General features: G+C 58.7%; 52 protein-coding genes, 7 tRNA genes and 2 pseudogenes (2 of these 61 running past the window's edge). 18 read left to right on the top strand and 43 right to left on the bottom strand.

Annotated features, from left to right (window positions below; all coding sequences use genetic code 11):
• The 14 genes from purF to leuC all read right to left on the bottom strand — a co-directional run.
• Positions 1-863 carry the 5' portion of an amidophosphoribosyltransferase gene (purF, locus tag FHW75_RS12900; RefSeq protein WP_016715903.1) on the bottom strand. It extends 643 nt beyond the left edge of the window, so 863 of the gene's 1,506 nt are visible here — the first part of the coding sequence; its start codon is at positions 861-863; its stop codon lies beyond the left edge, outside the window.
• A gap of 42 nt (positions 864-905) precedes the next feature.
• A complete protein-coding gene (locus FHW75_RS12895; RefSeq protein ID WP_016715904.1) occupies positions 906-1,463 on the bottom strand; it encodes a CvpA family protein in 558 nt (185 codons plus the stop codon).
• A 118-nt stretch (positions 1,464-1,581) separates the two neighbouring features.
• Positions 1,582-2,247 (bottom strand): SPOR domain-containing protein, encoded by a 666-nt coding sequence (locus FHW75_RS12890; protein WP_025754983.1) that lies wholly within the window; start codon positions 2,245-2,247, stop codon positions 1,582-1,584.
• On the bottom strand, positions 2,231-3,538 hold the full coding sequence (gene folC / locus FHW75_RS12885) for a bifunctional tetrahydrofolate synthase/dihydrofolate synthase (protein ID WP_183673846.1): 1,308 nt from the start codon (positions 3,536-3,538) through the stop codon (positions 2,231-2,233). Before folC ends, FHW75_RS12890 begins: the two co-directional genes overlap by 17 nt.
• Positions 3,538-4,431, bottom strand: coding sequence for an acetyl-CoA carboxylase, carboxyltransferase subunit beta (accD, locus tag FHW75_RS12880; RefSeq protein ID WP_016715174.1), 894 nt, complete (start codon positions 4,429-4,431; stop codon positions 3,538-3,540). Before accD ends, folC begins: the two co-directional genes overlap by 1 nt.
• A 219-nt stretch (positions 4,432-4,650) precedes the next feature.
• Entirely contained in the window at positions 4,651-5,271 is a 621-nt protein-coding gene (locus FHW75_RS12875; protein ID WP_016715173.1) for a phosphoribosylanthranilate isomerase, read from the bottom strand.
• Between the two features lie 61 nt (positions 5,272-5,332).
• Positions 5,333-6,187 carry a tRNA pseudouridine(38-40) synthase TruA gene (gene truA / locus FHW75_RS12870; protein ID WP_025754981.1) on the bottom strand — a complete coding sequence of 285 codons (855 nt, stop codon included), beginning with the start codon at positions 6,185-6,187 and terminating at the stop codon, positions 5,333-5,335.
• A 99-nt stretch (positions 6,188-6,286) separates the two neighbouring features.
• Complete coding sequence (locus FHW75_RS12865) at positions 6,287-9,076, bottom strand: FimV/HubP family polar landmark protein (RefSeq protein ID WP_161989767.1); 2,790 nt, start codon at positions 9,074-9,076, stop codon at positions 6,287-6,289.
• A 71-nt stretch (positions 9,077-9,147) separates the two neighbouring features.
• Entirely contained in the window at positions 9,148-10,152 is a 1,005-nt protein-coding gene (locus FHW75_RS12860) for an aspartate-semialdehyde dehydrogenase (protein WP_027609514.1), read from the bottom strand.
• 196 nt (positions 10,153-10,348) lie between these two features.
• The gene (gene asd / locus FHW75_RS12855) at positions 10,349-11,461 is read right to left on the bottom strand and encodes an aspartate-semialdehyde dehydrogenase (RefSeq protein WP_016715168.1); all 1,113 of its coding nucleotides are present in this window, start codon (positions 11,459-11,461) and stop codon (positions 10,349-10,351) included.
• Positions 11,462-11,524: 63 nt separating this feature from the next.
• Positions 11,525-12,607, bottom strand: a complete 1,083-nt coding sequence (gene leuB, locus FHW75_RS12850; RefSeq protein ID WP_019098755.1) for a 3-isopropylmalate dehydrogenase — start codon at positions 12,605-12,607, stop codon at positions 11,525-11,527.
• A gap of 54 nt (positions 12,608-12,661) precedes the next feature.
• Positions 12,662-13,426, bottom strand: a complete 765-nt coding sequence (locus tag FHW75_RS12845; RefSeq protein WP_060498774.1) for a class I SAM-dependent methyltransferase — start codon at positions 13,424-13,426, stop codon at positions 12,662-12,664.
• Positions 13,427-13,575: 149 nt separating this feature from the next.
• A complete protein-coding gene (gene leuD / locus FHW75_RS12840; protein WP_104835291.1) occupies positions 13,576-14,220 on the bottom strand; it encodes a 3-isopropylmalate dehydratase small subunit in 645 nt (214 codons plus the stop codon).
• Positions 14,217-15,650, bottom strand: a complete 1,434-nt coding sequence (gene leuC, locus FHW75_RS12835) for a 3-isopropylmalate dehydratase large subunit (protein ID WP_183673844.1) — start codon at positions 15,648-15,650, stop codon at positions 14,217-14,219. The genes leuD and leuC overlap by 4 nt, the downstream gene beginning before the upstream one ends.
• A gap of 130 nt (positions 15,651-15,780) precedes the next feature.
• On the opposite strand from leuC, the gene FHW75_RS12830 reads away from it, so the two are divergent.
• On the top strand, positions 15,781-16,656 hold the full coding sequence (locus FHW75_RS12830; protein WP_019098753.1) for a LysR family transcriptional regulator: 876 nt from the start codon (positions 15,781-15,783) through the stop codon (positions 16,654-16,656).
• Between the two features lie 62 nt (positions 16,657-16,718).
• Entirely contained in the window at positions 16,719-20,015 is a 3,297-nt protein-coding gene (locus FHW75_RS12825; protein ID WP_019098752.1) for a PAS domain S-box protein, read from the top strand.
• A gap of 57 nt (positions 20,016-20,072) precedes the next feature.
• On the opposite strand, the gene FHW75_RS12820 is transcribed toward FHW75_RS12825, so the two are convergent.
• The 12 genes from FHW75_RS12820 to gltX form a co-directional block, all read right to left on the bottom strand.
• Positions 20,073-20,516 (bottom strand): Hsp20 family protein, encoded by a 444-nt coding sequence (locus FHW75_RS12820; protein ID WP_016715161.1) that lies wholly within the window; start codon positions 20,514-20,516, stop codon positions 20,073-20,075.
• Positions 20,517-20,739: 223 nt separating this feature from the next.
• Entirely contained in the window at positions 20,740-21,714 is a 975-nt protein-coding gene (locus FHW75_RS12815; protein ID WP_019098751.1) for a tRNA-dihydrouridine synthase, read from the bottom strand.
• 51 nt (positions 21,715-21,765) lie between these two features.
• Entirely contained in the window at positions 21,766-22,200 is a 435-nt protein-coding gene (locus tag FHW75_RS12810; protein ID WP_015269427.1) for a thioesterase family protein, read from the bottom strand.
• A 69-nt stretch (positions 22,201-22,269) separates the two neighbouring features.
• Positions 22,270-23,103, bottom strand: a complete 834-nt coding sequence (locus tag FHW75_RS12805; protein ID WP_019098750.1) for an alpha/beta hydrolase — start codon at positions 23,101-23,103, stop codon at positions 22,270-22,272.
• Between the two features lie 15 nt (positions 23,104-23,118).
• Complete coding sequence (locus tag FHW75_RS12800) at positions 23,119-23,658, bottom strand: TetR/AcrR family transcriptional regulator (RefSeq protein WP_016715158.1); 540 nt, start codon at positions 23,656-23,658, stop codon at positions 23,119-23,121.
• A 172-nt stretch (positions 23,659-23,830) separates the two neighbouring features.
• A tRNA-Glu gene (locus FHW75_RS12795) sits at positions 23,831-23,906 on the bottom strand.
• 42 nt (positions 23,907-23,948) lie between these two features.
• Positions 23,949-24,024, bottom strand: a tRNA-Ala gene (locus FHW75_RS12790).
• A 62-nt stretch (positions 24,025-24,086) separates the two neighbouring features.
• A tRNA-Glu gene (locus FHW75_RS12785) sits at positions 24,087-24,162 on the bottom strand.
• A 42-nt stretch (positions 24,163-24,204) separates the two neighbouring features.
• A tRNA-Ala gene (locus FHW75_RS12780) sits at positions 24,205-24,280 on the bottom strand.
• Between the two features lie 53 nt (positions 24,281-24,333).
• Positions 24,334-24,409, bottom strand: a tRNA-Glu gene (locus tag FHW75_RS12775).
• Positions 24,410-24,481: 72 nt separating this feature from the next.
• Positions 24,482-24,557: transfer RNA gene (locus tag FHW75_RS12770), tRNA-Ala, on the bottom strand.
• A gap of 385 nt (positions 24,558-24,942) precedes the next feature.
• Entirely contained in the window at positions 24,943-26,424 is a 1,482-nt protein-coding gene (gene gltX / locus FHW75_RS12765; RefSeq protein ID WP_016715155.1) for a glutamate--tRNA ligase, read from the bottom strand.
• Positions 26,425-26,567: 143 nt separating this feature from the next.
• On the opposite strand from gltX, the gene FHW75_RS12760 reads away from it, so the two are divergent.
• Positions 26,568-27,623 (top strand): HlyD family secretion protein, encoded by a 1,056-nt coding sequence (locus FHW75_RS12760; protein ID WP_025754820.1) that lies wholly within the window; start codon positions 26,568-26,570, stop codon positions 27,621-27,623.
• 49 nt (positions 27,624-27,672) lie between these two features.
• Positions 27,673-29,163 (top strand): MDR family MFS transporter, encoded by a 1,491-nt coding sequence (locus FHW75_RS12755; RefSeq protein ID WP_183673870.1) that lies wholly within the window; start codon positions 27,673-27,675, stop codon positions 29,161-29,163.
• Between the two features lie 70 nt (positions 29,164-29,233).
• Here the strand turns inward: FHW75_RS12755 and uvrB are convergent, their stop codons facing one another.
• Positions 29,234-31,249 carry an excinuclease ABC subunit UvrB gene (uvrB, locus tag FHW75_RS12750; protein ID WP_019098585.1) on the bottom strand — a complete coding sequence of 672 codons (2,016 nt, stop codon included), beginning with the start codon at positions 31,247-31,249 and terminating at the stop codon, positions 29,234-29,236.
• Between the two features lie 287 nt (positions 31,250-31,536).
• Between uvrB and FHW75_RS12745 the strand changes: the two genes are divergently transcribed.
• Both FHW75_RS12745 and FHW75_RS12740 read left to right on the top strand, forming a co-directional pair.
• Entirely contained in the window at positions 31,537-32,733 is a 1,197-nt protein-coding gene (locus tag FHW75_RS12745) for an amino acid aminotransferase (protein WP_183673842.1), read from the top strand.
• A gap of 62 nt (positions 32,734-32,795) precedes the next feature.
• A tRNA-Asn gene (locus FHW75_RS12740) sits at positions 32,796-32,871 on the top strand.
• 89 nt (positions 32,872-32,960) lie between these two features.
• Here FHW75_RS12740 and FHW75_RS12735 read toward each other — a convergent pair.
• From FHW75_RS12735 to FHW75_RS12705, 7 genes and pseudogenes are all read right to left on the bottom strand, one after another.
• Positions 32,961-33,521 (bottom strand): DUF1285 domain-containing protein, encoded by a 561-nt coding sequence (locus FHW75_RS12735; protein ID WP_016715150.1) that lies wholly within the window; start codon positions 33,519-33,521, stop codon positions 32,961-32,963.
• 10 nt (positions 33,522-33,531) lie between these two features.
• Positions 33,532-34,137, bottom strand: a complete 606-nt coding sequence (locus tag FHW75_RS12730; protein ID WP_019098587.1) for a DUF4823 domain-containing protein — start codon at positions 34,135-34,137, stop codon at positions 33,532-33,534.
• Between the two features lie 66 nt (positions 34,138-34,203).
• On the bottom strand, positions 34,204-35,172 hold the full coding sequence (locus tag FHW75_RS12725) for a GTP 3',8-cyclase MoaA (RefSeq protein ID WP_027609510.1): 969 nt from the start codon (positions 35,170-35,172) through the stop codon (positions 34,204-34,206).
• Between the two features lie 107 nt (positions 35,173-35,279).
• Complete coding sequence (locus tag FHW75_RS12720; protein ID WP_003260720.1) at positions 35,280-35,915, bottom strand: TetR/AcrR family transcriptional regulator; 636 nt, start codon at positions 35,913-35,915, stop codon at positions 35,280-35,282.
• Between the two features lie 365 nt (positions 35,916-36,280).
• The gene (locus tag FHW75_RS12715) at positions 36,281-37,063 is read right to left on the bottom strand and encodes a TatD family hydrolase (RefSeq protein ID WP_016715147.1); all 783 of its coding nucleotides are present in this window, start codon (positions 37,061-37,063) and stop codon (positions 36,281-36,283) included.
• Between the two features lie 30 nt (positions 37,064-37,093).
• Positions 37,094-38,080: a DNA polymerase III subunit delta' gene (locus tag FHW75_RS12710; RefSeq protein WP_183673840.1), complete on the bottom strand. Its 987-nt coding sequence runs from the start codon at positions 38,078-38,080 to the stop codon at positions 37,094-37,096.
• Positions 38,073-38,411: pseudogene (locus FHW75_RS12705) on the bottom strand (dTMP kinase); the annotation flags it as partial. The pseudogene FHW75_RS12705 and the gene FHW75_RS12710, both read right to left, overlap by 8 nt.
• 101 nt (positions 38,412-38,512) lie before the next feature.
• On the opposite strand from FHW75_RS12705, the gene FHW75_RS12700 reads away from it, so the two are divergent.
• The 8 genes from FHW75_RS12700 to FHW75_RS12665 all read left to right on the top strand — a co-directional run bounded on the left by FHW75_RS12700 (position 38,513) and on the right by FHW75_RS12665 (position 48,373).
• On the top strand, positions 38,513-39,328 hold the full coding sequence (locus tag FHW75_RS12700; RefSeq protein ID WP_183673838.1) for a deoxynucleotide monophosphate kinase: 816 nt from the start codon (positions 38,513-38,515) through the stop codon (positions 39,326-39,328).
• 19 nt (positions 39,329-39,347) lie between these two features.
• Complete coding sequence (locus FHW75_RS12695; protein WP_183673836.1) at positions 39,348-41,549, top strand: hypothetical protein; 2,202 nt, start codon at positions 39,348-39,350, stop codon at positions 41,547-41,549.
• Entirely contained in the window at positions 41,546-43,585 is a 2,040-nt protein-coding gene (locus FHW75_RS12690; protein WP_183673834.1) for a tyrosine-type recombinase/integrase, read from the top strand. Before FHW75_RS12695 ends, FHW75_RS12690 begins: the two co-directional genes overlap by 4 nt.
• Positions 43,582-44,577 carry a hypothetical protein gene (locus FHW75_RS12685; protein ID WP_183673832.1) on the top strand — a complete coding sequence of 332 codons (996 nt, stop codon included), beginning with the start codon at positions 43,582-43,584 and terminating at the stop codon, positions 44,575-44,577. Before FHW75_RS12690 ends, FHW75_RS12685 begins: the two co-directional genes overlap by 4 nt.
• Positions 44,578-45,861: a hypothetical protein gene (locus tag FHW75_RS12680; protein ID WP_183673830.1), complete on the top strand. Its 1,284-nt coding sequence runs from the start codon at positions 44,578-44,580 to the stop codon at positions 45,859-45,861.
• A 446-nt stretch (positions 45,862-46,307) separates the two neighbouring features.
• Positions 46,308-47,006, top strand: a complete 699-nt coding sequence (locus FHW75_RS12675; protein ID WP_183673828.1) for a hypothetical protein — start codon at positions 46,308-46,310, stop codon at positions 47,004-47,006.
• A 71-nt stretch (positions 47,007-47,077) separates the two neighbouring features.
• Positions 47,078-47,707, top strand: a complete 630-nt coding sequence (locus tag FHW75_RS12670) for a hypothetical protein (RefSeq protein ID WP_260308771.1) — start codon at positions 47,078-47,080, stop codon at positions 47,705-47,707.
• Between the two features lie 198 nt (positions 47,708-47,905).
• Positions 47,906-48,373, top strand: a complete 468-nt coding sequence (locus FHW75_RS12665) for a hypothetical protein (RefSeq protein WP_183673826.1) — start codon at positions 47,906-47,908, stop codon at positions 48,371-48,373.
• Between the two features lie 103 nt (positions 48,374-48,476).
• Here FHW75_RS12665 and FHW75_RS12660 read toward each other — a convergent pair whose 3' ends face one another.
• The 3 genes from FHW75_RS12660 to FHW75_RS12650 all read right to left on the bottom strand — a co-directional run bounded on the left by FHW75_RS12660 (position 48,477) and on the right by FHW75_RS12650 (position 49,821).
• Positions 48,477-48,842, bottom strand: a complete 366-nt coding sequence (locus FHW75_RS12660) for a hypothetical protein (protein WP_183673824.1) — start codon at positions 48,840-48,842, stop codon at positions 48,477-48,479.
• 11 nt (positions 48,843-48,853) lie between these two features.
• Positions 48,854-49,072 carry a hypothetical protein gene (locus FHW75_RS12655; RefSeq protein WP_183673822.1) on the bottom strand — a complete coding sequence of 73 codons (219 nt, stop codon included), beginning with the start codon at positions 49,070-49,072 and terminating at the stop codon, positions 48,854-48,856.
• 194 nt (positions 49,073-49,266) lie between these two features.
• On the bottom strand, positions 49,267-49,821 hold the full coding sequence (locus FHW75_RS12650) for a hypothetical protein (protein WP_183673819.1): 555 nt from the start codon (positions 49,819-49,821) through the stop codon (positions 49,267-49,269).
• 384 nt (positions 49,822-50,205) lie between these two features.
• Between FHW75_RS12650 and FHW75_RS12645 the strand changes: the two genes are divergently transcribed.
• Positions 50,206-50,679: a helix-turn-helix domain-containing protein gene (locus tag FHW75_RS12645; RefSeq protein WP_183673817.1), complete on the top strand. Its 474-nt coding sequence runs from the start codon at positions 50,206-50,208 to the stop codon at positions 50,677-50,679.
• A 286-nt stretch (positions 50,680-50,965) separates the two neighbouring features.
• Positions 50,966-51,731 (top strand): annotated as a pseudogene (locus FHW75_RS12635) (SIR2 family NAD-dependent protein deacylase).
• Positions 51,732-51,851: 120 nt separating this feature from the next.
• Here FHW75_RS12635 and FHW75_RS26800 read toward each other — a convergent pair.
• Positions 51,852-52,178: a hypothetical protein gene (locus tag FHW75_RS26800; protein WP_260308770.1), complete on the bottom strand. Its 327-nt coding sequence runs from the start codon at positions 52,176-52,178 to the stop codon at positions 51,852-51,854.
• Between the two features lie 300 nt (positions 52,179-52,478).
• Here FHW75_RS26800 and FHW75_RS26995 point away from each other — a divergent pair, with 300 nt between their 5' ends.
• Positions 52,479-52,955 (top strand): hypothetical protein, encoded by a 477-nt coding sequence (locus FHW75_RS26995; RefSeq protein WP_311649516.1) that lies wholly within the window; start codon positions 52,479-52,481, stop codon positions 52,953-52,955.
• A 40-nt stretch (positions 52,956-52,995) separates the two neighbouring features.
• Here the strand turns inward: FHW75_RS26995 and FHW75_RS12625 are convergent, their stop codons facing one another.
• Complete coding sequence (locus FHW75_RS12625) at positions 52,996-53,208, bottom strand: hypothetical protein (RefSeq protein WP_183673815.1); 213 nt, start codon at positions 53,206-53,208, stop codon at positions 52,996-52,998.
• Positions 53,209-53,210: 2 nt separating this feature from the next.
• Complete coding sequence (locus FHW75_RS12620; RefSeq protein WP_183673813.1) at positions 53,211-53,459, bottom strand: hypothetical protein; 249 nt, start codon at positions 53,457-53,459, stop codon at positions 53,211-53,213.
• Between the two features lie 245 nt (positions 53,460-53,704).
• Between FHW75_RS12620 and FHW75_RS12615 the strand changes: the two genes are divergently transcribed.
• The gene (locus FHW75_RS12615; RefSeq protein ID WP_183673811.1) at positions 53,705-55,474 is read left to right on the top strand and encodes an ATP-dependent endonuclease; all 1,770 of its coding nucleotides are present in this window, start codon (positions 53,705-53,707) and stop codon (positions 55,472-55,474) included.
• A gap of 96 nt (positions 55,475-55,570) precedes the next feature.
• Here FHW75_RS12615 and FHW75_RS12610 read toward each other — a convergent pair whose 3' ends face one another.
• Positions 55,571-55,939 (bottom strand): histone-like nucleoid-structuring protein, MvaT/MvaU family, encoded by a 369-nt coding sequence (locus tag FHW75_RS12610; RefSeq protein ID WP_183673809.1) that lies wholly within the window; start codon positions 55,937-55,939, stop codon positions 55,571-55,573.
• Positions 55,940-56,410: 471 nt separating this feature from the next.
• A complete protein-coding gene (locus tag FHW75_RS12605; RefSeq protein WP_183673807.1) occupies positions 56,411-57,151 on the bottom strand; it encodes a hypothetical protein in 741 nt (246 codons plus the stop codon).
• Positions 57,138-57,151 carry the end of a hypothetical protein gene (locus FHW75_RS12600; RefSeq protein WP_183673805.1) on the bottom strand. The gene runs 400 nt beyond the window's last position, so the window shows 14 of its 414 coding nt (coding positions 401-414); its start codon lies off the right edge, out of view — the gene reads right to left on this strand; the stop codon is at positions 57,138-57,140. Before FHW75_RS12600 ends, FHW75_RS12605 begins: the two co-directional genes overlap by 14 nt.

Raw genomic sequence — 57,151 nt, 5'->3', positions numbered from 1 at the left:
TCACGCATGATTTTGTCGGCCAGCTTTTCCCCCATGCGCAGACGGGCCTTGTACACCGAGATACCGTCGATGATCGAATCCGGGCGGGCCAGGTAGACGTGTTCAAAGATGCACGGCTGCAGGGTCGGCGCTTCGGCGCACTGCTTGGTGAACAGCTGGCCGCCTTCGGTGATGTACACCGCTTCGCCCGGCGCCAGGTCGCGGATCAGGGTGAAGCCGAGCACGTCCAGGGCCACGCTTTCCGAGGCAATCATGTATTCCACGCCTTCGTCGGTGTGACGCTGGCCGAATACCACCGGGCGGATGCCATGGGGGTCGCGGAAACCGACGATACCGTAGCCGGTGATCATCGCCACCACGGCGTAACCGCCGACACAGCGGCTGTGCACGTGGGAAACCGCAGCGAACACGTCTTCTTCGGTCGGCTGCAGCTTGCCGCGTACCGCCAGCTCATGGGCGAAGACGTTCAGCAGCACTTCCGAGTCGGAGTTGGTGTTGACGTGGCGCAGATCGGACTCGTAGATCTCCTTGGCCAGCTGCTCGACGTTGGTCAGGTTGCCGTTGTGTGCCAGGGTGATGCCGTACGGCGAGTTGACGTAGAACGGCTGGGCCTCGGCCGAGGTCGAGCTGCCCGCTGTCGGGTAGCGCACGTGGCCAATGCCGATGCTGCCCACCAGGCGCTGCATGTGGCGCTGCTGGAACACATCGCGCACCAGGCCATTATCCTTGCGCAGGAACAACCGGCCGTCATGGCTGGTCACGATACCGGCAGCGTCCTGGCCGCGGTGCTGGAGGACCGTAAGCGCGTCATACAGCGCCTGATTGACGTTCGACTTACCGACGATACCGACGATGCCACACATGCGACGCAACCCCTACTTTGACGAAACTTGAGTGAATAGCGCTCAGGGCTTGGACGGCCCGAGCAACTGTTCCTTGAACGGAAGATCAGCCGGAGCGCTGATCAGCCCACTGGGCGTCCACTGGCCGGTGAAACCCAGGATCAGGTTTTTCGACCAGTCGGCGACCAAGAGAAATTGTGGTATCAGGCGTGATTCCTGCCACCAGGTGTCTTGTTGAACCGGCCCCAGGCTGATCAGGCCTATGGCCACCACTACCAGCAAGGCCCCGCGCGCGGCACCGAAGGCCATGCCCAGGAAACGATCGGTGCCGGACAACCCGGTTACACGGATCAGCTCGCCGACCAGGAAGTTGACCATGGCCCCCACCAGCAAGGTGGCGACGAAAAGAATGGCGCAGCCCGCGATGACGCGCATCGATGGCGTCTGGATATAGCTTTCAAGATACACCGAGAGCGAACCGCCGAACATCCAGGCAACCGCACCGGCAATGATCCAGATGAGCAAGGACAAGGCTTCCTTGACGAAGCCGCGCTTGAGACTGATCAGAGTGGAGACGGCGATGATCGCGATGATCGCCCAATCAACCAAGGTAAATGCCACGGTGTTGCCTGCAGACGTTTGAGGCGGCGCATTTTACCAGAGCAGCGGGCTGGGAGTAAGCGGAATGTCGGGTGGATTCGTGTTAAGCCATTCGCGGGCAAGCCCGCGAATACCTTGTTCAGCTGCGCTCAGGCTGGAAGCGCACCAGAAAACCCTTGAGGCTGTTCTGGCGGTTGATGGCATCCCGCGTGCGCTCGGCTTCGGCCCGCTCTATCAACGGCCCCACGTATACCCGGTTCATCCCACCTGCCGAGCGGATATAGGCGTTGTAGCCTTGGCTGCGCAGGGTTTGCTGCAACTTTTCAGCGCCAGCACGGTTGGACAGGCTGGCCAACTGGATCGACCAGCTGACGGGCAGGCCATTGACGTCGATCTTCGAGGGTGCAGCGGGTTTTGCCACAGCTGCGGTCGGCGCAGGCGTAGCCACAGGTTTCGGCTCGACCTTGGGCGCTGGCGCCTGCGGCTTGGCCGGCTGAACCTGCGCCTGGGTCTGCGGCGATGGCGTGATCGGCTGGCTGGGCGTGCTCGCGGGTGTTGTGGACTCGTCAACCACCACAGGTGGTTGCTGAGGCTCTTCCGGGATGGCCTGCGGCTCCGGCACGGCAACCGGCTCCACCTTCACCTCGGGCAGGCTGGGCATCGCCGGCGCCTGCGGGGCTTCGACATGCACCTGGCGCATCTCGTCCTCGCGGGTGAACAGCATGGGCAGGAAAATCACCGCCAGCGCCACCAGCACCAGCGCACCTACCATGCGCTGTTTCATCCCTTTATCCAGCACTGCCATCTACTTCACCCTCCTGGGTGTGCCGCTGCAGCCATTCCAGCGCCTGGGCGACACAGAAAAACGAACCGAACAGCAGGATCTGGTCATCCGCCGTCGCCTGCGCGCATTGCCCCTCAAGGGCCGCGTCGACGCGGGCATAAGACTTCACCGCAGCGCCGAGGTTCGTCAAGGCCGTGGCCAGTTCTGCAGCCGGGCGGCTACGTGGGGTATCCAACGGCGCCACGGCCCAGTCGTCTACCAGGCCCTGCAAGGGCGCGACAACGCCGTCCAGGTCCTTGTCGGCGAGCAGGCCGAACACCGCCAGGCGGCGCCCCTTGAGCGGCCGGGCGGCCAGGCGCCGGGCCAGGTACTCGGCTGCATGCGGGTTATGGCCCACATCCAGCATCAGCTCCACCGGCTTGCCCTGCCAGTTCAGCAGGCGACGGTCCAGGCGACCGGTGATACGGGTAGCCAGCAACGCCTGGCGCACCTGCGCAGCGTCCCAGGGCAAGCCCATCAGCAGGTACGCCTGCAAGGCCAGCGTGGCATTTTCCATGGGCAGGTCAAGCAAAGGCAGATCACGCAGTTCTACCTGCGCACCATCCGTCCCCGTACCCCGCCAGCTCCAGCTGCCATCGGCGGTTACCAGGTCGAAGTCACGGCCGCGCAGAAAAAGGGGCGCAGCAAGTTCGGCGGCCTTGTCCAGCAGCGGCTGCGGCGGGTCCAGGTCGCCGCACAGGGCCGGCTTGCCCTGACGGAAGATACCCGCCTTCTCGAAGGCCACCCGCTCGCGGGTATCACCCAGGTAATCGACATGGTCTACGCCGATACTGGTCACCAGGGCCAGGTCGGCATCCACCACGTTCACGGTGTCCAGACGACCACCAAGGCCCACTTCCAGTACCACGGCATCCAGTTGCGACTGGTAGAACAACCAGAACGCAGCCAGCGTGCCCATCTCGAAGTAGGTCAGGGAAATGTCGCCCCGCGCCGCCTCGACGGCGGCGAAGGCGTCGCACAGGCGCTCATCGCTGGCCTCTTGGCCATCGATCAGCACCCGCTCGTTGTAACGCAACAGGTGCGGCGAGCTGTACACGCCGACCTTGAGCCCCTGGGCGCGCAGCAGCGAGGCCACGAAGGCGCAGGTGGAGCCCTTGCCGTTGGTGCCGGTTACCGTCACCACGCGTGGCGCCAGCTTGCCCAGCGCCAGCCGGGCAAGCACCTTCTGCGACCGCTCCAGGCCCATGTCGATGGCCGAGGGGTGCAACTGCTCGAGGTAGGCGAGCCACTCGCCCAGGGATCGTTGTTTCATCACGCGACGGCTGCCGCCTCACGCGCTTGCTCCGGGGTTTCCTGGCCTGTCATCTGCGCCAGCAGGCGGGCCAGACGCGGGCGCAGTTCGCCACGGGAGATGATCAGGTCGATGGCACCGTGCTCCAGCAGGAACTCGCTGCGCTGGAAGCCTTCTGGCAGCTTCTCGCGTACGGTCTGCTCGATCACGCGTGGGCCGGCGAAGCCGATCAGGGCTTTTGGCTCACCGACGATCACGTCGCCGAGCATCGCCAGGCTGGCGGAAACACCCCCGTACACCGGGTCGGTCAGTACCGAGATGAACGGGATGCCTTCTTCGCGCAGGCGCGCCAGCACGGCCGAGGTCTTGGCCATCTGCATCAGCGAAATCAGCGCTTCCTGCATACGCGCACCGCCCGAAGCGGAGAAGCAGACCATCGGGCAGCGGTTTTCCAGGGCGTAGTTGGCCGCGCGCACGAAGCGTTCGCCGACGATGGCACCCATGGAACCGCCCATGAACGAGAACTCGAAAGCGCTGACCACGATCGGCATGCCCATCAGGGTGCCGCTCATGGAGATCAGGGCGTCTTTTTCGCCGGTCTGCTTCTGGGCGCCGGCCAGGCGGTCTTTGTACTTCTTGCCGTCGCGGAACTTCAGGCGGTCGACCGGCTCCAGGTCGGCACCCAATTCGGCACGGCCTTCGGCGTCGAGGAAGATGTCGATGCGCGCACGTGCGCCGATGCGCATGTGGTGGTTGCACTTGGGGCAGACATCCAGGGTCTTTTCCAGCTCCGGACGATACAGCACGGCCTCGCAAGCCGGGCACTTGTGCCACAGGCCTTCAGGCACCGAGCTCTTCTTCACCTCGGAACGCATGATCGAAGGGATCAGTTTGTCGACTAACCAGTTGCTCATGCTTTCTTTCTCCAGTATTGGCAGGCGGGGGCCGGTGTCGCCGGCCCTGCCCTGCCCTTGAGCTCAAAATCTTTTATCAAACGGTGGTGGACCGGCCGCCGGGGCTTCCAGCGCACCGCTCCACCGCTAATGTGTTGTTCTGCCGCCTGTGCAGGCAGCTGCCCAGCAGGGCTGCGAAAGCTATGGACGATGGCGCGCAGCCAGCCGTCACATCTGCCATCACGCCTGTTTCACGGCCCGCATGAACGCCTCGATCTTCGCGGCATCCTTGATGCCCTTGGCCTGCTCGACGCCACCGCTGACATCCACCGCGTAAGGCCGCACCTGGGCAATGGCCTGGCCGACGTTATCGGCCGACAGCCCGCCCGCCAGGATGATCGGTTTGCTCAGGCGCTCCGGCACCAGAGACCAGTCGAACGCCTCTCCGGTTCCCCCCGGCACACCCGCCACGTAGGTATCCAGCAAAATACCGCGCGCGCCCGCGTACAGCTTGCAGGCCGCCTCCAGGTCGTCACCCGGGCGTACACGCAGGGCCTTGATCCAGGGGCGGTGGTAGCCTTCGCAGTCCTGTGGCGTTTCGTCGCCGTGGAACTGTAGCAGGTCCAGCGGAACCACTTCGAGGATCTCGTTCAGCTCGCAACGCGAGGCGTTGACGAACAGCCCGACCGTGGTCACGAACGGTGGCAGTTCGGCAATGATCGCACGCGCCTGGCGCACGTCCACGGCGCGAGGGCTCTTGGCATAGAAGACGAAACCGATGGCATCGGCACCCGCTTCGGCAGCGGCCAGTGCGTCTTCGATACGGGTGATCCCACAGATCTTGCTGCGAACATTGCTCATGAACAGCGAACCTTGGTTATTGCGGTGAAAGGCCGGATGTTAGCAAATGACTTTTCGCCCGTCAGTCTGCCAACGCCTCATAACCGGTCAAAAAGTGTGGGCCGATGTAACGCTGGGGCAGTGCATATTCCTCGGGGTACTCCACCTGCACCAGGTACAGCCCGTATGGATGGGCCGTGACCCCGGCTTCACGGCGGTCGCGCCCTTCCAGCACTTCACGCGCCCAGGTGACGGGGCGCTCGCCGGCACCGATGGCCATCAACACACCGGCAATATTGCGCACCATGTGGTGCAGGAACGCGGTGGCGCGCACGTCCAGCACGATCATCTGGCCATGGCGGGTAACGCGCAGGTGGTAGATGTGCTTGACCGGCGACTTGGCCTGGCACTGGCTGGCGCGGAAGGCGCTGAAGTCGTGGGTGCCGAGCAGGAACTGCGCAGCCTCGGCCATGCGCTCGACATCCAGCGGGCGGTGGTTCCAGGTGACTTCCTCGGCCAGGTGCGCCGGGCGGATCGGGTCGTTGTAGATAACGTAGCGATAACGCCGGGCACAGGCCTTGAAGCGTGCATGGAAATCGGCCGGCATCGACCGCGACCAGACCACACTGATGTCGTGCGGCAGGTTGAAGTTGGTGCCCATGGTCCAGGCGCGCTCGTCGCGCACAGCGCGGGTGTCGAAGTGCACGATCTGCCCGCAGCCGTGGACACCGGCGTCGGTACGCCCGGCGCAAATCACCGAAATCGGCTCGTTCGCGACTTTGGACAGCGCTTGCTCCAGGGCCTGCTGGACACTTGGCACGCCACTGGCCTGGCGCTGCCAGCCGCGGTAGCGGGCGCCCTTGTATTCCACGCCCAGGGCGATGCGGGAGTAGCCTTCGGCCGCGGATTCGGTGGCGGCGGTGTCGATGATGTCCAAGCGCTTGAAACCTGTGGGGTGTACGGAATGGCGGGGATTATAACGACAACGGCAGCCGTGTAGGGCTGCCGTTGACGTGCACTTCATTTGAGGACGATATCAAACCAGGCGAGAGAGCATGTCCTCGGCTTCCTGGCGCTGACCGTCGTCGCCGTCCTTGATCACTTCATCAAGGATGTCGCGCGCCCCCTGGCTGTCGCCCATGTCGATGTAGGCACGAGCCAGGTCGAGCTTGGTGGCCACTTCGTCACTGCCGGAGAAGAAGTCGAAGTCCAGGTCGTCCAGTGGCGGCTCGGGATCCGGCTGCGCAACCGCGTCTTCTGCAGTGAAATGCGGCTCCAGAGAGGGCGATTCCAGGCTCTGCGACAGCTTGTCCAACTCGGCATTGACGTCGTCCAGCTCCGAGGCAAAGCTCTTGGCCGCCGGCGAATCATCTTCCAGCGACAATGACAGGTCAAAGTCCGATGGCAGGTCAAAGTCGGAGACCGGTTCGAATGCCGGCTCGCTATCGAAGGCTGCCAGTTCGGCGGCAACATCCACCGGGGCCTCTTCAACGGCATCTGGAGCGGCCGGGGCAACCGGCTCACTGACATCAAGGTCGAAGTCAGACAGGTCCACGGCTGGCTGCGGCTCGGCCTGGTCCAGCATGGCCTCGAAATCGGCATCAGCGTCGGCTTGCAGTTCGGCATCCACGGCAAACGGCGGTTCTTCCGGCTGAGCCTCTTCAAATGCAGGCTCATCCAGCACAGGCTCGGCAATGACCAACTCGTCAGGTACAGGCTCCTGCTGCATAGCCTCGTCCAGCAGCGGCGCGGCCAGCGGGTCTTCTTCGGGCAGGTCTTCACCCAGGCTCAAGTCGAAGGCACTGTCCAGATCCTGCTCATCGAAGCCCTGCGCTTCCAGGCCCGATACATCAAGGGTCGGCACATCATCGGAGGCATCCAGCTCGGTTTCTGGCTCGAACACGGCTTCAGGCTCCGCTTGCGCGACGACCTCTGGCTCAGCCTCCACTTGCGGCTCGAATTCAGGCACTTCCTCAGGCACCACGTCGGCAACCACTGGCGCCTCGGCCTCATCGTGCAGCAGCTCCTGCACGTACTGCTCATCCATCTCGGCAGCCAGTGCCGCCGCGCCCAGGCCGGCAGCGGCCAGGCCGAGCATGGCAGGGTAACGTTCTTTCAACCCGGTGACTTCGGCAATGTTCTGCTCGCTGGCCGGCAGCTTGCGCTCCTGCTCGGCGAACGCGCTCTGGTCACCCTGGCGGGCGTACACGCCCATCAGCTTCAGGCGCAGGTCGTCACGTTCTGGCGCGGCAGCCACGGCGGGCTCCAGCAGGTCAGTGGCACGGTTCAGGCGGCCTTCGGCCAGGCATTGGTCAACTTCCGCCAGCAGCGCGGCATGCGGGTCGGCTTGCGGTTCAGCTTCCGGCGCCGACTCGGCAGAAGGCTCAGCCACTTTTTCCGCAGCAACGGCAGCGGCGGCTGAAGCGGCGACCACGGCTGGCGACAGGGTAACGCTCGGCTCCGAAACTTCGACGCCATCGAGGCTCTCGGTATCGGTGTCAAAGCCTGTGCCCTGCTCTTCCTCCAGCGCCCGTGCCATGCGCAGGTGCTTTTCAGCTTCTTGCTGGGCTTTACGCTTACGCGCCAGCAGCCACAGCAGCAGTGCCAGCACCAGCAGGCTGGAACCGGCAATTATCCCGATCAGCCATGGGTTGCCCAGAATCTGGTCGAGCGCGCTATTCGGCTGCCCGACAGGCGCAGGCTTGGCTGCCGGCACCGGCTTGGGCGCTGTATCGACGGCAGCCGGTGCGGGCTTGGCCGCCGGCTGGGCAGTTGCCGCCCGCTCAACCGGTTTGGCGGCGGCGGCAGCCGTCGCCGGCGCTGCCGCACCCTGGGCTTGAAGGCGGGCCAACTGGTCATTCTTCAGCTCGATCAGACGCTGCAGCTTGTCCAGCTGGCTCTGCAGGTCGGACATGCGGCTTTTCAGTTCTTCGTTGTCGCGGCGGCTGGTATCCAGGCTTTCCTGGGCCACCGCCAGCTTGTCATTCAACGCCTTGGTCTGGCCGGCCTGATTGCCCGGACTGACCAGGCGCAAGTTGTCGCCCTGGGCGATGCGCGCCGGCGCAGCCTCGGCGGCACCGCGGCGGGTAGCGTCGAGCTGGCGGGCACGCGGGCCCAGGCGCCGGCCTTCACGCCAGGCGGCATACTGCTCGGCCACTTCGCTGTTGGCCTCGCCCTGCGGAATGTTCTGGATCTGCTGCTGGTCGGGCAGGCGCAGTACCTGGCCCACCTTCAGCTGGTTGATGTTGTTACCGATGAAGGCATCCGGGTTCAGCGCCTGGATTGCGATCATGGTCTGCTGGATCGAGCCACCTTGCGTGTTGCGCGCGGCAATCTGCCACAAGGTGTCGCGGCGCTGGGTGGTGTAGCTGCTGGCACCGGTTGTGGCCGGCATCACATTGCCAGCAGCCGGCTTGTCGCCCTGGGCCTTGGCCTGGTCAAGCAGCACGCTGTAGTCGCGCAGCAGGCGGCCTTGCGGCCACATCACCTGAACCAGGAACTTGACCACCGGCCCTGGCAGCGGCTGGCTGGAGGTAACCCGCAGCACGCTTTTACCGTTGGGGTTGATCACCGGTGTGAAGGTCAGGTCTTCGAGGTAGGTCGGAAACGCCACCCCGGCCTTGCTGAACTCTTCCGGTGGCGCCAGGCTAGGCGCCACTTCGGCGGCTTTGAGGTCGCGCACATCGAGCAATTCGATCTCGGCGTCCAGCGGCTGATTCTGTGCCGACTTCAGGGTCAGCTCCCCCAGGCCCAGCGCATTCGCCATGCCAGACGACAGCGCCGATGCTGCAGCCATGGCCAGAACCAGTTTGCGAATTCGAAGCATGACCTCTTCCCTTGTATGAATCGTCCCGAAACCTGCATGCGGAGCAGGACAAAAGTGCTCGCCAGTATCTTTTACGGCATGTGTTTAATCAACAATTGCGCCACTTGCACGGCATTGAGCGCGGCGCCTTTGCGCACATTGTCGGTGGTCAGCCAGAGATTGAGCTGCTGGTCTTCATCAACACCGTGACGTACACGACCAACATAGACCACGTCTTGGCCTACTGCGTCACCAACCGGGGTCGGATAATCATCACGCTCCACCCGCTCTACGCTGTCGGCTGCTTCCAGGGCCTGGTTGACCGCTTCAAGGTCGACCGGGCGACGGCTCTGCACGGCCACACTGAAGCTATCGCCGAAAAACACCGGGACTTGAACGCAGCTCACGGAAATCTTCAGCTCAGGCATGCCCAGCAGCACACGCAACTCGTTGACCAGCCGGCGTTCCAGCGCCGTGTGGCCATGCTCGTCGGCCGCGCCAACCTGGGCCAGCAGGTTGAAAGCCACCTGGCGATCGAAGAAGCGCGGTTCCAGCGGCCGGGCATTGAGCAGCTCTGCCGTTTGACGGGCCAGCTCGCTGACGGCCTCACGGCCTTGTGCAGACACCGCCAGCGATGCCATTACCTGCACCCGCTCGATGTCCAGCAGGCCCTTGAGCGGTGCCAGCGCGACGGCCACGGCAACGGCGGCCGAGCACGGACTGACAATGCGTGCCGGCAGCGCCAGGCCAGCCAGGCGTTCGGCGTTGGCTTCAGGGACCAGGGCCAGGGCGTCGTCCAGGCCACCGGACAGGTCAATGACGGTGCAACCTGCTTGCAGTGCCTTGCCGGCAAAGCTGCGGCTGACTGCGGCACCTGTGGCGAAGAAAGCCAGCTTGACCTGGGCGAAGTCGAAGCTGTCCACCTCGCGCACCTTGAGCTTCTTGCCGGCGAACATCACGCTGCTGCCCGCCGATTCCATGCTGGCCAGCAGGTGCAAGGTGGCGACCGGGAAGTCCAGCTCTTCGAGGATCTGCACCAAGGCTTCACCGACGCTGCCGGTGGCGCCGACGACGGCGATATCCAAAGGGTGTGTCATGAAAGGATCCTTTTTGCTGAGAACGGCGGGGGCGGCACTTTACTCGGATTGTAGAGGTTTGTCTGTGATGGCCGTATTTTCGCCGGATAAGGGTCGCAATGGGTTGCGTAAGGGCTGCCTGGCGCTGCAAACCTCACCCCAGGCATAAAAAAACCCGCGCTGTCGCCAGCGCGGGTTTTTAATTACAGCAGAACGATCAACGCTCCAGCAGAATCCGCAGCATGCGGCGCAGCGGTTCTGCCGCGCCCCACAGCAACTGGTCGCCCACGGTGAACGCACCCAGGTACTGCGAACCCATGTTCAGCTTGCGCAGGCGGCCAACCGGGATGTTGAGGGTGCCGGTGACTTTGGTCGGGGTCAGTTCCTGCATGCTGATTTCACGCTGGTTCGGCACCAGCTTCACCCAAGGGTTGTGCTGGCTGATCATGCCTTCGATATCGGCCAGCGGCACGTCCTTGTTCAGCTTGATGGTCAGTGCCTGGCTGTGGCAGCGCATGGCGCCGATGCGCACGCAGATGCCGTCGACCGGGATCGGACTCTTGAAGCGACCGAGGATCTTGTTGGTTTCGGCCTGGGCCTTCCACTCTTCGCGGCTCTGGCCGTTCGGCAGTTCCTTGTCGATCCACGGGATCAGGCTGCCAGCCAGTGGCACACCGAAGTTCTCGGTCGGGAATGCATCACCGCGCATGGTCTCGGCAACCTTGCGGTCGATATCGAGGATGGCGCTGGCCGGGTTAGCCAGGTCATCGGCCACGGCGGCGTGGGTGGCACCCATCTGCTTGATCAGCTCGCGCATGTTCTGCGCGCCGGCACCCGAGGCTGCCTGGTAGGTCATGGCGCTCATCCATTCCACCAGGCCGGCTTCGAACAGGCCGCCCAGGCCCATCAGCATCAGGCTGACGGTGCAGTTGCCGCCGATGTAGTTCTTGGTACCGGCGTCCAGCTGCTGGTCGATGACCTTGCGGTTGACCGGGTCGAGGATGATGACCGCGTCATCCTGCATGCGCAGGGACGAAGCGGCGTCGATCCAGTAACCCTGCCAGCCGGCTTCACGCAGCTTGGGGAAGACCTCGTTGGTGTAGTCGCCGCCCTGACAGGTCAGGATCACGTCGAGGGTCTTAAGTTCTTCAATCGAATAAGCGTCCTTGAGCGGCGCTGTATCCTTGCCCACGTTCGGGCCCTGGCCGCCAACATTGGAGGTAGTGAAGAACACCGGCTCGATAAGGTCGAAGTCCTGCTCCTCCAGCATCCGCTGCATGAGCACGGAACCGACCATACCGCGCCAACCGATCAGACCTACACGTTTCATCGCAACTACACCTTTGCTAAAAGTGGGCCGCCACCGGGAATTTTGGGTGGCGGGCCAGAGAGATTACAGATTCCGCAGCGCTGCGACTACTGCGTCGCCCATTTCCTGCGTACCAACTTTGCGGCAGCCTTGCGAATGGATGTCGCCGGTGCGCAGGCCTTGGTCCAGCACCAGGCTCACGGCCTTCTCGATCGCTTCGGCGGCAGCCGACTGATTGAAGCTGTAACGCAGCATCATCGACACCGACAGGATGGTCGCCAGCGGGTTGGCAATGCCCTGGCCTGCGATGTCCGGTGCCGAGCCGTGGCACGGCTCGTACATGCCCTTGTTGTCGGCATCCAGCGACGCCGAAGGCAGCATGCCGATGGAACCGGTGAGCATGGAAGCTTCATCCGACAGAATGTCACCGAACATGTTGTCGGTCACCATCACATCGAACTGCTTGGGTGCACGCACCAGTTGCATGGCGGCGTTGTCGACGTACATGTGGCTCAGTTCCACATCCGGGTAGTCCTTGGCCACGTCTTCGACCACTTCACGCCACAGCTGGCTGGAAGCCAGTACGTTGGCTTTGTCTACCGAGCACAGCTTCTTGCCACGCACGCGGGCCATGTCGAAGCCGACACGGGCAATGCGGCGCACTTCGCTTTCGCTGTACGGCAGGGTGTCGTAGGCCTGGCGCTCGCCACCTTCCAGCTCGCGCTGGCCACGCGGGGCACCGAAGTAGATGCCGCCGGTCAGCTCACGGACGATGAGGATGTCCAGGCCCGAGACGATTTCCGGCTTCAACGACGAGGCATCGGCCAGTTGCGGGTAGAGGATGGCCGGGCGCAGGTTGGCGAACAGGCCCAGCTGCGAACGGATTTTCAGCAAGCCGCGCTCGGGGCGGATGTCGCGCTCGATCTTGTCCCACTTCGGCCCGCCCACGGCGCCCAGCAGCACGGCATCAGCCTTGCGCGCACGCTCCAGGGTTTCGTCGGCCAGCGGCACGCCGTGCTTGTCGATGGCGGCGCCACCGATCACGTCGTGCTCCAGGCTGAAGCCGAGCTGGAACTTGTCGTTGGCCAGCTCCAGCACCTTGACCGCTTCGGCCATGATTTCCGGGCCGATACCGTCACCTGGGAGAATCAGAATCTGCTTGCTCATGCTTTCCTCTATCCATTCACGCGGTGCGGCCAAACGGGCCGCACCGAAAAGTGCTTAACGCTCGGCCCACAGCACCAGCACATCGGTGCTGAACGAGCCATCGGCCTCGATCTGGTAATACTGCCGTACTTCTTCGCCCATGGCTTGCTGCAATTGGCGGATGGCCACGCGCATTGGCTCGGGGGTGCGCATGCGCTCCACCCAGCTGCCGAACTCCAGGCGCAAGGGCTGGCGGGTGTGACTGCGCACATGCAGGCCAGCCTCGCTGACCTGACGCTGCCATTCGGCGGCGGAGTAGTCGCGCACATGGCTGGTGTCACGCAGCACCTCGACCGTTTGCAGGTAGGTGTCGAGCAGCGGGCTGCCCGGCGACATCACGTCGATGAACGCCGCCACGCCACCCGGCTTGAGCACCCGGCGCACTTCGCGCAGGGCCAGGCCCAGGTCGCTCCAGTGGTGGGCCGAGTAGCGGCTGAAGACGAATTCGAACGAGGCATCGGCGAACGGCAGACGTTCGGCGGCACCGCGCTCGGTGGTGATATTGGCCAGGCCGCGCTCGGCGGCGGCACTGGCGACCACGTCGAGCATGGATTGCGACAGGTCGTAGGCGACCACTTCGCTCACCAGCGGGGCAACGTGGAAACTGACATGACCGGCACCACAGCCCAGGTCCAGCACGCGGGCATTGCCCTGCCCCGCCAGCTCGGCCTGCAGCAAGGCGAATTCACTGCCCTGGGCGTGCACGGCGCTGCTGAGGTAGGCGCTGGCCTGTTCGCCGAACTGGCGCTGGACCACGTCGGTATGGTTGGTGCTGGTCATGTCTCAATCCTTTTGGATTTGTTTTGCCTGTTCCGGCCCTTTCGCGGGCAAGCCCGCTCCCACAGGTACAGCGTTGCCCTCAGGGCTTGTGATATCCCTGTGGGAGCGGGCTTGCCCGCGAAGAGGCCGGTACTGCCATCTACCAATAATCAGGCATCGCGGAACAGCCAAGGCTGCCCGGCGCGGTGCTTGCCTTCAAAGGCCTTGATCGCATCGCTGTCCTGCAAGGTCAGGCCGATGTCGTCCAGGCCGTTGAGCAGGCAGTGCTTGCGGAACGCATCGATCTCGAAGTGCAGCACCTTGCCGTCCGGGCGGGTTACCGCCTGCGCCTGCAGGTCGATGGTCAGCTGGTAGCCCGGGTTGGCTTCGACCTGCTTGAACAACTCGTCCACTTCTTCATCGCTGAGGATGATCGGCAGCAGGCCGTTCTTGAAGCTGTTGTTGAAGAAGATGTCGGCAAAGCTCGGCGCGATGATGCTGCGGAAACCGTACTCGTCCAGCGCCCAAGGGGCGTGCTCACGGCTGGAACCGCAACCGAAGTTCTCCCGCGCCAGCAACACGCTGGCACCCTGGTAGCGTTCGTGGTTGAGCACGAACTCCTGGTTCACCGGGCGCTTGCTGTTGTCCTGGTAGGGCTGGCCCACGTCCAGGTAACGCCATTCGTCGAACAGGTTAGGGCCAAAGCCGGTGCGCTTGATCGACTTCAAAAACTGCTTGGGGATGATCTGGTCGGTGTCGACGTTGGCACGGTCCAACGGCGCGACGAGGCCAGTGTGCTGGGTAAAGGCTTTCATGCTGCGCTCCCTTGGATCAACTCGCGGACATCGATGAAGTGGCCGGCTACCGCAGCAGCGGCGGCCATGGCCGGGCTGACCAGGTGGGTACGGCCACCGGCGCCCTGACGGCCTTCGAAGTTGCGGTTGGAGGTGGACGCGCAATGCTCGCCGCTCTCCAGGCGGTCCGGGTTCATCGCCAGGCACATCGAGCAGCCTGGTTCACGCCATTCGAAACCGGCTTCGAGGAAGATCTTGTCCAGGCCTTCACGCTCGGCCTGTGCCTTGACCAGGCCCGAGCCCGGCACGACGATGGCTTGCTTGACGGTCGCGGCCACCTTGCGGCCCTTGGCGATCTCCGCCGCGGCACGCAGGTCTTCGATACGCGAGTTGGTGCACGAGCCGATGAACACGCGGTCCAGCTGGATGTCGGTGATCGCCTGGTTGGCGGTCAGCCCCATGTACTTCAAGGCGCGCTCGATCGAACCACGCTTGACCAGGTCGGCTTCGGCGGCCGGGTCCGGTAAGCGCTGGTCTACGGCCAACACCATCTCGGGCGAGGTGCCCCAGCTGACTTGCGGCTTGATCTGGCTGGCATCCAGCTCGACCACGGTGTCGAACACGGCGTCGTCATCCGACACCAGGTCTTTCCACGATTCGACTGCCTGCTTCCATTGCTCGCCCTTCGGCGCGTAAGGGCGGCCTTCGACATAGGCAACGGTGGTGGCGTCGGTCGCTACCAGGCCCACACGGGCACCGGCTTCGATGGACATGTTGCAGATGGTCATGCGGCCTTCCATCGACAACGCGCGAATGGCGCTGCCCGCGAACTCCATGGCGTGGCCGTTGCCACCGGCGGTGCCGATCTTGCCGATCACGGCCAGCACGATGTCCTTGGCGGTTACGCCGGCCGGCAACTGGCCTTCCACGCGCACCAGCATGTTCTTCATCTTCTTGGCGACCAGGCACTGTGTGGCGAGCACGTGCTCGACCTCGGAGGTGCCGATGCCATGGGCCAAGGCACCGAAGGCGCCGTGGGTGGAGGTGTGCGAGTCACCGCAGACCACGGTCATGCCGGGCAAGGTGGCACCCTGCTCCGGGCTGATGACGTGAACGATGCCCTGGCGCTCGTCGTTCATCTTGAATTCGACGATGCCGTATTCGTCACAGTTTTCGTCGAGGGTCTGCACCTGCAGGCGCGACACCTGGTCGACGATGGCCTCGATACCGCCCTTGCGCTCTGGCGTGGTCGGCACGTTGTGGTCGGGCGTGGCGATGTTGGCGTCGATGCGCCACGGTTTGCGGTTGGCCAGGCGCAGGCCTTCGAAGGCCTGGGGCGACGTCACTTCGTGAATGATGTGGCGGTCGATGTAGATCAAGGACGAGCCGTCATCACGGCGCTTGACCTCATGGGCTTCCCAGAGTTTGTCGTAGAGCGTTTTGCCAGCCATCAGACTGTTCCTCATCAGCGTCTTTCTATGCCAAAGACCCCTTGGCTTGTACGGACGATGCTATGGGGTTAGATTGAATAACTCAAATTCATAATTTTTATCCTTTGGATAACCAAGAGGAATGCGACCCTTGGACCTGGCCAACCTCAGCGCCTTCATCGCCATTGCCGAAACCGGCAGCTTCTCCGGGGCGGCTGAACGCCTGTTCCTGACCCAACCCGCCATCAGCAAGCGCATCGCCGGGCTGGAGCAGCAGCTGGATGTGCGCCTGTTCGACCGCCTGGGCCGCGAGGTGACCCTGACCGAGGCCGGACGCGCCCTGCTGCCCCGGGCCTACCAGATCCTCAACGTCCTCGATGATACCCGACGTGCGCTGACCAATTTGTCGGGGGAAGTGAGCGGTCGCCTCACCCTGGCCACCAGCCACCACATCGGCCTGCACCGCCTGCCCCCGCTATTACGGGCGTTCACCCGCCAGTTCCCGGCCGTGGCGCTGGATATTCAGTTTCTCGATTCAGAACAGGCCTACGACGAGATTCTGCATGGCCGCGCCGAAATAGCCGTGATCACCCTGGCGCCCGAGCCGCATCACCTGGTCCAGGCGGTGCCCGTGTGGGACGACGCCCTGGATTTTGTCGCCGCCCCTGAGCACCCGCTGGCCAACAATGCGGTCGGCCTGGCCGATGTGGCACGTCACCCGGCGGTGTTCCCCGGCGGCAACACCTTTACCCACCACATCGTTCAGCGCCTGTTCGAAAGCCAGGGCCTCACGCCGAACATCGCCATGAGCACCAACTACCTGGAGACCATCAAGATGATGGTGTCGATCGGCCTGGCCTGGAGCGTGCTGCCGCGCACCATGCTCGACGAACAGGTTGCACCCATCGCTTTGCCCGGCATACAGCTGTCGCGCCAGCTAGGCTACATTTTGCACACGGAGCGTACGCTATCGAACGCGGCCAGGGCATTCATGGCCCTGCTCGACAGCCACGCGGGGCCCGCCTGACCGGCCGTCAGCCAGGTATTTCCATATCCAAGGACGCGTCATACGCCAAAGGTCTGGTACCGATGCCCAAATCAGCAAACCGCTTTTTGCGCCTACCGCGTATTCCTGCGGCCGACCCCCAGGAGTCCGAACAGGCCTGGCAGAACGCCCCACAACTGCTGGCCGCGCTGAACGGGGCCCGGTTAGGGGCATGGCTGTGGGATATTGAAAGCGGCCGTGTCAGCTGGTCACGGGGCACCCAGGCCCTGTTCGGCTTCGACCCGCAGCGCCCGCTGCCTGCTGATGTCGACTACCTCGACCTGCTGCCCGAAGAAGACCGCGCCCGCACGCGACAGGTGTTCCAGGCGGTGTTCAACGGCGAGCCGGTGGAACAGGCCATGCGTCATCGCATCCGTTGGCCGGACGGCAGCCTGCACTGGCTAGAGATCAACGGCAGCCTGACCCACGACCCGCATGGCCGGCCGCAGATGATCGGGGTAATCCGCGAAATCACCCGCCAGCGCGAGCGGGAAACCGCCCTGATCAATTCGGAAAAGCGCTTTGCCACCCTGTTCCACCTCAGCCCCAACGCCATTTTGCTCACCCGCCGCCACGACGGCATGATTTTCGAGGTCAATCAGCACTTCGAAGACATGTTCGGCTGGCCTGGCAGCCAGGTGATCGGCAAGACCAGCCTGGAGCTGGGCCTGTGGGTCAACCCCGAACAACGCCACCAGGTGATGGAGTCGACCCGTGCCAACGGCGGCCCGTTGATCATGGAGGTGCAGTTCCGCGCCACCAGCGGCAAGGTGCATGACGGCATCCTCTGCACCCAGGGCATCGAACTGGAAGGCGTGACCTTTCTGATCAGTACCTTCGTCGACACCACCGAGCGCAAGCGCGCCGAGCAGGCCCTGAAGGACAGCCAGGAGCGCCTGGACCTGGCCCTGGATTCGGCGCAGCTGGGCACCTGGGACTGGCATATCCCCAGCGGCATGCTCTACGGCTCTGCCCGGGCCGCGCAGTTGCACGGCCTACCGCCCATTCCCTTTCATGAGTCGTTCGATGCCTTTTTCGAAGGGGTACCGGAGCAGGAGCGCAACTCGATGCGTCAGGCCTACCGCAGCCTGCGCGAAGGGCCCGCCGGCAACTATCAGATCACCTACCGGGTGCAACTGGAGAACGGCATTTCGCGCTATATAGAAAGCCGCGCACGCCTGTACCGCGACGAACAAGGCAACCCGCTGCGCATGGCCGGCACGCTGCTCGACATCACCGACCAGGTGGAGCGCGAACAGCGCCTGAGCGCCTCGGAAGAGAAGTTCGCCAGCCTGTTCCAGGTCAGCCCCGACCCGATCTGCGTCACTCGCCAGGACACCGGTCAGTTCATCGAGATCAACCCGGCGTTCACCCAGACCTTCGGCTGGGGCAGCGAGCAGGTGCTTGGTCGCACCGCAGAGGAAATCGGCCTCTGGGCCGAGTCCATCGAGCGTGCGCAACGTATCGAGCGGGTGATCCGCGAACAGGCCTTGAGCAACGTCGCCGTGGTGGTCAACCACCGCAATGGCGCCCCCCTGACGTGCGTGATTTCCAGCCGCCTGATCACCGTCGATGACCAGCCGTGCAGCGTGACCACCCTGCGCGACATTACCCAGCAGCAACGCGCCGAAGCGGCACTGAAGTCCAGCGAGGAGAAGTTCGCCAAGGCCTTCCACTCCAGCCCCGACGCCATCACCATCACCGAACGCCATAGCGGCCGCTACCTGGAAATCAACGATGGCTTCTGCCGCCTGACGGGCTACAGCGCGGCCGAGGTGGTCGGCCACACGGTGTACGAGATCGGCATCTGGGCGGACGACAAGCAGCGCAGCGCGCTGCTGGCCGAGCTACGCGAACGCGGCCGCGTGCATCACCGGGAGATGCTCGGGCGCAACAAGCGTGGCGATATCCTCACCGTGGAAGTCTCGGTCGAGCCGATCACCCTCAACGAGGTGGACTGCCTGCTGCTGACCGCCCGTGACGTCAGCCAGCTGAAAAATGCCCAGGCGCAGATTCGCCACCTGGCCTACCACGACCCGCTGACCAACCTGCCCAACCGCGCCCTGCTGATGGACCGCCTGAGCCAGCAGATCGCCCTGCTCAAGCGCCACAACCTGCGCGGCGCCCTGCTGTTCCTCGACCTTGACCACTTCAAGCACATCAACGACTCGCTGGGCCATCCGGTGGGCGACACGGTGCTGAAGATCATCACCGCCCGCCTGGAGGCCAGCGTGCGTCTGGAAGACACCGTGGCGCGGCTGGGTGGCGACGAGTTCGTGGTACTGCTCAGCGGCCTGGAAGGCAGCCGCGAACAGGTAGAGGAAAAAGTGCGCGAACTGGCCGACACCCTGCGCGAACTGCTGGCCGAACCGATGTCGCTGGATGGCCAGCGGCTGCAGGTAACGCCCAGTATCGGCGTGGCGCTGATCCCTGACCACGGCGCTACCCCGGCCGATTTGCTCAAGCGTGCCGACATTGCCCTGTACCGGGCCAAGGACTCCGGGCGCAACACCACCCAGCTGTTCCACACCACCATGCAGAAAGCCGCCAGCGAGCGCTTGCGCATGGAAAACGACCTGCGCCTGGCCTTGGCCCGTGGCGAACTGGCGCTGCACTTCCAGCCCCAGGTGGATGCCCGCGACAACCGCATCGTCGGGGCTGAAGTGCTGCTGCGCTGGCACCACCCGCAACTGGGTCAGCAACCACCTGGGCAGTTCATCCAGGTGCTGGAGGAAAGCGGCCTGATTCTGGAAGTTGGCAGCTGGATCCTCGATGAAGCCTGCGATGCTTGCGCGCGCATGCTGACCGACGGGCTGATCAACGCGGATGATTTCAGCCTGTGCGTGAACATCAGCCCGCGGCAGTTCCGTCAGAACGACTTTGTCGGGCGGGTACTGCGCAGCCTGGACGACTATCGCCTGCCTCGGCACATGCTCAAGCTGGAAATCACCGAAGGCATCGTGATCCAGAACCTGGAAGACACCATCAGCAAGATGCGCGAACTCAAGCGCTTCGGGGTGAGCTTTGCCATGGATGACTTTGGCACCGGTTATTCCTCACTCACCTACCTCAAGCGCCTGCCGGTGGATGCGCTGAAGATCGACCAGACCTTCGTACGCGACGCGCCGGTCGACCCCAACGACGCGGAAATCGTGCGCGCCATCGTTGCCATGGCCCGCAGCCTGGACCTGGCCGTGATTGCCGAGGGGGTAGAACTGACCGAACAATTGGAGTTCCTCGAGCGGTTGGGCTGCCACTTGTACCAGGGATACCTGCACAGCCGGCCATTGCCGTTGCCGGAGTTTCGGCAGATGTTGCTGGAGGCGCCGGCGGGTTACTGAACCGGCCTGCAAACGCAAGAAGGGCACCCGAGGGTGCCCTTCTTCACTGCAGCGCGATCAGTTCAGCGCTGGCTTGTCACCATTGATCGGGATGCGCTTGGCCTTGGCTTCTTCAGGCACGATGCGCAGCAGGTCGATGCTGAGCAGGCCATTGGCCAGGCCGGCGGCCTTCACTTCGATATGGTCGGCCAGGCGGAACGACAGCTTGAAGGCGCGTTGCGCGATACCTTGGTGCAGGTAGGTCACTTCAGCGGCGCCATCGTCGCGCTTGCCACCGGTCACGGTCAGGACGCCTTTTTCGACTTGCAGGTCGAGGTCCTGCTCCTGGAAACCGGCTGCGGCAACTACGATGCGATAGTGGTCATCGCCATGCTTTTCCACGTTGTAGGGCGGGTAGCTGCTACCGGCCTCGTTACGTGCCGCAGACTCGAACAGGTCGTTGAAACGGTCGAAACCTACGGAATGGCGGAACAGGGGTGCGAGAGAGAAAGCGGTAGTCATGGTCATAAACTCCTGAGAATCAGCAAGTAAGTCATTACGCGACCCGACTTCGGCATCGCGTACTCAAGAGATATGGCCGGTGGAAATGCTTTCAAGGGGCACGTAGAAAAAATCTGAAATCAGTGCAGCCCTCTTCGCGGGTACGCCCTCTCCCACAGATCACCACAGGCCTCAAGACCGGCGCAATACCTGTGGGAACTGGCTTGCCGACGATAGGGCCGGATCAGGCTACACAGGTTTCCAGAGCTTGAGCCTCAACAATCCCCAGCAACCGGCTGATCCGCGCACAGTCATCTTCCCGGCGCAGCTCGGCAAACAGCACCACCGCTTCGGGATAACTGCGAGTCAGCATCGCCAACCACTGCTTCATCCGCCCCGGCGCATAGCGCGGCGACAGCTTGTGCTGAGCCTGGCGCCAGAACTCGCGTAGCAGCGGCAGCAGGTCATCCCAGCTCATCGGCTGATAATCGCGGCCGTCACGCGCCGCCGCAATCTGCAGACCCAGGTCGGGGCGCGACACCAGCCCACGACCCAGCATGATGTCTTCAGCCCCACTGACCTCGCGGCAACGTCGCCAGTCGTCGACAGTCCAGATCTCGCCATTGGCGAACACCGGCACCTTCACCACATCCTGCACCCGCGCCACCCACTCCCAGTGTGCCGGCGGTTTGTAGCCTTCGACTTTGGTCCGCGCATGCACCACCAGATGCGCCGAGCCGCCTTCGGCCAGCGCCGTGGCACACTCCAGCGCACCATCAGGGCTGTCGAAGCCCAGGCGCATCTTCGACGTCACCGGGATATCTGCCGGCACGGCACGGCGCACTTCGCGCACGATGGCGTGCAGCAGTTCCGGCTCCTTGAGCAGCACGGCACCACCCCGCGACTTGTTCACGGTCTTGGCCGGGCAGCCAAAGTTCAGATCGATCACCGGCGCGCCCAGTTCGCAGGCCAGCGCGGCGTTTTCCGCCAGACATACCGGGTCCGAACCCAGCAACTGCACACGCATGGGCACCCCGGCAGCCGTGCGCGCCCCCTGGCGCAGCTCGGGCGCCAGCTTGTCGAACGAAGAAGGCGGCAGCAGGCGGTCGCACACACGAATGAACTCGGTGACGCACCAGTCGATGCCGCCCACGCGGGTCAGTACGTCGCGCAGGATGTTGTCGACCAGCCCCTCCATGGGGGCCAGGGCAATTTGCATGTCGGGGTCTCGGCAGAAAAAGCCGGCAGTCTAACAAAAATTGCCGGGGTTTCAGGCGCCGATCAGCGCCGGGCCGTAACCGTCGAGGAATTCTGCCGGCATGCGTTTGGGCTTACCGCTGGACAGCTCGATGCAAGCGAAGGTGGTTTGCGCACGTAGCAGGGTCACGCCGTCACGCGGGCGCTTGAGCTGGAAACGGCGGGTCATGCGCAGGCGCTGGTCCCAATCGATGATCCAGGTGGCCAGTTGCAGTTCATCGTCCTCGTAGGCGGCGGCCAGGTAGTCGATTTCGTGACGCACTACCGCCATGGCGCGGTCTAGCCGACGGTATTCGGCCAGGTCCAGGCCCAGGCGCTGGGAGTGGCGCCAGGCGCAGCGCTCCAGCCAGGTGACGTACACCGCGTTGTTGGCGTGGCCGAGGCCATCAATATCCTCGCTGCCAACGCGCAGGTCGATGACGAAGGGTGTTGCCAGGTCCCAGCTCATGTTCGCTTCCTTGGCGGAAAAAGTGAATTTAGCCGTGACAGGTGAGGGAATGTCCAGCCCTGCTGCCAGTCAGGCGCTTTGACGCGCCGGTGCAGCAGCGCGGGCGAGCAATTCGAGCACTGCCTCACCCAGCCGCGGGTCGGACAGTACACGCTGATGCCCACCCGCCTCCAGCAGCATCAGCCGGCTGTCGAACCACGCTTTATGGATAACCTGAGCCTCATCGGCGGCCACCAAGGCGTCATCAGCGGCATGCACCACCAGCCCCGGCAACTCCAGCTGATAACCCGTCACATCCAGCCGGGCTATCTGCATCCCCACATCCCGCTCAATCTGCCGAATGAACGCCGCCCGCGCCCGTGCTGGCAGCCCCAGGCGATGAGCAAAACCACGCAACACACCCAACAGCCGTGCCGGGGCTGCAATGCTGACAGCAGCCTCTGTACGCAGCCCCATCTGCAAGGCCAGCAGCACACTGGCACCGCCCATGGAATGGCCAATGACCGCACGCAGCGGCGGCAGCTCGGCGGCGGCCTCCAGCAGGGCCCGGGCAAACAGCACCACATTGGCCTGCTCGCCAGGCGAACGCCCATGCCCCGGCCCCTCCAGTGACACCACCGTGTGCCCGGCCCGGACCAAGGTTTCGATCAAAGCGGCAAACTGGGTCGGGCGCCCTTCCCAGCCGTGCATCAGCAGCACGGTCGGCCCATTACCCCAGCGCAGGGCCGACAAGCCGAAGCGCAGGGTAATGCGCTCGGCACTGGCCAGCACGGGCAGCTCCCAATCCCGCGGCGGCAAGTTGCGTGGCGTCATGAAGGCACGGCGCATCTTGCCCGCGACATGCTCGGGGGCCAGACGGCCCAGGGTGCCATTGACACCACGAATCCAGCTCAGGGTAGTCATTGCCATGCTCCAGGGTTAAAGCACCGCCGATTTGGCGGCGCGCAGAATGCGGTCTGACAACTCGCTGGTACCCAGAGCGCGGGCCAGGGCCAGGCCACCGACCATCAACGCCAGATCGGCCAAGGCTTTGTCGGCATCCTCGGGGCGATCGACCATGGCAGCGGTCATCAGCTCGATGTGTTCGGCCAATACCTCACGGAAGACTTCCGGCAGGCGCTGCATCTCGCCCAGCGAGTTGGGCAACGGGCAGGCATGCACCTCGGCATCGCGGTGCTTGCGCGACAGATAGAAGGCACTGGCCAGCGCCCGCCGCCCTGCCCCATCGAGGCTGGGGTCGATCTGGGCGAGCAAGGCGCGACGCTCCCCCAACAGCTGGCGGAACGCTTCGAGCATCAGCTCATCCTTGCTGTCGAAATGGGCATAGAACCCACCCACCGTCAGCCCGGCAGCCCCCATCACCTGGCTCACGCTGGGCTCGGCGGGGCCATGCTGGATCAGCGCACTGCGTGCGGCTTCCAGGATGCGTTCGCGGGTTTTGCTCTTCTTGTCGCTCATCTGAACATTCGCCGGACAAAATATGATGATCGAAATATTATTCTCATCATATTTTTTGGCAAGCAGAATTTCTCGCCGCCTGTCGGTTGCGAATTTTTCGGGAGGGAGAAAAACAAAAGGCCCATTCAATAATCGAATGAGCCTTAAAGGTCCCGCAAAACGCGGGTAAAAATGGCGTCCCCTAGGGGACTCGAACCCCTGTTACCGCCGTGAAAGGGCGGTGTCCTAGGCCACTAGACGAAGGGGACGTAACCTTCGCGAAGATCCACTTACGTGAACCCTGGCAGAAATGGTGGAGCTAAGCGGGATCGAACCGCTGACCTCCTGCATGCCATGCAGGCGCTCTCCCAGCTGAGCTATAGCCCCGAAACAAAAGACTCATCAATAAACGACGAGCCTTTTTAAGCCCTGCAAAACGCAGGAAAAAGTGGCGTCCCCTAGGGGACTCGAACCCCTGTTACCGCCGTGAAAGGGCGGTGTCCTAGGCCACTAGACGAAGGGGACGTAACCTTCGTGCCGATCCGCTTGCGCGAACCGCGGCAAAATTGGTGGAGCTAAGCGGGATCGAACCGCTGACCTCCTGCATGCCATGCAGGCGCTCTCCCAGCTGAGCTATAGCCCCGGATTTTTAGCCTCGCGGCCCAGCGACATCGTGAAACATCGCTTGTGCAAAACTGGCGTCCCCTAGGGGACTCGAACCCCTGTTACCGCCGTGAAAGGGCGGTGTCCTAGGCCACTAGACGAAGGGGACGAACCTTCTTACCTTCAAGACCCGGTTGCTGGACCCGGTCTTGCTCGACAGCCTTGGCTGCCAAGCGGAATTTGGTGGAGCTAAGCGGGATCGAACCGCTGACCTCCTGCATGCCATGCAGGCGCTCTCCCAGCTGAGCTATAGCCCCACAATGTCGCTCTGAACAGAATCGCTGGCTGGGTGGCTGGCGTTTCGTTTTCGTTCATCGCTGTGGACGGGGCGCATATTAAGATCGGATTGCCGGGCTGTCAAACGAAATTTCGAAAATATTCAAAAGTTTTTTCACAGATAACAATAACTTACCGCCCTGCCCCGGTTTTTGGGGCTTACATGGACCTGTGGGAGCGGGGGGGGGGGGGGGGGGGGGGGGGGGGGTTAGGAAAGCCAGCCCGGCGGCCCCCCCCCCCCCCCCTGCGGTGTTTTGTGGGTGCTCCCTGGGGGGGGGGGTCGGGGGGGCCCTTTTTTTTTTTTTTTTTTAATCCCCCCCCCCCCCCCCCCCCCCCCCGCTCCCACAGGTTAGGCGTAAAGCTGAATCAGGCGATCGAGGCCAGCAGCTTTTCCCACTCTTTGTTTTCTTTCTTCGACACGCCACCCAGCAAGTCGAGGGCCTGGCGTAGGCGGTAGCGGGTCAGGTCCGGGCCAAGGATTTCCATGGCATCCAGTACCGACACCGAGCTGGCCTGACCAGTGATGGCGGCGAACATCAGCGGCATCGCGTCACGCAGCTTCAGTTCCAGCGCCTCGACCACGGCCTGGATGCAGCCGGTGATGCGCTCTTTTTCCCACTGGCGCAGGCTTTCGAGCTTCCACAGGATCAGCTGGATCACCTGACGCACCTGGTCGGCCGACAGTTTCTTGCTTTCGAACAGCTTGGCATCCAGCTTCAGCGCGCCTTCGAAGAAGAACCCGCCCAGCGGGGCAACCTGGCTGAAGGTTTCCACACGGCCCTGCACATGCGGGGCGATCTTCATCATGTAGTCGCTGTTGAATGCCCACTTCTGCAGGCGTGCCGCGAATTCCTCGACCGGCAGCTCGCGCAGCCACTGGCCGTTGAGCCACGACAGCTTCTCGATGTCGAAAATCGGCCCGCCCAGCGAAATGCGCGACAGGTCGAAGTGCTCGACCATTTCGGCCAGCGAGAACTTCTCGCGCTCGTCCGGCATCGACCAGCCCATGCGGCCCAGGTAGTTGAGCATCGCCTCGGGCATGAAGCCCATGCGCTCGTAGAAGGTGACCGAGGTCGGGTTCTTGCGCTTGGATAGCTTGGATTTGTCCGGGTTACGCAGCAGCGGCATGTAGCACAGCTTTGGCTGTTCCCAGCCGAAGTACTCATACAGCTTGATCAGCTTGGGCGCCGACGGCAGCCACTCTTCGCCACGCAGTACGTGGGTAATGCCCATCAGGTGGTCGTCGACCACGTTGGCCAGGAAGTACGTCGGCAGGCCGTCGTTCTTCATCAGCACCTGCATGTCCATGCGGTCCCACGGGATTTCGACATCGCCGCGCAGCATGTCCGGGACCACGCACATGCCTTCGCTCGGCACCTTCATGCGGATCACGTGTGGCTCGCCAGCGGCGAGGCGGCGCTGCACTTCCTCGGCGCTCAGCAGCAATGCGCGACCGTCGTAGCGCGGGGTTTCGCCGCGGGCTTGCTGCTCGGCACGCATCTGATCCAGCTCTTCAGCGGTGCAGAAGCAGTAGAAGGCGTGGCCGGCGTCGACCAGTTCCTTGGCGTACTTGGCGTAGATCTCGCCACGCTCGCTCTGCCGATACGGACCGTGCGGACCGCCGACGTCCGGGCCTTCGTTCCATTCGATGCCGAGCCAGCGCAGGGCGTCGAAGATCTGCTGTTCCGACTCGCGCGTGGAACGCAGCTGGTCGGTGTCTTCGATGCGCAGGATGAACTCACCGCCGTGCTGCTTGGCAAAGCAGTAGTTGAACAGGGCGATGTAGGCAGTGCCGACATGGGGGTCGCCGGTAGGCGATGGCGCGATACGCGTGCGTACGGTGGTCATGGAAGGTCTCGAACGAAAGATGAAACAAAGGCGGGATGTTAGCAGGAGGCAGGCACCGGGCTCCAGCAATGGCGCGAACGTCACTTGTCGACAGGCCCTGTGCCGCTGTTAAATTTATTTACATTTCTGGAACGATAGTCCCCATGCCCGCCCAACTCAAACGCCGCCTGCTGGTCTTTTTCACCCTCGTGGCCCTCATCGCCCTCGCCTTCCTGGCCCACTGGTACTTCAAAGGCCGCTTCTACGAGAGCACCGACAACGCCTATGTGCAGGGCGAAATCACGCGCATTTCCAGCCAGCTGGGCGCCCGCATCGACACGGTGCCGGTCGAGGACAACCAGCACGTCAACAAAGGCGACCTGCTGGTGCGCCTGGAAGCCGCCGACTTCGAGCTGGCGGTTGAGCGCGCCCACGCCGCCCTCGCCACCCGCGAAGCCGAATACGCACAGGCGCAAAGCCGCCTGACCCAGCAAGGCAGCCTGATTGCTGCCGGCCAGGCCCAGGTGGCGGCCAACCAAGCCACTTTCGACCGTTCACGGCTAGACCTGAGCCGCGCCGAGAAGCTGCGCAAGCCTGGTTTTGTATCCGAAGAACGGGTCACCACCCTGTCGGCAGACAGCCACGTCGCCGGCTCCCAGGTCGACAAGGCTCGCGCCGACCTGCAAAGCCAGCGCCAGCAAGTCAACGCGCTGAACGCAGACCTCAAGCGCCTCGATGCGCAAATCGCCAATGCCCGCGCCGACCTGGCCCAGGCTGAGCTGAACCTGACCCGCTGCGAGATCCGCGCCCCGATCAGCGGCACCATTGGCCAGCGCAATGCGCGCAATGGCCAGGTGGTGCAGGCCGGCGCCTACCTGCTGTCGATCGTGCCCGATGAAGACATCTGGGTGCAGGCCAACTTCAAGGAAACGCAGATTGGCCACATGCAGCCCGGCCAGCGCGCTGAACTGCTGTTCGACAGCTACCCCGACACGCCCATCGAAGGCCGGGTCGACAGCCTGTTCGCCGCGTCGGGCGCGCAATTCAGCCTGCTGCCGCCCGACAACGCCACCGGCAACTTCACCAAGGTGGTGCAGCGCATCCCGGTAAAACTCACCTTCCGCGCCGACAACCCGCTGCACGGGCGCATCCGCCCCGGCATGTCGGTAACCGCCACCGTCGACCTGCGCAGCGAAAACGAAGGCCACGATGGCCGGTGATCAACTGCTCAGGCCTACAGCCGAGCCAACCCGACGCGACTGGATCGCAGTGATGAGCGTGATGCTCGGCGCCTTTATGGCGGTGCTGGACATCCAGATCACCAACTCGTCGCTCAAAGACATCCAGGGCGCACTGTCGGCCACGCTGGAAGAAGGTTCATGGATTTCCACTTCGTACCTGGTAGCGGAAATCATCATGATCCCGCTAACCGCCTGGCTGGTGCAGCTGCTGTCGGCGCGGCGCCTGGCGGTGTGGGTATCTGCAGGCTTCCTGCTGTCGTCGCTGCTGTGCTCGATGGCCTGGAACCTGGAGAGCATGATCCTGTTCCGGGCCCTGCAAGGCTTTACCGGTGGCGCACTGATCCCGTTGGCCTTCACCCTTACCCTGATCAAACTGCCTGAGCACCACCGCGCCAAAGGCATGGCCATGTTTGCCATGACGGCCACCTTCGCCCCGTCCATCGGCCCCACTCTGGGCGGCTGGCTGACCGAAAACTGGGGCTGGGAGTACATCTTCTACATCAACATCCCGCCGGGGCTGGTGATGATCGCCGGCCTGCTGTACGGGCTGGAAAAGAAGGAAGCGCACTGGGAACTGCTGAAAAGCACCGATTACGCCGGCATCGTCACCCTGGGCCTGGGGCTGGGTTGCCTACAGGTGTTCCTGGAGGAAGGCCACCGCAAGGACTGGCTGGAATCGCACCTCATCGTGGGCCTGGGCAGCATCGCCCTGGTCAGCCTGATCACCTTCGTCATCCTGCAGTTTTCCAGGCCAAACCCGCTGATCAACCTGCGCATCCTGGGCAACCGTAATTTTGGCCTGTCGAGCATTGCCAGCCTGGGCATGGGCGTGGGGCTGTACGGGTCGATCTACCTGTTGCCGCTGTACCTGGCGCAGGTGCAGGGTTACAACGCCTTGCAGATCGGCGAGGTGATCATGTGGATGGGGATTCCGCAGCTGTTCCTGATTCCGCTGGTACCGCAACTGATGAAAGTGGTTTCGCCCAAGGTGCTGTGTGCGTTGGGGTTCTGCCTGTTCGGTGCGGCCAGTTTCGGCTCGGGGGTGCTCAACCCGGATTTTGCCGGGCCGCAGTTCAACCAGATCCAGATCATCCGCGCCTTGGGCCAACCGATGATCATGGTGACCATTTCGTTGATCGCCACAGCCTACATCCAGCCGCAGGATGCCGGGTCGGCTTCGAGCCTGTTCAATATCCTGCGTAATCTGGGTGGAGCGATTGGCATTGCCTTGCTGGCCACCCTGCTGGATGCGCGGACCAAGGTGTACTTCGATTACCTGCGGGAGGCGGTGGTGCCGAGCAGCCCGCAGGTGGCGGAGCGGCTGGCGCAGCTGGCCGAAAGGCTGGGGAATGACAATGCGGCGCTGGGGAAGTTGAGCGAGATTACTCACCAGCAGGCGTTGATCATGGCGTACAACGATGCGTTCCACTTCGTTGGGATTGGGTTGGCGGTGAGTATGGTGGCGGTGTTGCTGACCCGGAAGTTGCCGGAAGGCTTGAAAGCCGGGGAAGCCCACTGAGGCTATTTCAGATTAAATGCGCCCCATGCGGGAGCGGGCACGCCCGCTCCCGCATGGCCGGCGACAGGCTTCAGCTGGTAATCAACCGCTCCCGCAGTTGAGTGATCTCGTCGCGCAACTGCGCCGCCGCCTCGAATTCCAGATCGCGGGCAAACTGCATCATCTTCTCTTCCAGTTGCTTGATACGCTTGGTGATCTCGCCCGGCGTGCGCAGTTCGGCTTCGTAACGGGCGCTCTCCTCCGCCGCCTTGGCCATGCCCTTGCGTTTCTTGCTGCGCGCGCCAGGGACGGTAGCACCTTCCATGATGTCGGTGATGTCCTTGACCACGCCCTTGGGCACGATGCCGTTGGCTTCGTTGAACGCGATCTGCTTCTCGCGGCGGCGCTCGGTTTCGTCAATCGCCCGCTGCATCGAACCGGTGACAGTGTCGGCGTACAGGATCGCCCGGCCATTGAGGTTACGCGCAGCACGCCCGATGGTCTGGATCAGCGACCGCTCGGAACGCAGGAACCCTTCCTTGTCGGCATCCAGGATCGCCACCAGCGACACCTCCGGCATGTCCAGGCCCTCACGCAGCAGGTTGATACCGACCAGCACATCGAAAGTACCCAGCCGCAGGTCGCGGATGATTTCCACCCGCTCCACGGTGTCGATGTCCGAGTGCAGGTAGCGCACCCGCACGTCATGGTCGGCCAGGTAGTCGGTCAGGTCTTCGGCCATGCGCTTGGTCAGCGTGGTGGCCAGCACCCGCTCGCCCAGGGCCACACGCTTGCGGATCTCCGACAACAGGTCGTCCACCTGGGTCAGTGCCGGGCGCACCTCGACCTGCGGGTCGACGAGGCCGGTCGGGCGCACCACCTGCTCCACCACGCGCCCAGCGTGCTCAGCCTCGTAGGGGCCAGGGGTAGCGGACACAAAGATGGTTTGCGGGCTGACAGCCTCCCATTCATCGAAACGCATGGGGCGGTTATCCAGCGCCGAGGGCATGCGAAAGCCGTACTCGACCAGGGTTTCCTTGCGCGAGCGGTCGCCTTTGTACATGGCCCCGACCTGCGGAACACTCACGTGGGATTCATCGATCACCAGTAGCGCATCCGGCGGCAGGTAGTCGTACAAGGTGGGCGGCGGTGCGCCGGCCGGGCGGCCAGACAGGTAGCGCGAGTAGTTCTCGATGCCGTTGCAGTAGCCCAGCTCCAGGATCATCTCCAGGTCGAAGCGGGTACGTTGTTCCAGACGCTGCGCCTCCACCAGCTTGTTGGCCTTTTGCAGGTACTCCAGGCGCTCCTTCAACTCTTCCTTGATACCCTCCACCGCCTCCAGCAGGGTTTCCCGCGGCGTGACGTAGTGGCTTTTGGGGTAGAAGGTAAAACGCGGCAACTTGCGGAAGACCTCGCCGGTGAGCGGGTCGAAGGCGGCGATATTTTCCACCTCGTCATCGAACAGCTCGATACGGATGGCCTCAAGGTCCGATTCGGCCGGGAAAATGTCGATCACATCACCGCGCACGCGGAACGTGGCACGGGCAAAGTCCATTTCGTTGCGGGTGTATTGCAGATCAGCCAGCCGGCGCAGCAGTGCACGCTGGTCAAGCTTGTCACCACGGTCTACGTGCAGGACCATTTTCAGGTAGGACTCGGGGCTACCCAAACCATAGATGCACGAAACGGTGGTCACGATGATCGCATCGCGCCGCTCCAGCAGTGCCTTGGTCGCCGACAGGCGCATCTGCTCGATATGGTCGTTGATCGACGCGTCCTTCTCGATGAAGGTGTCCGAAGACGGCACGTAGGCTTCAGGCTGGTAGTAGTCGTAGTAGGAAACGAAATACTCCACCGCATTGTTGGGGAAAAACGCCTTGAATTCGCCGTACAGCTGCGCGGCCAGGGTCTTGTTAGGCGCCAGCACCAGGGTCGGGCGCTGCACCTGCTGGATGACATTGGCAATGCTGAAGGTCTTGCCCGACCCGGTCACCCCGAGCAACGTCTGGTGCGACAGCCCCGCCTCGATGCCTTCGACCATCTGGCGAATGGCCTCGGGCTGGTCGCCGGCCGGCTGGAAACGGGTGACGAGCTGGAACTCGGACATGACGGACCTCGCGGTGCTGCAGCAACTGTAAATTTAGCCAGTAGTCTATACCCAAATGCGCCCGCCTGGGGGCGCTTTCAAGGCGTAGCTGTGAGCGCGTGTAACGGTGGACCCGGCAATTCGACCAATGGTCGAAAAATATTTGCGCAAATAGCCGGAAAAGCTGTGCCCGAGTGTCGCAGTGACCGGTCGGTATCACTATACTGACTCCCCGTTTGTGCACCGCTTCAGTGCATTCGGCTGGAGCGTGTACGTCCTATCACTCTCCAATCAGAGCCAAGGTAACAATGAGCCTGTTTTCCGCTGTCGAGCTGGCACCCCGCGACCCTATTCTGGGCCTCAACGAAGCATTCAACGCCGACCCACGTACCGACAAGGTCAACCTGGGCGTTGGCGTGTACTGCAATGAGGAAGGCCGCATTCCGCTGCTGCGCGCCGTGATCGAAGCCGAGACCCAGCGTGCCGCCCAGCACGCCTCGCGCGGCTACCTGCCGATCGACGGTATCGCCACCTACGACCAGGCCGTGCAAAAACTGATCTTCGGCGCCGAGTCGCCACTGCTGGCCGCTGGCCGCGTGGTTACCGTGCAGGCCGTCGGCGGTACCGGCGCACTGAAGATTGGCGCCGACTTCCTCAAGCGTATCTCGCCAAACGCCGTGGTTGCCATCAGCGACCCAAGCTGGGAAAACCACCGCGCCCTGTTCGAATCGGCCGGCTTCCCGGTGCAGAATTACCGCTACTACGACGCGCCGACCCATGACGTCAACCGCGCCGGCATGCTCGAAGACCTGAACAACCTGCCGTCCGGCTCGATTGTGGTGCTGCACGCCTGCTGCCACAACCCGACCGGCGTCGACCTGAGCCTGGATGACTGGAAAAACGTCCTGGAAGTGGTCAAGGCCAAAGGCCACGTACCGTTCCTCGACATAGCCTACCAAGGCTTTGGTGACGGTATCGCCGAAGACGCCTTCGCCGTGCGTCTGTTCGCCGAGTCGGGCCTGGAGTTCTTCGTTTCCAGCTCGTTCTCCAAATCGTTCTCGCTGTACGGCGAGCGCGTGGGAGCACTGTCGATCGTCACCGCATCCAAGGACGAGAGCACCCGCGTGCTGTCGCAGGTCAAGCGCGTGATCCGCACCACCTACTCCAACCCGCCAACCCACGGCGCCACCATCGTGGCCACCGTACTGAACAGTGCCGAACTGCGCCAGATGTGGGAAACCGAACTGGCCGAAATGCGCGAGCGCATCCACGGCATGCGCAAACAGATGGTTTCGCTGCTGGCCGAATATGGCGCCAAGCGCAACTTCAGCTTCGTTGGCCGTCAGGTCGGCATGTTCTCCTACTCGGGCCTGACCGTTGAACAGGTTGCCCGCCTGAAGAACGACTTTGGCATCTACGCCTTGGACACAGGCCGCATCGCAGTGGCCGCGCTGAACCAGAGCAACATCCACGTTGTCACCAAAGCCATCGTGGAAGTGCTGTAACTCATTGTTTTGCCAAGGGGTAGCTTGACATCCTCCTGGCAATCAGTAAGATACGCGCAGATTCCGCGATAGCTCAGTCGGTAGAGCAAATGACTGTTAATCATTGGGTCCCTGGTTCGAGTCCAGGTCGCGGAGCCAAACACTGAAAAGCCCCCGGTTGCGCAAGCAACCGGGGGCTTTTTCGTGGCTCACCGGAAGGATGTCAGCGCCTGGCAGATCGAGCGCCTTCAGCTACTCCGCCCGATCGGGTAAAACGCCCCTTGGCTCCACACCCCAAGCCACTCGTCACCGTCGATCACACGCGGCACCGCCAGTTCCACCAGCTGGTAGAACACGTTGCGATGAATCAGCGCCTCAAGGTTGCTACGCATCAGCACATAGGGCGACGGCTCTTGCGTCACCGGGTCGATCACCACGCGCAGCGGGCTGTCCGGGCCGGCATCCACCTGATCCTCGACATTGCTGGTAAAGCGCAGCACCTGCTGTTCGCCCTCCCCCAGCACCTCCAGCGCCACCGCCACGAACGGCGCGTCATCCACGCGGATGCCAACCTTTTCTACCGGGGTAACCAGGAAGTAGTCATCGCCATCGCGGCGGATGATGGTGGAGAACAGCCGCACCATCGGTTTGCGCCCGATCGGCGTACCCAGGTAGTACCAGGTGCCGTCGCGAGCGATCCGCATGTCGATGTCGCCGCAGAAGTCCGGGTTCCACAGATGCACCGGCGGCAACCCCTTGGCCTTGGGGATCTGCGCCAGAAGATCATTGGCCTTGCCGGAATCGCTCATCACGCCTGCCTCATTCGCTCATGCCCAGAAGGCTACGAGCGTACTCGCGCATCGGTGCGCCAAGCAAATCCTCGGGGGTATTGTCGTGGAACGTCAACAAACCGCCACGGCTCTTGATGCGTGCGGTATCGATCAGGTAGCGGGTATTGGTTTCGATCAGCATCATCTGCACCACGCCACTGTCCCAACCCAAGCGGTCGACCGCCTGTTCGTCATACCATTCGTCGCCATTGCCGATGCGGTCGTCGGTACGGGCGAAGCGGGTGTACAACACGTAGTCCGCACCAACCGAACGTGCCTGGGCAACGGCTTCTTCCAGGCCCAGCGGGCCTTGGGCACGGCGCACCAGCGGGAAATACTCCACGAAGCTCTTGAAGGCCTGCTCGGCCACCACGTTCTGCCGTGGCACCGGCCCCTTGCCCGGTGGCACGAACGCGCCCTGGCCAATGAAGATGAACGAATCGGGCTGCAGACGGATCGACAGGGTGCGACGGGTATCGCTGTGGTCGAGCAGACCGGCATCGCTCATGTGATAACGAACGCCCTCGCCCATATCGCTGACATTCATGCAACCGCCCAGCGCCATCAGCGCCAGCAGCAAGACCAGGCTACGCATCTTTCCTCCAGTGGCCGGTGACGAAAAACCGGCGAATAGCCGGCGGATGCAGCTTTTGCGCCAGCTTCAGCCGCCGATCACTTTCATCACCATCACATCCCCGGCAAACGCTTGCTCTTGCTTGTCAGCCAAGGCCTTGACCAGCAAGCGCTGCAGGGCCGGCAATGCTTGATGGCGTGGCTTATCCAGCAGATCGCCGACGAAGTGGCGATTGCTGGACGAAAGGCAGCCATGCAACCAGCCTGTCGAGGACAAACGCAAACGCGAGCAGGTGCGGCAGAACGGCAGGCTTTCGTTGGCAATGACGCCGAAGTGCCCACGCCCAGGTATTTGATAGCGCAAAGCCGTGGCGTCCACTGGCGCATCGACTTGGGCATAGGTGTGCCTGCTGCCAATCAGCGTGAGCAGTGGGTCCAGGCCGACGAACTGTTGCAGGAACGTATTGCGGTCACGCGCCAGGTGGCCCATGCGCATGAGCTCTATGAAGCGAAGCTCAAAGCCGCGTTCAAGGCAGTAATCCAGCAGGGGCAATACCTGGTCGAGGTTCTGCCCACGCATCGGCACCATGTTCACCTTGATGCGCATCCCCATCGCACTCGCCTGCTCCATACCTGTCAGCACATTGGCCAGGTCGCCACCCCGCGCAATGCGGCGGAAAGCTTGAGGGTCAAGGGTGTCGAGCGAAACATTCAGGCGGCGGATGCCAGCTGCCTGCAACTGGGGCAACTTGCGCGCCAACAACTGGCCATTGGTGGTCAACGAAATATCATCGAGGCTTAGTTCGGCCACAGCGGCCAGAAAGGCATCCAGGCGTGGGCTGACCAGCGGCTCACCGCCCGTGATGCGCAGCCGCTCGATACCGGCCGCTTCGATCAGGTAGGCCACGCCACGGGCCAGGGCATCCGACGACAATTCGTCCTGCGCCGCCACCAGACGCTTGCCGTCTGGTACGCAGTAGGTGCAGGCGTAATTGCAGGCAGCCGTCAGGCTGACGCGCAGGTTGCGAAAACGTCTGCCTTGACGATCGACAATCATGAATGACTCCGGCATGGATGATGAGGGCTGGCAAAACCTGACTCATAAATCAGGTTTTTGCAAGCCCCCGCTTCATACCGGGTATCAGCAGCGAAGGAAGCTGCGCTTCAGTTCGAAGGTTCCGGATCGCGCTTGCGCTTGTTACCCATGCGCACGCCAATGTCCATCAGGAACTGGAAGAAGCCCTCCTGGTCCTCCAGCACATTGCTCCAGAACGGCGAGTGGTACAGCGCCACGGCGCCATGCACCAGTGCCCAGGCGGCGCAATAGTGGAAATAGGGCGGCACGTCTTCAAGCTTGCCTTCGCTGATGCGGCCTTTGATCAGCTGGGTCAGGCGGTCGAAGTTGGAGGCCCGAATGCTGTGCAGTTGCTCGACCATTTCCGGCACCTGATTGCCCTTGACCACCTTTTCTTCCAGGCGGTCGAACAGCCGGTAACGTTGCGGGTCGCGCATGCGGAACTCGAAGTAGGCACGCGACAGGGCTTCCTTGTCGCGGTCGACGTCGGCCGAGTGCAACAGTGCGTTCAGGTCACGCTCATAGTCGAGCATCAGGCGCAGGTAGATCTCCGCCTTGGACTTGAAGTGCTTGTAGATCGTGCCTTTGCCGATGCCCACGGCGTCGGCGATCATCTCGACGGTGACGCTGTCTTCACCCTGTTCGAGAAACAGCTTGAGCGCGGTGTCGAGGATTTCCTGTTCGCGACGGCGAAACTCACGGACCTTACGAGGTTCTTTCTGCATGGGAAGGACTGGATGACAATCGAAGCGGTTTATTATGCCTAACTTGCGGGAAATTGCACGGATCATCCAAGCATGTCTGTGTTTCACGATGCATATGGCCATGCGCTGCGGGAGGAATGGCACCTCGGTGTATTCCAAATCTGTTTAAAAAACGACCAATATGCACTGGCACTGCGCCAAACCTGACCAATACTTGAAGTGTTGGCGCGGCGCATCCCCCCCAAGTGGCGCGCCGATAAAGGTGCTCAGGGACCGCGTACCTTTGTTTTACTCCTAATGGTCTTAACCCGGATTCCCCCCCCAGAACCCGGGTTTTTTTTGTGCGCCCCGCAGGGTGGACTGGCCAGGGAATACAGTTCGAGCGATCAGCGCACTCGCGCCAAGGGGAACAACCGCTTGAAGTTCGCCGTGGTTTGCTCCGCCAGTTGCTCATAACTGGCCCCCCGCAACGAGGCCACATACTCCGCCACCTCGCGCACATACTGCGGCAAATTCGGCTTGCCCCGGTGCGGAATCGGCGCCAGGTACGGCGAATCGGTTTCCACCAGCAGCCGATCGACCGGCACCTGCCGCGCCACTTCGCGCAGGGCTTCGGCATTGCGGAACGTCACGATGCCAGACAGGGAAATGTAATACCCCAGATCCAGCGCCGCCCTGGCCATGTCCCAGTCTTCGGTAAAGCAATGCAGCACGCCGGCCTGCGGCAGGTTGGCCTCGCGTAACAACGCCAGGGTATCGGCGCGTGCCGCCCGGGTGTGCACGATCACCGGCTTGCCAGTCTGCCGCGAGGCTTCCAGGTGCAGGCGGAACGAAGCCTGCTGCAGTTCGGCAGCTTCGGGCTCATAGTGATAATCCAGCCCGGTTTCGCCAATCGCTACCACATGCGGGTGGGCCAGCTCGCGCAGCAGCCACTCCAGCGCTGGGGTTTCACCCGGCGCCAGGTCCAGCGGGTGTACACCTACCGAGCAATCAACATCGGCGTATTGCTCGCTCAGGGCTTTCACCGCGCCGGCGTTCTCGGCACTGACACCGATACAGAGGAAGTGCCCCACCCCACGCTCACGCGCCGCCTGCAAGGCAGCATCGAGGGAGCCCTGATGGGCGCTCAGGTCAAGACGGTCGAGGTGGCAATGGGAATCTACGAGCATGGGATAACAGCACACATGAAAAATGGGAAATCAGCGGGCGCCCGGCAATTGCAGCCAGTGAGCCAGCAGCGACTCTAGCAACAGGGCACGGTTGAGGTTGGCCTTGCCCAGCACCTTCTGGCGCTGCTCCAGGATCCACGCCTGCACCTCCAGCACCTTGGCCTGGCGGCTCTTCTGCGCCAGGTATTGCACCACCTTGCGCATATCGGCCAAGCCTAAACCTTCCTCGTCCTGGGTCAACTGGTAGCGCAGGATCAGGTGCGACCAATCGCAAAACCAGTCGAACAGCAGCAACAACGGTACACCGTTCCAGGCATCGGCCAACTGACTCGGCGATTGCTGCTGTTTGAGCAGCTTCTTCACCCCATCGGTAACCAGCGCACGCTGCTCACGCACGCCTTGCGCCTGCAGACTGACTGCCATCAATGGCGAACCGGCCGCCAACGTCAGCAGCTCGTCACGTTCGGCCTGGTCACTGTCGGGCAACGCTTCGGCCAGCCAAGCCTGGCTCTGGGCCAAGCTGGGCTGCGGGCAGGCGACCTGCTGGCAGCGGCTCTTGATGGTGGGCAGCAGGCGGCTAGGCTGGTGTGTGACCAACAGCAACACGGTATCGCCAGAGGGCTCTTCAAGGCTTTTGAGCAGTGCGTTGGAGGCATTTACGTTCATCGCCTCCACCGGCTCGATCAAGACGACCTTGCGCCCGCCCAGCTGGGCCGTCTGCACCACGAGGGCTACCAGTTCGCGCACCTGGTCGACCTTGATCGGCTTATCGTCCTCTTCAGGTTCGAGGACGAAGTTGTCCGGGTGGCTACCCGCCTTGAGCAGCAGGCAAGACTTGCACCCACCGCAGGCGTTCAGGCCTTGAGGCTGCTGACACAGCAAAAGGGCCATCAGGCGCTCTGCCAAGGCCCGCTTGCCGATACCCTGTGGCCCGTGCAACAGATAGGCATGGGCGTGCTGGCTTCGGCCGGCCAGCTGCTGCCAGAGGGCCTGCTGCCAAGGGTAGGCCTCAGCCACGGCAACGCTCCACGATGCCGGGCAGCAGCACGTCAATGGCCCGCTGCACGGCCTCAAGGGATTGCGCGGCGTCCAGCAGGCTGTAGCGCTGTGGCTCGCGCTGGGCGCGCTGCAGATACGCCTGGCGAACGGCTTCGAAGAAGGCCTGGCCTTCCTGCTCGAAACGGTCCAGGCGACCGCGAGCGGCGGCGCGGGCAAGGCCAACTTCGACCGGCAGGTCGAACACCAGGGTCAGATCTGGGCGCAAGTCGCCCTGTACAAATTGCTCCAGGGCAGCGATACGCTCGACAGACAAACCACGGCCACCCCCTTGATAGGCATAGGTGGCGTCTTGTTTCGGAATCAAGGGAACTGGAAACAAGCTGCTATACTCATCTTAAGAAAAAATGTAAACAAGATAAAAATCCATTATAAATCAGGGGGTTAATCAAAATGAAGAGAGTCGTAGGGCTAGCTGCCAAGGCTCGATCAGGAAAGGACACAGGTGCGGCTTTCCTGCTGAGTCATCCTGAGGTGACCGCTTACGCTCTGGCTGATCCTCTGAAGCGTGGGTGCCAAGCTCTCTTCAATCTGTCTGATTCGCAGACCTGGGATGATAACGTAAAGGAGATCAAGGTGGGGGCATGGGGCCTTTCCCCGAGGGAATTCTTCCAGCGAGTTGGCACTGAATGGATGAGGGGTCATAACCCAGTCCATTGGCTAATGCGTGCAGACCGAGAGATCTACGCTCCAGTTGCCATCACCCCCCTCCTCCCCGAGCAGCTCACGCACCCTGATCTTCCTTTCATCCTCGCAGCCCAAGCGTTCTTCAACTTAACCCACCAGCAGTGTTGGGATCTCGTAGAAAGCCAGAAAACCGACCCTTTCTGGACGCTTGCCCCGGTGGAGATGATCAAATTGATCAAAGGGAAAGCGCTGCAAGATTTCCCTACTTTCATAGCTCGCCGTAACTCAATGCCCAATCAGAACTTTAATGAGTCAGCATTCGTGCTGAGGGCGCCGCTAGACACCACCGCCAAAAAAATTATTATTATCAAAGATATTAGATTTGAAAATGAGGCCGAGTACATCCGAAGTATCGGCGGTGCGATCTGGCACATCGTTCGCGACAACGCAGAACCTGTAAAAGAGCACTCATCAGAGAGTGGGATTGAGATCAGGCAGAGCGACATTGTCATCCATAATAATGGAACCCTCGACGAATATAAAGAACAACTTGACGCAGCATGGAAAACATTAGCCGAGTAAATTACAACGGTGAATCACCATGGATCACTTGTTCAAGCCCAAAAAAGACTCGCAACACGATGTTGTAGTAAGCTCGGATAACTATGAGCTGGAGTGCCACTACCAAGGGCACCCGTTTTACTGCTTGACAAAATCCATATGCATTGCGATGCATTTAATTTTCCTGAAATACTGCCCAACGAGAAGCCGAGTAGCTGGAAGCACCTTGCGCCTGGCGATCAAGAACTTCTTTGATTTCGCTCAATGGTGGAACTCACTTCGACCTACATCACTTTGGATTAGGGAAATCACCGATCTCAGCGCAGAAGTTTTCAAAGGATTTGAAAACTATCTCCTGGCTAACAATATAAATATTGAAAGCTCAGCTCGGATAAAGTCCGCCCTGAGGAATGCCGCCTCACTTACTGAGGCGATCCCCGACATAATGCTGCCATTCGCACAAAGAGCCCAACGCAATGCAAGAGAACCGTTAGCTAACGACGCTGACGAGCAACTTGAAGCTGCGCTCAAAGAGCACACGGACAAGCTCTACGCAAAAATTGCCTTTAGGGGCCAGGTACATGAATCTACGCCATACACGTTCGAGGAGATATTCGAGCTCATCTCCGATAGTAGGCTTGTTATTTTTCAGTGGATGCAGCATGTCTTACATAACGGGCAAGAGCTTGACTGGAAGCTAGCCAAAAAACGTCTAAACAACTCTACAGATCGCGAGCTACGACTATTAACAATTCAACCTGACTGGAGGGCTCGATTACTCGAGCTGTTTCACAACAGGGAACAGAGGTTTATTCAAGAAAATCCTCGAAACCCCTATAAAGGGGCAAGGGTTTTGAATTTCCAACCTGATATTCTTCGCGTCATCAAAACGTTCTTAGAAACTGGCTACCCATTCAAAATGGAGCTGAGCGATATTGGTGATAAATATGCAACCAAAGACCTCTTCTCTCTTGATCGCTGCCGAGACGCGATACAACTCATCATGTATCGCTGGCGGATCATCAGGCGGCCCGACGGCGACATATCATACTTGCCATGGAACGACCTTCTTGGAATGTATTACCCAACCATGGCCGACATGTCATGCCTCATTCAATTCATCCTACTCCAGACGAATTGGAACAAGGAGACAGCATTAGCGCTCGACCCAGATAACTTTGAGCATGCACTTACGGGAATGATGCATGAAGATCACGTAATGATGCAGTCGGAAAAAAATAAAAGTCAGGGAACTGATAAACCCTATCACGCACCGAAAGACATTACCGCCGTAAGCTCCAGAATCGACAAATATTCAGCATGCAATTTATTCAGGCTAGCCGATCAGTTATCGGAACCTCTCAAGCAATACGAATTTGACTATGTGCAACACGGAAAGAGCGCGAGCTACTACAATAAATCTTTCCTTTGCATACGATTATACGCTGATTGGGTGAATAAAGGCGGGCGCCATACTTCTGCCTCTTACGAAAAAGCTTTCCAGCAAGGTACGAAGCAGTTTCTTTCCAAATACCCCATATACGAGGATGGGGTACGCCTAACCTCAGGTAATCAGTTGACGTTCCGTTTACGTCCAACTTGGGTTAAGCGACAAAAAGTAAAAAAAAAACGCACATCGCACGGTTTACTGGCGTTGTTCATGGGACACGCAAGCTCAGTGACTACTGACGTCCACTACGACAATTCAGCGCTAGCCCAAAGCGAACGGTTCGACAGGCTCGAATCCGAACTGGAGGCAGCGTTGTCACTCATGCTCTCCGGAAAATTTGAGGGCATGCTCGGAACACCACCTGAGAAAGCAGTGCAGTTGCCCTTCAAGGTTTTCCACATCCCAGGAATGGAAAAGCCGCTATGGGCGTGCGTTAATCAGCGAAAACCTAGTTGGTACGGCGCCAAGCACCATGTAGCAGAAGGAAAACGGTGCTATATGATCAGCAAATGCATTTTTTGCGCTCAATGCACAATATTCGAGGACTCGCTACCATTTCTGATAGAGCGCCGAATACACATTACCGAGCTTTTAGAAGACCAGCCTCCGTCCTCTTCTGATTACCGGAATGATTTGCAAATCGAACACATGAAAATTGATTCGATTCTGGACAGGTGGGTTGACCCGGACGCAGTGCGTGAAGCTGTTCGGTACCAGCGCCAAAATACACCACTGCTGCCTAGGGATCTGAATTTTTTGCAGGTTATCTTTGAAGAGGAGGACAAGGAATGACTGATAACATTAAGCAGAGCGCTCTCGATAAGCTCCTCGACGAAGCAGAAGATATCGACTTTGAAGAAGACATACAGGATGCTGCTGAACAGGAGCTTGAAAGGTTACTTCTAGAGGCTTCTGGCGACACGGCGCAAACAGAAAGCACGCTACTTACAAAGCTAAAGCTTTACCCGGATGGCAATTTTCCTATCTCTCCATATTCAGATTACGGGGATGACAGCTGGATAATTTTCAAGGATTCCGACGGCACTGTGATGCGCGTGACCTTTGACAATTTATCCGAGCACATGAAATCGATCAAGAAATCAATCATGTACCATCTGATTCCGGATTTCGCCCCATTTGCGGGTATTCGTGCTTACTCAACGACTCGTGGCCACAGCCAAAAGTTCGGCATCATCAATAACTATGTTATGAACGACAACCATCTTACTGGTGATGCGGAATCGCTATCGTTCATCACCCCAAAGCTGCTGAACAACGCTCTCGACAGAGCTCGCGAGTCATCTCGCGCTACGCATTATCACTACCTCTTTTTGCAAATCCGTTTCTGGATCTCGCTAAGCCTACAGCAACTCATTCCAATCGAGAATAGGATATACGTTTCAGCTACAGCGATTGACACCCCTGAACGCAGGAAAGATGTAATTCAACACTTTAATGGCTCGCTTGCCTCGTGGGCGCCTTTCACAGAACCAGAGCTCAAAAAGCTGGTTCAATATGCTTTCTTCTGGACGGACAAATGTATGCCTTTACTCCAGAAGGCTGCTAACTATGCACAAAGCAGAGGTTTCCTTGATGGCCCTCGGACTATAAACAGCCGCGCCGAGGATCCAACCATCAAGGAAAACCTCAACGTCGAGATCGACGGAACCACTATAACTCGTGTAACGGTTATCAAGCGCGAATACCCACCGAGCCCTCCATACTGGAGTTATTCATGGTTCAATAGCGCACTTCGATCTTTAGACTCAATAAGGTGCGCGATCTACATTCTCGTAGCGCTTGTAACTGGATTGCGGGTTACTGAGCTTATGGCCTTAAAGTTCGAACATGTTATCCGAAGCAATGACGGCCGATTTAAGCTCCAGGTTACCCGCTGGAAAACCAGCAACGACCCCAATTATAAAGGCGAGACAAGTTTCATACCGCTACCCAGATTTGTTGGTGAGAAAATAAAAGAATATGAAGCCATCCGCAATTCGCTCGACGGCTACCGAGAGGGCTTTCTCTTCCAATCAGTAATGGGCACCAAAAAGGTTAAACGCCTCGCCTCAATCAAGATTGATGCAATCACCAGAAAACTTGAATCAGCCTTACAAATTGATCGCATCCACACTCACAGATTCCGTAAAACCATAGCCGAAATTCTTATCAACCGAAACGAGCGTAACGTTGACATTATTCGGTTCCTATTTGGGCATGCTAGCTACGCAATGACCTTACGCTACATCGGCCGCAATCCCTATATCGTTAAATCCGTAGCTCAAGCTATTGAGCAGAATTACATTGAAGAATTCACCGATATCATTACTTCGGTAAAAACCTCAAGTTCGTCAGGTGAGGGTGCTCACCGCCTGATGGATAGGATCGCTGCACGGCCAGAGGCATTCACTGGCAAGCAGCTCCGGGTCACCATCTTCACCTATGTGGCACACCTGCTTTCCTCTGGCGAACCGCTGTTCATTTATCGCACCGCCGTTGGTACGTATTGTGTGAGCACAGAGCTTTACTCGTCTCCGGACTTACCACCTTGCCTTGCTCACCATAAGAGGGTAGTCAAAGACGCCTTTCCGGAACCTCAGTTCTGCGACCCATCCTGCAAACACGCGCTTATAGTAGGTAAGGCAGCTAAGGCATTGGAGGATAACGTGACCTTTTATGAGCAAATGCTTACCAGGGCCAGCGCAACTCTATCAGAGAGCTCAAAAAAAATGCTCCGCCAAAAGATTTTGGATAACACCAAGCACCTTGAAGAGCTGCGAAATAATCAAACTTATAAAATCATACCCACAGTGGATGTCCAGGCATGAGCAGCCAAGAAACTCGTGAACGTTTGATCTCAATCATCAAACAACACCAGCTTGATAATGGTCAGTCCAAGCTGTCCATTATCAAGCTTTCCGATACAGCCGGGATCAGCAGACAGGCGTTCAATCGTTATTATGGTGACCTGAAAGATTACTGCACGGGGAAGCTGTCAATAGCTCGATTATTGATTGACGATAGCGCCTCCCTCCGCGAACTAATCGAAAACAAAGATGAGAGAATCTCGAGACTCGAAAATGAACTAAGCGCCATAAAAGCAAGCCATAAAGCGGAATTAGAAGCTGTCATTGATAATCATATTTCAACCTTGATGAACAACGATATTATGGCATTTGAGGCCGGTCAGTTGGCCGCCACCCTGACCGGCCAGAGCAATCATAATGCATACCTGAACAAGCAGCTTACAGAACTCAAAGTCCAGAACACAAAGCTCACTATGGATTTAGTAGCAGCTTCGAGTAGTGACCAGACTCAGGCAGCTGAAAAATCAGACAAAAACTTCTTAGCATTTGACCCCGACCTCAGCTCGGCAAGCAAAGCCTTCATAGAGTCAAAAAACTTCAATGACTACGAAGACGCTAAACACGACGAGATTCTGAAAATTGAAAATACAATCAAAAAACTTCCAAACCCAGAAAGCATAGACGTGCTTTTTTTCCAGGAAAGATACATTTCGGACTTCAAGCTATTTTGCAGCCGAACCTTCCCTGCAAAAGGTCGGATATTGATTGTTGTCAGGCTACCGCTATACAGCCAAGAAGAGCTTAAGCTTTTGATGAAAAGCTTAGCTCCGATAAGCTCTTTCTCAATATATGTGCCATATAGCCCGTCCGAGGCAATTATCTCAGCAAAAAGACAATTTAACTTTAGAGACATCCCTCCAGAAGAATTGAGAACAGCCGACTCAGCAAGACTCCCACTTCCAGCCTGGGGTTTCGAGTCCATCCATATAAACAAAGTCAAACAGGGGGAGTAGATGATAGACATCGAATTCAGAACCCTTCGTTATCACAACATCAATTATGACATTGAGGTCGAGCACTATATCATCCTGGCGAATCATGGACACAAACGCAATCTATTGAGCACTCCAAATTTGTATTTACATCAAAAAACACGCTCATCACTTCAAACATCAAAAAGATACGCAACCTTAATTTCAAAGTTTTACCGTTTCCTTTCAACACTCCCAAGATTCAAAGACATTCACCCAGGTGACTACCATGTTTACGCAACCAACAGAGACATAAGACACTGGCAGGTATACCGGCAGGAACAGAGAGTAATAAGACATAGATTGAGGCCGAGTTCGGAAACTATATTCAACGACGCTTGTGTTGTCCTTTACTTTTTCAAATGGCTACAAGAAAACGACTTGCCTTCCGGCGTCAAAATTCGACTAAAAACATGGATTGCCAACTTCAAAGATAGGCGTCTTCTTAGCTACATCCAGAAAAAAGCTAAGCAAGCCATCAATACTGACGCCATACGCGTCCTTGATCGTAAATCAAGACAAAGGAAGCCAAAAACGCTGATATCAAAACGAGATATACATTTGCTAATCAGCTCCTATCCAGACCCTGTCTACAAATGCCTATTCAAATTCGCTCTTGCCACAGCCATGCGCCCAATGGAGCTTGTCAACTTCCCTTATATGGGAAATGGCGAGAATCGCCACATCCTCCCTTACACCGAGATGGATAAAGACTCTTCTACATTCCGTTATACACTGATAGGCAAAGGAAGCAAAACCAGGGAAATCATAATTCCGGCATATGCCCTCGATATGCTGGATAACGAATACATTCAGACTGAATACTCAAAACGCGCAAAGCTATATCGGAAGAAATACGGCCACGAGTGCCCTCTTTCCATCCTGTTCCTCACTAATGAAGGTGTCCCGGTGCGGCCTAAGATGATTGCGGAAGCCACAAATTATGCCAAGAAGCTTGCTGCAGAAAAAGAAGCAGATTTCAAAGCCAGTAATATTTTCTATCATACTCGAAAATGGTGGCCGACCTTGATGATGATCCAGCACCATAATGGTGACGGTATCCTCGAAAAAAACGCTGAGGTCTTGGACTTAGCTCTAGCGGAGGTTTTGATGAATCAATTGGGGCACGAGGATTTCCTGACGACTTACAACCACTACCTGGTTTTGGGCAGGCAGTTAGTGCTCGCATCGAAAGGCATTACTTACGAGACCATTCATGATGAAACCATCAACGTCTACAGGGCTATCGAAGACTTTTCACCTTAGGAACTAATGATGCTGAGCGAGGCCGTCATGCTGAACAACGCCAGCGCTGAACGGCTTTATGAGACGATGGGTAGATGTTCGATTTGGGGATCGCATGCAAACCTGCACAGCCTTCATCTTCAAATAGCTCGTCCTCCCGGGCCGGCTGGCCTGAACCGAGTCACCTTTCGGCGTCTCCGCCCTTCGGGTTCACATCCTCGTGCCTGCGCTATCCGCTTGCTTCACATCCCCGTCTATCCAACCGCCAAGTGGGTAGTTTAGCTAGAGCGGTACCTGTGCATCGTGTGCGACAGCCGAAATCACTGGCAGCAGGAATACCTGCCAGCAAGTAAGGGTATGCTACTAAGATACTGATTATAAAAGATAATTTTAAAAATATTTTTCTGGGTTCCCCTTGACCACTCCCAGACCATGGTCTTCATTTCCTACTACTTACCTGGAGAGAGATGACCATGAGATTCTCAGCCCTGTTCCACCCGGAAGGCGCCCCAGTAGCTGTCGATGGCGGCTCCCACTACGTTGTGCTCAGCGCTCTGCAGTGGAAAACGCCCAATCTTGATTTGATGAAAAACGCCTCCAAACAGCGCTTCGCCGTCCTCTACAACCAGCCCCTAGAGGACAGGTTCGCCATCGAGACACTCGAACAGGCACACATCCATGGCGCGATGTCCGGAGTGAAGCTGGTGGCCGTCCACAAAGACGTGCTTCGTATTTTCTTGAGCGACGAGGTCGCGAGTTCTACCTTCCCAGCTATCGAGGCTCTGTGGGAGCCAATCAAAGAACTGGAGCTCAATCGACGCCTGGAGGTCGATTTCTCATGTGAGCATGAAGCTTATACGGGCCGTTCCGATTACCTGTTCTGGTCTGCCGTCAAGGAAGTGCTTGAGTCGAATAGCTTGGGGATTGAGCGGTATAAGACACCGGTTCTCCATGACTGCGCTGACGAGGTACTCCACGGGGATTATTGGGAGTACCATGCCCTTCACGTAGATATTCGCCAATCCTTCGCCCCTCAACCAATTGGTCTTTCCCAGATGTGCTCGACGGTATCATTGACTTCCAACATAAGGCACTCCGCCTACCTTATGGCGCAGAATTACGTAAAGCCGTTGCGTAACTTGCCTGATGCGCAATACTCTCTCTAAACGCACAAACGATGTTTCGTATCGCAGTTTGATAAAAGATACCTCACAACTCCTTCGACAAGATGGTGTTCATGATGATCTATTCCCGCCTGCTTTATACCGAGCATGAGCAACCCCACAATGCAGATGATGAGGGAGCTTATACTATTTTTTCTCTTCTGCAGTTGTTCAGCCCTGAGTGCGTCCCACTTGATGATTGGATGCTCCAGAAATTCGCTGTGCTTTGGGAAGGGAATCCTGATACCAGGTTAATTGATTTGATCGAGAAATCGATCCTTCTGACAATCCTTTCTCCAGTAAAGCTGCTGAATGCATCCAAAGGGATGCTTGTGATTGTCTACGACAGCGTATTAGTCGGGGAAAACTATATGCTGTTCAGCCTTACCTGGGAAAAGCTTGCAGCCGAAGTGATGTATGACGAATGGACGACGCTGTTTATCAAGGACACCGATGCTGGCAATGGGCTTGATGGGGGCAGGATTTTCAGGAAATACGTTCGGGATATCTTGGACAACAATGAGATCGGGCTTGTGGAATTTACGCCTGACATGTTCCTTTTCAATGATGAGTGGTCGCCTGAAAATGTTTTCGGGCCTCCGCCCACCGAGGAATCGGAATCTGTGTCCGACCAGTTGAAAGAGGGGCCGGATCTGTTCGACGAGGAGTTGGATGCCTGGCGAGATTTTCCCTCGACGCGATGATACTGGGGTATTAGGATGCTCTATCTATTCGGCGACGCACCTCATCATTAAGATGCAGCCATTGCATCCTCCAGTTTCTTATACGCAGAGTGTGGGCAGCCGAGTATGTCAACGATATTTAAAAGTCAATGTTCTCGGTGCTCTGTACCACGCTCCCAGGGCTTTGACGAAGTTGATAACTATCACATGGAGGTTGGCATGATCTGCACACGAACACTGAAGATAGAACACGAAGAACCGCGTAATGATCGCGACGAGGGGGCGTTCACAATCATGAGCACGAACTCCTTCCCTGACCGAGACTATGTGAAGGTGGATGCTGATGGCCGCCACAGGTTTGCGATATTGTGGAACGGAAAATATAACGACAATCGAATCATTGACGTTATAGGAGACATGTCTCTCTATGACTCGATGGGGCCATTGCGACTGCTTCACCCAAGCGGGCGGACGCTTATCCTTGTCTATGCCGCGACGCTGACCGACCAAGAATTTAATATTTTTTCGGAGAAAGTAACAGGACTAGCGTCGCAACCATACGTGGGCGCGTGGAAAATTAATTATGTATCGGAAACCGAAGCAAACTCAGGACTTATGAACGAGCACCAATTTAATAATTACGCTCCATATGTATTACAACGTCTAATGCAGGGAGCTAAGCCCTGAAGCGAACAGGCGTATACGCGGTCTATTCCCGAACTGTTTTCCGTTCGTCTCAAAAAAACTTTTCTGCAATCAGGAAGCTTCCTCAGTGGACTTCCTGATTCATTCAGTATCTTTTAGAAAACCTTCGGTGGGCCTCAAGATGCATAATCTCGACCTTCCACTCGCGCATAAACTTCTCCCAGTCATGGTAATACGCGCCTTCAATCACTCTTGTTGAGCCTCTGCTCGCACACTGAAAACGCTCTCTCCAAGGTTGGGGGATGTCCGCATCACGCACAATTAGGATACCGCCTGGTCGCTCAGTGGCCGGAACCGAGGGGAATTGGCTACGTAAGTCGTGTCGGTCGATGTCATCGAGAATATCTAAGGGGTCAGTGGCGCGTGAATCACCCGGAATGAGGTCTGCGAGCGCCCACAGTGCTTTCCGCCATACCTTCTCGCGAATGTTCAGATTATCGTCAGTGGCCATTGCATCGATCCCTAGTGTAGCTTCCCACCAGGCCAGCCCTCGCCGGCGAGCAGGCGCTCAACGAACTCAATGGACATTTCCAGTTCGCCCTCGGCTTCTTGGAAGACCGACTCGAGCGATGGGTGGGCACCTGAGGTGCGGAGCTTTACGAGCAGCTCAAGGAGCTCTCGGCCTTGGGCCATGGGCATCTGAATACTGCAGTACACGGTGTCCTTGGCGTCTCTGTTCATGAGTGCTCCAAAAAAAGGCCGTGATCGGGCGCGCCCTAGCGGGTCGGCTGTCGTGAAACGAGCCGCCTTGAAGGCGTCTCGTCCCTGCGGGCGTCCATCCTCGCGCCTGCGCGCTCCGCTTGCCTGTACGCTGGCGACCCATGGTGCGGCGGCGGAATACAGGGAGGACGGCGGGTGATCAAGCCGGCCTCCTACTATTTGTGAAGCTTGCTGAACCGCTCTACTACCACGCTCGGTGCCGTTGCTGGCCACTCTGCGAGGTTGCTAGTCTTGCGGAGGAAATTCCACGCGCAGAAGGCGAAGAATATGACAGGTAGAGCCCCAATACATAACGCTAGGTGGTGGATTTCTACAAAAGCTTCGCTGACACTCGGAGCACTTTTTGCCATGGGTAGGATTGCTATAACCCACGTCAGAATGTAAGCCAACACAGCAGCGATGGCTGCGCTGACAGACATCATCAATGGCACCCCAAATCGCAGCTTCGTAACAGTCCGTATGCTCCCATCCTGCGGCTTTATCGCGTAAATGATTCCTTTATTTTTTGTCTTATCTTTAGACTTTTTGTATATACCATAGAGCTCATAGTGTTTACCCCTATCCAGCTCCTCGAACAGCGACATTGGGACTTCAATATTGGGTACTATCACGCCATCAATTTTGAGGATGACTTCAACATCGTCGCTGTTTTTTTTGAACACACGAATGTCATCAAGGTTGCCCGACATTTTTAAGCAGTCAACAAACATACAAAATTTAACTCCTGTCAAAAAATTTTCGGTATTCCAGGCAGTATTGAATCTCTGGCTCCCCGTGGGTTGAAGCTTCTCGCAGCTTCGTCCATGTGCGTCTTCCCAAGATGTCTGATGGGTGCATCAACTGTTCCTAAACACAGACGCGACCATCTGCTCCATCCCCAACGCGATGATCCGGCAGAGCGCACAGCTCGACTACCGGCTCTCGATTTTTGGGTCAGTAGACCATCCCAGTGCTTCAGCCCCTTCCCTTGAGCCTTGGGCCGATTAGCATCCGATTGGATGCTCAAGCATGCCGGATAGCACGATAATATCAGTACACTCAGTTTATCGAAACACACAATGCATGGCTCTATCCTCGGTTTTGAGGACAGCTCCATGCAGCTTAAGGAAGCACTCGCCGGGGTTCTGCGCGGAGCGCGAGCTCATCAAGGTTTGAGCTATGAAGAGCTAGCTGGAGCGACTCACCGCACGTACGTCGGCATGCTTGAGCAAGCTAGAGCCAATCCGACGCTTGAAAAGCTTGAGGAGATAGCCGAGCACCTGGGCCTCGATCTGCTTACGGTAGTGGCGTTAGCTATCGCAACACAGACCGGTTTGAAACCGTCAGTAGTGCTTGAGGATGCTGTCATTCGCACGAGAGAGTTCGAAGCAAACGGAGGCTGGGAGCTAGTCACTGAGCAGTTTGCGGATGGGAAACTCCTGAAGCGCCGTCAAGGTAAGCCCAAACAACCTAAAAATGCAGATGCCATCAGAGAGCTCAAAGCATTGGGTTTGGACAAGAAGGCCATCGCAGAGCAACTCGGGGTCGCGGACAGCACGGTGCGCAAATACTGGAATGCCGAAGGTTAAGGAGTACGGGGCCCGGCCGCATTGCTGGCTCTGGGCTGGGTATGCAAGTGAGACAGATGAGCCCTGGTCAGACTCGCCAGCACTTGAGGTGGATATGCTTCCTGACATAGCCTTATGGGGTATGTGTCCGGCACCAAACCCTCAGCTGAAGAAATGACCTGTTGATGAGCACGCCCAAAGCTCGCTCACAACAGCCGGAGACCTCGAGCCGCACTCCTAAACCGCCTTTTGGCGGTTTTTTTCCACCTTTGGCGCGCCATTACGCTTGCCCTTCAGGAGAAACACCATGGCTATGGATGCTGCAGCATGCGGTCTGCGCGATGCAAAACATGTAGTGGTGTTCACCGGAGCAGGCGCATCAGCCGAGAGTGGTATTCCGACCTTTAGGGATGCGTTGACGGGCTTGTGGGAGCGGTTCGATCCTGCCCAACTCGCAACCTCCCAGGCTTATCGCTCAGACCCCATGTCTGTGTTGGGGCTGGTACGAGTGGCGCCGGCGGAAAGTAGATCTGGCCCAGCCTAACGACGCGCATCGTGCAATCGCTGAACTCGTCAGGCATGTGCCAAAGCTGACCGTAATTACACAGAACGTCGACAATCTGCATGAGCGCGCTGGAAGTTCGGCAGTTATTCATCTGCATGGCAGCTTGCACTCACCCCGATGCATTGACTGCGGACTGCTCTACACCTCTGCCCTTCCCACGGGAGCTCTTCCAGAAAGCGGGGATCGAGTGGAGCCGCCAAGGTGCAGCGCGTGCGATAGCTATGTTCGACCTGGAGTGGTCTGGTTTGGGGAGCTGCTGCCAGAGGCAGCTTGGACGGAAGCCCTCGAAGCAGTGGAGGATTGCGATTTTTTTCTGTCGGTTGGGACTTCAGGAATCGTTTACCCAGCAGCGGAGCTTCCGCTTCGCGCCTTGGGTCGCGGTGCATGCGTCGTCCATGTCAACCCGACGCGCTTCGAGGTCAGCAGGCAGGAACACTTCTTGGAGGGGCCTGCATCACACATGCTGCCAACCCTCCTCTGCCGTGCGTTCCCTGATGCGGGGATCTAGATCCAGTCTTCTTCACGACGCATGATGGTCATCAGATGCTCCCAGGCTGTTCGATATGTCCCACGACGGTAGCTCAGCTTTGCGCCAGTTTCAATACGACGCGGCTCGCTGAGCCGTGCTCTACCCGGAGGATGTCTGCGAGGCGAACCATTCCGCGTAGGGGGTGCTGGTGACCTTGTGACGGTTGTAGTCCGGACTGCCATCAGTCCACCAAGCAGCTCCGCGCTCCCCTAGCGCTAGTTTGGCAGCATGGACACTTGCCCTGGCTCGTTGCAGTGCTGATGCGTCGTCTTCTGCTTTGGCTTGCTTAACGGCGCGACGAGCTCGCATGAGGTCGCTCACCAGCGCTTGCCTGGTAGCTTCAAGGAGACCTGGGTTCGCGCAGCGCCACAGCGTCTCTTTGACGTCGAAATATCGACCGTCTGGAGTATGGGGATATATTGGCATTGGATCTCTGCGGTTCGACCTTTCCAGTTACGACCTTGATGGCCGCCGAGCGGTTCTCATGAAAGGATCTGCGTGCCCTAAGGGCCCGGCTGTCGTAAACCGAGCCGTCGCCGACGTCTCGGCCCTACGGGCGTCCATCCGTCACGCCTGCGCGCTCCGCTTGCCTGCAGCTGGAATTCGGAGCATTTTCTGCGTGATCGTTCATGAATCACCGAATACTCGGCCCAGAAGCCCAGGCCGCCTCGGTTGTTCGAAGATCCACCCTTCTGAGCAAATAAGCGTCCTAACCAGAGACAAGCAATGATCCACAAAGACGATCCGAATGCAGCTACCGAGGCGCTGAAACGCAAGCAGGGTCGCACCCGGCCGGAGTTCTTGAACCAGAACACTCTTGATCGTGTAGCTCATGGCCACGCGAAAGATCTCATCGAACTGGGGGCGCAATCGGCCATCCCCATAAAACGAGTGAGACCCCAAAACGAATTGACGACACGGGAGGTTTCCCAAGTGCTCCGTGAGGTGATTCTCGGACGCCGGATTATGGCCAAGGTCGGCGAACAGACTTGGGATGAGGTCTACGCTTGCCACTTCCTCGTGGACATCGAGGGATGGCGCATTACGATTTACAACGACTGCGATGAGCTGGATTACTGCGAGCAAGCGGTGAGCCCCGACGAGCAGCGTTGGGATTTCGATCCAGGCGCTCGGACAGATCCGATTGCGTTGCTATCGATGTGGGAGCATCAGACCCTGGAGCGGTTGTTGAAAGCGCTGTAGTGGTTCCTGGGACGCCCCGCTATGGCCGCTGGAGGCTTCATCAATTGCTTGTAGGAGTGGGCCCACCGAGCGCTCCAAGCTGATAGTCCGTCACCGCTTGAAACTGATGCTTAGCAATCAGCCGCAAGCGATCCAGTTCTGCACCTTTCACCCCTCCTGCTTCGGCTTCGTGATACCGCCTCAAAGCCTCCACGGCTCCGGTGTACATGGGGTCATCCGGCATCAAGACCTTGCCAAGAACTCTTCGCTTCATGGTCAATTCGCTCCCGTTGGGATTGGCAAACTGAAGTCGATGACAACCACTTGCTGCTTTTCGGCACCAGGATCATCGGGCTCGCCCGCAAACCAACTGAGCGACTCGTAGCCCATGATTTTCCCTTCACGCACAACGTCTTCATAGCACACCACAGCGTCCTCCAACGCAGAGCAATCGGATCGCGGAATCAGAACCGGTAAGGTTGGGTCGTACTTGCGCAACTCTTCGATCAACTCACCAACATTCATAATTACTCCTCGGATTCCAGCACCGTCTACCTCGTCGATGGGCAGAGCATAGTCGGCGGCTCACATGCATTCACTGGCCAGCAGAGTCGTGAGTGCAGTCGCCTAACGTGAACCAATTGCACCAAACAGTCTTTGGGCATTTCTAACATTCGTGCAACTGGACTCTACCGGCCCAGATAGTGGCGCATAGCCACACACCAGCTACGCTGAGAGGCCATCCCCACCGCACACAGGGAAGTCCCGCCATGCACGCGTTGAGCAAAATCCACATCCAAAACTTCCGCTCTTGCAATCAAGTGTTTTTGCCGCTGGGTGATTTCACCCCACTGGTTGGTCAAAACAATGCAGGGAAATCCACGATCCTCGACGCAATCAGGTTGGTGCTTGCGCCCAAGGCATTTGCAAAGACAGATGCAAACGACCCCAGCCAGCCGATCATCATCAGTGCATGCGTATCTGGCATCACTGAGGAACTGATCGAACAAATTCCTGAAGCCAAGCATCGAGCCGCTATTACCCCCTACTGCATCGGCGGAAACCTTTGGATAAGGATTTCTGCATCAGGCTCAGCAAAGCCGATTTCGGAGGTCTGGGCAGACGCCAATCTAGACGAGCAAGGCCTGCCTGCGTCCTGGCGCTCCTATCCCACGGGGCTGCCGCAGGCTATTTCGGCATTGTTACCTGAGGCGTTGCACATCCGCGCCATGGACGATGTCCAGGAGGACTTAGGCAAAGGCAAAGCAGGCAGCACAATTCGAGGACTGCTGGACGAAATCATGGCGCCTATCCTCACCGCGCACCAAGAAGTACAGGACGCACTCACAGCGGTCAGGAACATCCTGGGCGCCGACGGCGAGAATAGATCCCCTCTCCTGACAGATTTTGATAACAGTGCCAACAGTGCCCTCTCCAGCTTCTTCCCTGGCTTGCTGCTGAACCTGGACGTACCATCTATCGACGTTAAGGAGTTCTTCAAAAGTGGTGATTTAAACGTGACCGATGAGATATCCGGTCAAACCCGGCGATTCGACACCCTAGGTAGCGGTGCACAGCGTGCGATCCAAATGGCTTTGATACGGCTTCTGGCTGACATTAGAAAAACCCGCGATCAAGATCTTGCCCGTCGACTCCTACTGATCGACGAGCCCGAAATTTTTCTCCACCCGCAAGGTGTCAGGGGCCTCCGGGAAGCGCTCCAGATGCTTTCAAAATCTGGCTACCAAGTGGTGTTCACCACGCACTCGCCATTGATGGTAAGCAGGGATAACGCCCCAGATACGGTGATCGTTCGCAGATCACGAGAGCACGGCTCGGAGGTTCGCGTCCCCATGGGTGCAGCGGTTGCGCAAGCCATCTCAGAGGCGCAAGCCCAATCTCGGACTCTCTTTGAGCTTGGGAACATTGCTGAGATCTATTTTGCCGAAAAGGTGATTCTCTGCGAGGGCAAGACCGATCAGAGGCTGCTGCCTCTCATCTACGAAAAACTCTATGGAGTACGGCCTGAGCTCGAACGTATTTGCTTTGTTGCTCTAGGTAGCTGCACGTCCATTCCCAAGGGCTTTTCTGTACTGACAGCGATGGGCATCAAATGCGGCGTGATCGCTGACTTGGATTTTGCATTCACGCACGCCAGAGGCCCTTGGCTGCCGAAGGATTGCGAAGAGATGACCAACGTCAAATCTGTACTTCAAAACGTTAGCCAAGCTGAAGGCTTTCAACTCGGCGGCCATGGCATGCCTCAAACATCAAAGAGTGGATCAGCCGCTGACTGCTGGGCCGCCTTTGCTAAGCACTCCGATGGGCAACCGCTCGCAAATGCTGCTCATGAGGCCATGAAAAATCACACAACCTGGGTATGGCCCATGGGATGTATCGAGGATGCCTTAAACATCACAGAGAAGGGGGAGGCAGCAATAATCGCTCAGGAGGACAACATCAGGAATTGGCAACCGGAGGTAATTGATCAGGAGTACCCCGTTTTCCGTAGAGCCCTAGATTGGATGCGAGCAATCTAAACGATTGGCGTAGCAAACCCATCTGGGATCACCTGACAGTATACCCATAGAAAAAGCCCCCATCAGGGGGCTTTAGCAAGCTACCGGTGAGGCGTGTTACTGGGCAAGCCAGCCTTCCACCACATCAGAACCGTATTCAGCTTTCCACTCCTTGAGCAGCTTGTGATTGCCCCCCTTGGTCTCGATGATTTCGCCGTTATTTGGGTTCTTATACTGCTTAACCTGGCGCGCACGACGCGGTGCCTTTTCGGCTACTGCTGGGGCGGCCGCACGCCGATTGGCTTGAGGATCCAGAATGTTGATGATGTCGCGCAGGCTGAAGCCATAATTGTTCAGCAAATCTCGAAGCTTTTCCTCAAACTCAATTTCTTTCTTGAGCTCGGAGCTACCCTTCATTGCCTCAAGCTCAGCGAGCTGAGCAGCCAAGGTTTGCTCTAATTTACGAAATTCTGCTAAGCGAGACATGGATGATCCTCAGATGATCGAAAAGTGCTTATAGCGTACCCCAACGGGGGAAGGTAAGCCTAATGAATTCGATAGCGCAATGCCAAATTAGTTGGGGAGTCATTGCAACATGCATTTACTACACAGCAGCTTTGACAACCATAACCTTAATACTAGCTAAGTCTCTATATCATCACGCACTTACAATGGCTCAGGGCTGTACGTCCAAAGCGTTCACCGCAGAAAACCGCCACAAACCTGAATATTCATACGGTGAACCCGATTTGGGGCTGGTACCTCGCCTGGTTCAAATCGACTCCAGCAGGCCGAAGCTCGTGCTTGAACCTCGCGCACATCACCATCAAAGTAGTAATTTTTTCACAGAGACCGCCCACGCTCCAGAAACGTCAAGTCTGATTCACGCAAAAATCATTGATACCAGCTATGCCGGAGAAAAATCAAGTATTTATAACCCCCTAACCAACTAAATCTCTACTTACCTTTCAAGAGCTTAGTGTAATAAATATACACCTTATTAGAAAGATCTTTCTGGCTATTATAAATCAATACCCGTTCACTTTGTAAGTCGAAGGCTATTTCGTCGACGCCTTCAGAAACCAACAAAATATTCTTCCCCAGCGCGTGAGCAATTCCAAGTTCATAATGTACATTTGGGTTACGCCCATTTATATTTGCAATTATGAACGGCGAACATATTATTTGCTCAATAATGTGCTTCAAGATATTCCCTACCTTGAATGCTTCATCGCCTCGCACTGCCACCAGGTCGTTCATCCCGCACGCAGACTTGATCGTATTGTAAGTCTCCTCGTACATCGAGTGGAACGGTGTAAGAACAAATACCTGTTTTTCGACGACTCTTAACGCCGCTAAATCAATACCCAAGTCCTCAATGAATTGATATGGTTTAAGGACTGATCCAGCGCTGCCTTTCAGTGTTGCATTGTCTTTACCACCGGCCACACTCCCTTCCACAACCAAATGATTGACATCACGCCAACGATCAGGGTTTTTCTGCATTCGCTCAGTAAGACTATATATCTTCTCTTCGAAAGATTTACGCATAACCTCAAGCTCAACTCGATGCGTTAGCTCGTTATACCTAGTTTTACTCCTACTAAAGCTATAGATAAAAAATCCGGAAATTGTTGCCAGCAGTGCAGATACAGCTCCAGCCACCCCAGCAATTTCTTTAAAATTAAGAAATTCCAT

Source organism: Pseudomonas sp. OG7 (genome assembly GCF_014192825.1).
GTDB classification, from domain to species: domain Bacteria; phylum Pseudomonadota; class Gammaproteobacteria; order Pseudomonadales; family Pseudomonadaceae; genus Aquipseudomonas; species Aquipseudomonas monteilii.
Note: the sequence above shows the minus strand (reverse complement) of the source record. Positions and strands in the feature narration are given on the sequence as shown.

What these genes read in the sequence shown, in the direction of transcription:
- FHW75_RS12890 (WP_025754983.1), bottom strand. Translation starts at nt 2,247, where the DNA reads ATGGCAGTGCTGGATAAAGGGATGAAACAGCGCATGGTAGGTGCGCTG.
- folC (WP_183673846.1), bottom strand. Translation starts at nt 3,538, where the DNA reads ATGAAACAACGATCCCTGGGCGAGTGGCTCGCCTACCTCGAGCAGTTG.
- accD (WP_016715174.1), bottom strand. Translation starts at nt 4,431, where the DNA reads ATGAGCAACTGGTTAGTCGACAAACTGATCCCTTCGATCATGCGTTCC.
- FHW75_RS12875 (WP_016715173.1), bottom strand. Translation starts at nt 5,271, where the DNA reads ATGAGCAATGTTCGCAGCAAGATCTGTGGGATCACCCGTATCGAAGAC.
- FHW75_RS12865 (WP_161989767.1), bottom strand. Translation starts at nt 9,076, where the DNA reads ATGCTTCGAATTCGCAAACTGGTTCTGGCCATGGCTGCAGCATCGGCG.
- FHW75_RS12860 (WP_027609514.1), bottom strand. Translation starts at nt 10,152, where the DNA reads ATGACACACCCTTTGGATATCGCCGTCGTCGGCGCCACCGGCAGCGTC.
- asd (WP_016715168.1), bottom strand. Translation starts at nt 11,461, where the DNA reads ATGAAACGTGTAGGTCTGATCGGTTGGCGCGGTATGGTCGGTTCCGTG.
- leuB (WP_019098755.1), bottom strand. Translation starts at nt 12,607, where the DNA reads ATGAGCAAGCAGATTCTGATTCTCCCAGGTGACGGTATCGGCCCGGAA.
- FHW75_RS12845 (WP_060498774.1), bottom strand. Translation starts at nt 13,426, where the DNA reads ATGACCAGCACCAACCATACCGACGTGGTCCAGCGCCAGTTCGGCGAA.
- leuD (WP_104835291.1), bottom strand. Translation starts at nt 14,220, where the DNA reads ATGAAAGCCTTTACCCAGCACACTGGCCTCGTCGCGCCGTTGGACCGT.
- leuC (WP_183673844.1), bottom strand. Translation starts at nt 15,650, where the DNA reads ATGGCTGGCAAAACGCTCTACGACAAACTCTGGGAAGCCCATGAGGTC.
- FHW75_RS12825 (WP_019098752.1), top strand. Translation starts at nt 16,719, where the DNA reads ATGCCCAAATCAGCAAACCGCTTTTTGCGCCTACCGCGTATTCCTGCG.
- FHW75_RS12820 (WP_016715161.1), bottom strand. Translation starts at nt 20,516, where the DNA reads ATGACTACCGCTTTCTCTCTCGCACCCCTGTTCCGCCATTCCGTAGGT.
- FHW75_RS12815 (WP_019098751.1), bottom strand. Translation starts at nt 21,714, where the DNA reads ATGCAAATTGCCCTGGCCCCCATGGAGGGGCTGGTCGACAACATCCTG.
- FHW75_RS12810 (WP_015269427.1), bottom strand. Translation starts at nt 22,200, where the DNA reads ATGAGCTGGGACCTGGCAACACCCTTCGTCATCGACCTGCGCGTTGGC.
- FHW75_RS12805 (WP_019098750.1), bottom strand. Translation starts at nt 23,103, where the DNA reads ATGACTACCCTGAGCTGGATTCGTGGTGTCAATGGCACCCTGGGCCGT.
- FHW75_RS12800 (WP_016715158.1), bottom strand. Translation starts at nt 23,658, where the DNA reads ATGAGCGACAAGAAGAGCAAAACCCGCGAACGCATCCTGGAAGCCGCA.
- gltX (WP_016715155.1), bottom strand. Translation starts at nt 26,424, where the DNA reads ATGACCACCGTACGCACGCGTATCGCGCCATCGCCTACCGGCGACCCC.
- FHW75_RS12760 (WP_025754820.1), top strand. Translation starts at nt 26,568, where the DNA reads ATGCCCGCCCAACTCAAACGCCGCCTGCTGGTCTTTTTCACCCTCGTG.
- uvrB (WP_019098585.1), bottom strand. Translation starts at nt 31,249, where the DNA reads ATGTCCGAGTTCCAGCTCGTCACCCGTTTCCAGCCGGCCGGCGACCAG.
- FHW75_RS12745 (WP_183673842.1), top strand. Translation starts at nt 31,537, where the DNA reads ATGAGCCTGTTTTCCGCTGTCGAGCTGGCACCCCGCGACCCTATTCTG.
- FHW75_RS12735 (WP_016715150.1), bottom strand. Translation starts at nt 33,521, where the DNA reads ATGAGCGATTCCGGCAAGGCCAATGATCTTCTGGCGCAGATCCCCAAG.
- FHW75_RS12730 (WP_019098587.1), bottom strand. Translation starts at nt 34,137, where the DNA reads ATGCGTAGCCTGGTCTTGCTGCTGGCGCTGATGGCGCTGGGCGGTTGC.
- FHW75_RS12725 (WP_027609510.1), bottom strand. Translation starts at nt 35,172, where the DNA reads ATGATTGTCGATCGTCAAGGCAGACGTTTTCGCAACCTGCGCGTCAGC.
- FHW75_RS12720 (WP_003260720.1), bottom strand. Translation starts at nt 35,915, where the DNA reads ATGCAGAAAGAACCTCGTAAGGTCCGTGAGTTTCGCCGTCGCGAACAG.
- FHW75_RS12715 (WP_016715147.1), bottom strand. Translation starts at nt 37,063, where the DNA reads ATGCTCGTAGATTCCCATTGCCACCTCGACCGTCTTGACCTGAGCGCC.
- FHW75_RS12700 (WP_183673838.1), top strand. Translation starts at nt 38,513, where the DNA reads ATGAAGAGAGTCGTAGGGCTAGCTGCCAAGGCTCGATCAGGAAAGGAC.
- FHW75_RS12695 (WP_183673836.1), top strand. Translation starts at nt 39,348, where the DNA reads ATGGATCACTTGTTCAAGCCCAAAAAAGACTCGCAACACGATGTTGTA.
- FHW75_RS12690 (WP_183673834.1), top strand. Translation starts at nt 41,546, where the DNA reads ATGACTGATAACATTAAGCAGAGCGCTCTCGATAAGCTCCTCGACGAA.
- FHW75_RS12685 (WP_183673832.1), top strand. Translation starts at nt 43,582, where the DNA reads ATGAGCAGCCAAGAAACTCGTGAACGTTTGATCTCAATCATCAAACAA.
- FHW75_RS12680 (WP_183673830.1), top strand. Translation starts at nt 44,578, where the DNA reads ATGATAGACATCGAATTCAGAACCCTTCGTTATCACAACATCAATTAT.
- FHW75_RS12675 (WP_183673828.1), top strand. Translation starts at nt 46,308, where the DNA reads ATGACCATGAGATTCTCAGCCCTGTTCCACCCGGAAGGCGCCCCAGTA.
- FHW75_RS12670 (WP_260308771.1), top strand. Translation starts at nt 47,078, where the DNA reads ATGATGATCTATTCCCGCCTGCTTTATACCGAGCATGAGCAACCCCAC.
- FHW75_RS12665 (WP_183673826.1), top strand. Translation starts at nt 47,906, where the DNA reads ATGATCTGCACACGAACACTGAAGATAGAACACGAAGAACCGCGTAAT.
- FHW75_RS12660 (WP_183673824.1), bottom strand. Translation starts at nt 48,842, where the DNA reads ATGGCCACTGACGATAATCTGAACATTCGCGAGAAGGTATGGCGGAAA.
- FHW75_RS12655 (WP_183673822.1), bottom strand. Translation starts at nt 49,072, where the DNA reads ATGAACAGAGACGCCAAGGACACCGTGTACTGCAGTATTCAGATGCCC.
- FHW75_RS12650 (WP_183673819.1), bottom strand. Translation starts at nt 49,821, where the DNA reads ATGTTTGTTGACTGCTTAAAAATGTCGGGCAACCTTGATGACATTCGT.
- FHW75_RS12645 (WP_183673817.1), top strand. Translation starts at nt 50,206, where the DNA reads ATGCAGCTTAAGGAAGCACTCGCCGGGGTTCTGCGCGGAGCGCGAGCT.
- FHW75_RS26800 (WP_260308770.1), bottom strand. Translation starts at nt 52,178, where the DNA reads ATGCCAATATATCCCCATACTCCAGACGGTCGATATTTCGACGTCAAA.
- FHW75_RS26995 (WP_311649516.1), top strand. Translation starts at nt 52,479, where the DNA reads ATGATCCACAAAGACGATCCGAATGCAGCTACCGAGGCGCTGAAACGC.
- FHW75_RS12625 (WP_183673815.1), bottom strand. Translation starts at nt 53,208, where the DNA reads ATGAAGCGAAGAGTTCTTGGCAAGGTCTTGATGCCGGATGACCCCATG.
- FHW75_RS12620 (WP_183673813.1), bottom strand. Translation starts at nt 53,459, where the DNA reads ATGAATGTTGGTGAGTTGATCGAAGAGTTGCGCAAGTACGACCCAACC.
- FHW75_RS12615 (WP_183673811.1), top strand. Translation starts at nt 53,705, where the DNA reads ATGCACGCGTTGAGCAAAATCCACATCCAAAACTTCCGCTCTTGCAAT.
- FHW75_RS12610 (WP_183673809.1), bottom strand. Translation starts at nt 55,939, where the DNA reads ATGTCTCGCTTAGCAGAATTTCGTAAATTAGAGCAAACCTTGGCTGCT.
- FHW75_RS12605 (WP_183673807.1), bottom strand. Translation starts at nt 57,151, where the DNA reads ATGGAATTTCTTAATTTTAAAGAAATTGCTGGGGTGGCTGGAGCTGTA.